Genomic DNA, 57266 nt, shown 5'->3' on the forward strand with positions numbered 1-57266 from the left:
CGGATGTGGAAGCCCAGTAATGGGTGGAGCTGACCGGTACTAATAGGCCGAGGGCTTGTCCTCAGTTGCTCGCGTCCACTGTGTTAGTTCTGAAGTAACGACCGTGTTGTCATCCGGTTGGTTAACTTCATAGAGTTTCGGTGGTCATAGCGTTAGGGAAACGCCCGGTTACATTCCGAACCCGGAAGCTAAGCCTTTCAGCGCCGATGGTACTGCAGGGGGGACCCTGTGGGAGAGTAGGACGCCGCCGAACACCCGCCCTTTTAGCTCAGTCGGTAGAGCGTCTCCATGGTAAGGAGAAGGTCAACGGTTCGATTCCGTTAAAGGGCTCCAAGTAAGAAGGCCCCCGCCTATGGCGGGGGCCTTTTTGCGTTCCCGAGGGGGAGGGACGACGGATGGACGGACGGGCGGCGATCCCCCTGGGGGGATCGCCGGCATCGTCAGCGGTCGTCCGGTTCGCGGAGGCGCATGGCCAGGATGGCCATGTCGTCGGAGGCCGGGGCCTGCGCGAAGCGTTCCACCGCGCGGAGCACCCGGGAGGCGACCGCACCGGCTGTCAGGCCCGTACAGGTCTTGAGGACCTCGGCGAGGCCGTCGTCGCCCAGCATGCGGGTGCCCTCACGGCGTTCCGTCACGCCGTCCGTGACACAGAGCAGGACGTCGCCCGGGTCGAGCGTGATGGTCTCCTCGTACAGTTCGAGGTCCTCCATCACGCCGAGGAGGGGCTGGGGCTCGGCCGCGGAGGTCACCGTGCCGTCCGGGCGGAGCCGCAGGGGAAGCGGATGGCCGGCGCAGACGACCTTGAGGATCGCGGAGCCGTCCTCCTGGGGGCGCATCTCGCCGTACAGGAGGGTGAGGAAACGGCTGCGGGCGCCCTCGTCGAGGATCGCCGCGTTCAGGCGTTCCAGGACGGCCGGGCCGCCGAAGCCCTCGCGGGCCAGCAGACGGAGGGCGTGGCGGGCCAGGCCGGTGACGGCGGCCGCCTCGGGTCCCGTACCGCAGACGTCTCCGATGGCGAAGCCGTAGGCGCCGTCGCGGATCGGGAAGAGGTCGTAGAAGTCGCCTCCGACCTCGTTGCCCTCGCCGGCCGCGCGGTAGATGACGTCGACCTCGACACCCGGGATGTGGGGGAGGCCGGGCGGGAGGAGGCTGCGCTGGAGGGACTGGCTGATCGCCACGCGCTCCGAGTACAGCCGGGCGTTGTCCAGGGCCAGGGCGGCCCGGCGCGAGAGGTCCTCGGCGAGCTCCAGGATCTCCTGGCGGAAGTGGTCCTCCGAGGGACGGCCCAGGGTCAGCATGCCGATGACCCGGTTGCGGGCGACCAGCGGCAGGACGACTGTCTCGCCGGCGACCGCGCTCGCGGTGGCCAGGGTGGTGTCGATGCCGGAGGAGAGCGGGCTCGTCGGGTGGTCGAGGGCGCGGACCGAGGCGCTCAGGGCCGCGCGGTGGGCGGCGTCGCCCGGTGCGGTCCATACGCGGGCGCCGGGGGTCGGTACCGGGTCGGGAGGCGAGATGGAGGAGAGCAGGTCCTTGAGGCCGTCGATGCGGTCCTCGTCCTCGTGGAGCACGTACGAGAGGTACGGGTCGGAGGACTGGTCGGCGATCGTGTAGACCGCGCACCAGGTGGCGAGGGTCGGGACCGTCATCTGGGCCATCAGGGCCAGGGTCTGGTCCCGGTCGAGCGTGCCCGCGAGCAGGTCGGAGGCCTCGACGAGGAAGCTGAGGGAGCCGCGGCGGAGGCGTTCCAGCTCGCCGAGGCGGGCGGACTCGACGGCCAGGGCGATGCGGTCGGCGGCGAACTGGAGGCGGAGGGCCTCTTCGTTGGAGTAGCGGTTCGCGGTCTCGGCGGCGACGCCGAGGGAGCCGGTGAGCCGGCCCTCGACCTTGAGGGGCACGGTGACGACCGAGCGCATGCCGGTGCCTTCGAGGAGGGGGACGGCGCCGGGGACGGCGGCCAGGTCCTCGTGCACGGCGGGCATGCGTGCGGAGCCGTAGCGGCTGGCGCCGGTCTCCACGGGGACGCGGGCGAAGCGCTGGCGGGCGGCCGGGAGGCCGGTGGTCGCCCGTACCTCGAGTTCCGTCTCGTCGTCGGTGGCGAGGAGGAGGAAGGCGGCGTCGCCGTCGAGCATGTCGCGGGCGCGTTCGACCGTGCGCTGGAGCAGGCCGTCGAGGTCGTCGGGGGCGGGGGAGCCGATGAAGACCTCGAAGGGGTCCGTGGCGCGGTTCTCGGAGCCCGGCTCGGAGGCGGGGCGCTGCGGGGTCTGGAGGACGGCCCGTTCGTGCTCGCGCACCAGGAGGCAGACGGTGGAGGGCTCGCCCTGGGAGTCGCGGACGCGGAGGTGGGCGGCGTAGACGGGGATGACGCGGCCGTCGGCGCAGCGGATGCCGTAACTGCCCTCCCAGCGGGAGAGGCGGAGCGCCTCGGCGAGGCCGGTGCCGATGCCGGGGGTGTGGGGCCAGGCCGCGAGGTCGCCCAGGGGTTTGCCGGTGACCTGTTCGGAGGCGTAACCGAAGAGTTCCTCGGCGTCCTCGTTCCATGCGGAGATGGCTCCGCCGCGGTCGATCTGGACGACGGCGACGCGGACGCGGCTGTCGGTGACCGGGAGGAGCGCGTCCGGCAGGACGGGGCCGGCGGAGCGGGTGCCGACCGGGCGCTGGGCGAGGTCGAGGTGGAACCAGACGTGCTTGCGGGTGGGGGTGTAGTCGACGCCCCAGCGGTGGGCGAGGGCGGCGCAGAGCAGCAGGCCGCGGCCGTTCTCGCGGTCGGGGCTGCCGAGGGTGCGGCCGCTCTGGACGGGGATCTCGCGCTCGGGGTAGCGGTCGGCGACCTCGACGCGGATGCTGTCCTCCGAGCGGAGGCAGAGGACCTCCGCGGAGGTGCCGGCGTGGATGACGGCGTTGGTGACCAGCTCGCTGGTGAGGACGACCGCGTCGTCGACGAGTTCCGGGTGCCCCCAGCCCTGGAGGGTGTCCCGGACGAACGCGCGGGCGGCCGCGACGGACCGCCCGACGGGCTCGAAGCTGGCAGTCGCCCGCGCGGTGATCACAGCACTCCTCGTACGCGTCTCGACGCCCGGCTCTGCCATGCTCGGTCTGTCCCTCCCGCTGCCCGGTGGTCGTACGCGCACCACACCGCCCCTGCCGGGCGGACCGGGGCGGTTGGACAGTCGGAAGCCAGGTTACTTACCTTCACTGTCCGAGCGGATGCCGGTCATCGCTGAATCCGTCCCCAGGGGGTAGGGACGGATGTGCGAAGCTGCCGAACTGTTATCGCCTGGTTCGGTGGCGGTGAAACACTGGGCAGGCTACCGGCGGAAGCCGGAGCGGTACGGTCGACCCCTTTCGGGAGGGACACGGTGGAACCTGGCACGGCGGCGCGGCGCGGCGGAGGCAGCGGTACGCGCGCGAGGGGCGGGCGTTCCCGTGGGGGGACGGTACAGGTGGACGCGGCGGCGCTGGAGCGGCTGCTGGCCGCACTGGTGTCCATGCGGGACGGAAACCTCCGCAGGCGGCTGACGGTGTCCGGCGACGGGGTCATGGCGGAGATCTCCGCCGTGTTCAACGAGGTCGCGGACCGGCAGATGCATGTGACGGGGGAGCTGTCGAGGGTCCGCCGGGTGGTGGGACGCGAGGGCAAGCTGTCCGAGCGGCTCGAGGCGGGGGCCGGTGAGGGGGCGTGGGCGGCGGCGATCGAGGCCGCGAACGCGCTCGTCGACGATCTGGCCCGGCCGGTGTCCGAGGTGGGGCGGGTGCTCTCGGCGGTGGCCGAGGGTGATCTGGACCAGCGGATGGACCTGCGTTCGGAGGGTGCCGACGGGGCGGTCCGGCCGCTGCGCGGGGAGTTCCTGAAGGTCGCCCGTACCGCGAACAACCTCGTCGACCAGCTGTCGGTGTTCGCCTCCGAGGTGACCAGGGTCGCCGTCGAGGTGGGCACGGACGGCAAGCTGGGCGGTCAGGCGCAGGTGCGTGGGGTGTCCGGTTCGTGGAAGGACCTCACGGACTCGGTCAACACGATGGCGAACCGGCTGACGGCCCAGGTGCGGGACATCGCGCTGGTGACGACGGCGGTCGCGGACGGTGATCTGTCGCAGAAGGTCACGGCGAACGTGGCCGGCGAGATGCTGGAGCTGAAGAACACGGTCAACCGGATGGTGGACCAGCTGTCGTCGTTCTCCTCCGAGGTGACCCGGGTCGCCCGTGAGGTGGGTACGGAGGGCGAGCTCGGCGGTCAGGCCGAGGTGGCCGGGGTCGCCGGTGTGTGGAAGGACCTCACGGACTCCGTCAACACGATGGCGGGCAACCTGACCAACCAGGTGCGGGGCATCGCCGAGGTCACGACGGCGGTCGCCAACGGTGATCTGTCGCAGAAGGTGCGGGTGTCGGCGCGCGGTGAGATCGCGCAGCTGGCGGACACCATCAACCAGATGACGAAGACGCTGCGGATCTTCGCCGACGAGGTGACCCGGGTGTCGGGCGAGGTCGGTGCCGAGGGTCTGCTCGGTGGTCAGGCGCAGGTGCCGGGGGCGGCGGGGACGTGGAAGGACCTCACCGACTCGGTCAACACCGTCTTCCGGAACATCACCACGCAGGTGCGGGACATCGCGCAGGTGACGACGGCGGTCGCCAACGGTGACCTGTCGCAGAAGGTCACGGTCGACGTGGCCGGCGAGATGCTGGAGCTGAAGAACACCGTCAACACGATGGTGGACCAGCTGTCGGCCTTCGGTTCCGAGGTGACCCGGGTGGCCCGGGAGGTCGGTGTCGAGGGTCTGCTCGGCGGCCAGGCCGAGGTGAAGGGCGCGGCGGGCACGTGGAAGGACCTCACCGACTCGGTGAACACGGCCTTCCGGAACCTGACCGGTCAGGTGCGTGACATCGCGCAGGTGACGACGGCGGTCGCCAACGGTGACCTGTCGCAGAAGGTCACCGTGGACGTGGCCGGCGAGATGCTGGAGCTGAAGAACACCGTCAACACGATGGTGTCGCAGCTGTCGTCGTTCGCGGACCAGGTGACCCGGATGGCGCGGGACGTGGGCACCGAGGGCCGGCTGGGTGGTCAGGCGCGGGTGGACGGCGTCTCGGGGCGCTGGCGGGAGCTCACCGACTCGGTGAACTTCATGGCCGGCAACCTGACGTCGCAGGTGCGGCAGATCGCGCAGGTGACGACGGCGGTGGCCCGCGGCGATCTGTCGCAGAAGATCGACGTGGACGCGCGCGGCGAGATCCTGGAGCTGAAGAACACCATCAACACGATGGTCGACCAGCTCTCGGCGTTCGCCGACCAGGTGACCCGGGTGGCCCGTGAGGTGGGCACCGACGGGCGCCTCGGCGGGCAGGCGCAGGTGCCGGGTGTGGCAGGTGTGTGGCGCGACCTGACGGACTCGGTGAACGGCATGGCCGGGAACCTGACCACCCAGGTCCGCAACATCGCGCAGGTCGCCACGGCGGTGGCGCGCGGTGACCTGTCGCAGAAGATCGACGTGGACGCGCGCGGCGAGATCCTGGAGCTGAAGAACACCCTCAACACGATGGTGGACCAGCTCTCGAACTTCGCCGAGCAGGTGACCCGGGTGGCCCGCGAGGTGGGCACCGAGGGCATCCTGGGCGGTCAGGCCGAGGTGCAGGGGGTCTCCGGCACCTGGAAGGACCTCACCCAGTCCGTGAACTTCATGGCGAACAACCTCACCATCCAGGTGCGGAACATCGCCGAGGTCACGACGGCGGTCGCCAAGGGCGACCTGTCGAAGAAGATCACCGTCGACGCCCGGGGCGAGATCCTGGAGCTGGTGACGACCGTCAACACGATGGTCGACCAGCTGTCGAACTTCGCGGACGAGGTCACGCGGGTGGCCCGCGAGGTGGGTACGGAGGGCATCCTCGGCGGTCAGGCGCGGGTCCGGGGCGTCACCGGCACCTGGAAGGACCTGAGCGACAACGTCAACCTGATGGCCAACAACCTGACGAGTCAGGTGCGGAACATCTCCCGGGTCTCGGCGGCCGTCGCCAACGGCGATCTGACGAAGAAGGTGACGGTCGAGGCGCGCGGCGAGGTCGCCGAACTCGCCGACACCGTCAACACCATGGTGACGACGCTGTCGTCGTTCGCCGACGAGGTCACGCGTGTGGCCCGTGAGGTGGGCACGGAGGGCGAGCTGGGCGGCCAGGCACGGGTGCCGGGTGTCTCGGGCACCTGGAAGGACCTGACCGAGTCGGTGAACTCGATGGCCTCCAACCTCACCGGTCAGGTGCGTCAGATCGCGGCCGTCACCACGGCCATCGCCAAGGGCGATCTCACGAAGAAGATCGACATCGACGCGCGCGGTGAGATCCAGGAGCTGAAGAGCACCATCAACACGATGGTCGACCAGCTGTCGAACTTCGCCGAGGAGGTCACGCGTGTGGCCCGCGAGGTGGGTACGGACGGCCAGCTGGGCGGTCAGGCCCGGGTGCGCGACGTGGACGGCACCTGGCGGGACCTCACGGAGTCCGTGAACGAGATGGCCGGGAACCTGACCCGGCAGGTGCGGGCGATCGCCGCGGTCGCCACGGCGGTGACGCGGGGCGATCTGAACCTCAAGATCGACGGTGTCGACGCGGCGGGCGAGATCCAGGCCCTCCAGGAGAACATCAACACCATGATCGCCAACCTGCGCGACACCACCCTCGCCAACGAGGAGCAGGACTGGCTGAAGGGCAACCTGGCCCGCATCTCCGGCCTCATGCAGGGCCGGCGGGACCTGGACGACGTCGCCTCGCTCATCATGAGCGAGCTGACGCCCGTGGTATCGGCCCAGCACGGTGCCTTCTTCGTGGCGATGCCGACCGGCTCCGCCCACAGCGACGCCGAACTCGTCGGTGAGGGAGAGGGCTCGTACGAGCTGCGGATGCGCGGGAGTTACGGCTACTCCGCCGGGTCCATGCCGACCTCCTTCCGCCCCGGGGAGACGCTCATCGGGACGGCGGCCGAGGAGAAGCGGACCATCCAGGTCAACGTCCCGCCCGGCTATCTGAAGATCTCCTCCGGGCTCGGGGAGGCCGCGCCGGCGCATGTGATCGTGCTTCCGGTGCTCTTCGAGGGCAAGGTCCTCGGTGTGATCGAGCTGGCCTCCTTCCAGCCGTTCACGCAGATCCAGCGGGACTTCCTCAACCAGCTCGCCGAGCTGATCGCGACCACGGTGAACACGATCAGCGTCAACACCAAGACCGAGGTGCTGCTCCAGCAGTCGCAGGAGCTCACCGAGCAGCTCAAGGAGCGCTCGGCGGAGCTGGAGCACCGGCAGAAGGAGCTCCAGGGCTCCAACCTGGAGCTGGAGGAGAAGGCCGAGCTGCTGGCCCGGCAGAACCGCGACATCGAGGTGAAGAACACCGAGATCGAGGAGGCCCGGCAGGTCCTGGAGGAGCGGGCCGAGCAGCTCGCCGTCTCCATGCGCTACAAGTCCGAGTTCCTGGCGAACATGTCGCACGAGCTGCGCACCCCGCTCAACTCGCTGCTGATCCTCGCCAAGTTGCTCGCGGACAACGCCGAGACCAATCTGACGCCGAAGCAGGTCGAGTTCGCGGAGACCATCCACGGCGCCGGTTCCGATCTGCTCCAGCTGATCAACGACATCCTCGACCTGTCGAAGGTCGAGGCGGGCAAGATGGACGTCTCGCCGACCAGGATCGCGCTCGTCCAGCTCGTCGACTACGTGGAGGCGACCTTCCGGCCGCTCACGGCGGAGAAGGGGCTGGACTTCTCGGTGCGGGTCTCGCCCGAGCTGCCGGCCACCCTCCACACCGACGAGCAGCGGCTGCTCCAGGTGCTGCGCAACCTCCTCTCCAACGCGGTGAAGTTCACCGACACGGGGGCGGTGGAGCTGGTGATCCGGCCCGCCGGGATCGATGTGCCGCAGTCGATCCGCGAGCAGCTCCTGGAGGCCGGCTCGCTGCGCGATCCGGAGGCCGATCTGATCGCCTTCTCCGTCACGGACACCGGGATCGGGATCGCCGCGAGCAAGATGCGGGTCATCTTCGAGGCGTTCAAGCAGGCCGACGGCACGACCAGCCGGAAGTACGGCGGTACGGGTCTGGGGCTCTCGATCAGCCGGGAGATCGCGCGGCTGCTCGGCGGCGAGATCTTCGCGGCGAGCGAGCCGGGCCGCGGTTCGACGTTCACGCTCTATCTGCCGCTGAGCCCGACGGAGCTGCCGGCCGGCTACGGGCAGGGGGCGGCCGACGATCCGCAGCAGGGCGCCGAGGAGGGCGCTGCCGGGGCCGTGCACCCGTTCCCGCACTTCCCGCCGCCGCCCGTGCGGACGGAGGCGCGGTCCGGGGCGGGTGCGCTCTTCCGGCACCGGCGGAAGGCGGCCGCGGAGGCGACCGGTGCGCGGACGGCGGTGCCGGGGCAGTCCGGGCAGCAGGTCGCCGCCGGCCGGGCGGAGCAGGAGGCCGAGGTGGAGGCCGAGCCTCGCCGTACCTTCGGCTTCTCCGGCGAGAAGGTGCTCATCGTCGACGACGACATCCGCAACGTCTTCGCGCTCACCAGCGTCCTCGAGCAGCACGGACTCTCGGTCCTGTACGCGGAGAACGGGCGGGAGGGCATCGAAGTCCTGGAGCAGCACGACGATGTGACGATCGTCCTGATGGACATCATGATGCCGGAGATGGACGGATACGCGACGACGACCGCGATCCGGCGCATGCCGCAGTTCGCGGGGCTGCCGATCATCGCGCTGACGGCGAAGGCGATGAAGGGCGACCGGGAGAAGGCGATCGAGTCGGGCGCCTCGGACTATGTGACCAAGCCGGTCGACCCCGATCATCTGCTGTCCGTGATGGAGCAGTGGATGCGGGGGGAGTGAGTCCGTGCGGGGCCCGTGGTGCGGGGGGAACGCCTCCGTGCCGCGGGTCCGGCGTCGGCCGCCGCCCGGCTTCCGGCCTTCTGCGGCGGGCTGTCGCCACGGGGGTGTGAGAGCCCGGGATACGGGGAACCTTCTGGTCTCCCACCGCGTTTCAGGTACGTGCACAGTGACATCGCGGTGACAGGGTGTGGCGACGGGCGGGGTGCGGCTACGATGACCGGCACAAGGACGGACGGCGTTAGGGAGTCGTCTTCTGGGGCGGCGCCCGGTGCTTCCCCCGGTTCGGGGAGCCGGGGAGAGACGTTGCCGGGGCGAGGAGGACGGGGCATGGTGCAGAAGGCCAAGATCCTCCTGGTCGATGACCGGCCGGAGAATCTGCTGGCGCTGGAGGCCATTCTCTCCGCGCTCGATCAGACGCTGGTGCGGGCATCGTCCGGGGAGGAAGCGCTCAAGGCGCTGTTGACGGACGACTTCGCGGTCATCCTGCTCGACGTCCAGATGCCGGGTATGGACGGCTTCGAGACCGCCGCGCACATCAAGCGGCGGGAGCGGACCCGGGACATTCCGATCATCTTCCTCACCGCCATCAACCACGGCCCCCACCACACGTTCCGTGGGTACGCGGCCGGGGCGGTCGACTACATCTCGAAGCCGTTCGACCCGTGGGTGCTGCGCGCCAAGGTCTCGGTCTTCGTCGAGCTGTACATGAAGAACTGCAAGCTGCGTGAGCAGGCCGCGCTGCTGCGACTCCAGTTGGAGGGCGGTGGCGAGGGCGGTCAGGGCAAGGAGGCCGCCGGTCTGCTCGCCGAGCTGTCGGCCCGTCTCGCGGCCGTCGAGGAGCAGGCGGAGGCGCTGTCCAAGCAGCTCGACGACGACTCCGCCGACGCGGCCGCCGTCGCCACCGCCGCGCACCTGGAGCGCAAGCTCACCGGGTTGCGCCGGGCGCTGGACGCGCTGGAGCCGGGCACCGGCGCGGCGCCGACGCTGCCCGCCCAGAGCTGACACACCGTCACCGACGTGTCGGGTGCCCGACGTCCCGCGTGATGCGGCGTCAGCTTCGGGCCACCGCAGGAGCGACACGAACGGGTGAGGCGGACAGCAGGTCTTCACACCGGTAACCTCGGCATCATGGCTTCACGTACGTCCGGCAAGGGCTCCCAGGGCACGGCGGGCACCGCAAAGCCGCGCGCCGGCCGTACGACGGGCGCCGCGAAGAAAGCGGCACCCGCGAAGTCCCCCGCCAAGCCGCCCGCCAAGAAGGCGGCGGCCAAGAAGGCCGCGCCCGCCAAGCGCGCGCCCGCGCGGAAGACCGCGGCGAAGAAGCCCGCTCCCCGGCCCGCACCGTCCCCCACCGGGGGCGTCTACCGGCTCGCGCGCGGCGCCTGGCTCGGCCTCGCGCACGCCGTGGGGGCGATGTTCCGGGGGATAGGGCGCGGCGCCAAGGGCCTCGACCCGGCCCACCGCAAGGACGGGCTCGCACTGCTGCTCCTCGGCCTCGCGCTGATCGTCGCCGCGGGCACCTGGTCCAACCTCCGCGGACCCGTCGGCGACCTCGTCGAGATGCTGGTCACCGGTTCCTTCGGCCGGCTCGACCTGCTCGTGCCGCTGCTGCTCGGCGCGATCGGCGTGCGCCTCATCCTCTTCCCGGAGAAGCCCGAGGCCAACGGCCGGATCAGCATCGGGCTCTCCGCCCTCGTCATCGGGATCCTCGGCCAGGTCCACATCGCCTGCGGCTCACCCGGCCGCGGCGACGGCAGCGAGGCCATGCAGGACGCCGGCGGCCTCATCGGCTGGGCCGCGTCCCAGCCGCTCGTCTTCATGATGGGCGAGGTTCTCGCCGTCCCCATGCTGGTGCTGCTCACGCTCTTCGGGCTGCTCGTCGTCACCGCCACCCCGGTCAACGCGATCCCGCAGCGGCTGCGCGCCCTCGGCGCCAGGCTCGGCATCGTCGAGCCCGCCTACGACCCCGCGCGGGACCACCCCGAGGGCCACGGGAGCCCCTCGGGGGAGCACGACGAGTACGACGAGGAGTGGCGCGAGGCCCGGCCGCGGCCCCGTACCGCCCGGCCCGCGCGGAGCCGCGGCCCCGCGGATCCCTACGACGTGGAGCGTGCCGAGGCCGAGATGCTCGACCGGCGCAGCCGGCCGGCCCGCCGCCCCTCCCCGGAGCCCGCCTTCGACCACGGCCTCGACCCGGTGGACGTAGCCGCGGCCGCGGCGGCCGCGCTCGACGGCGCGGTGCTCAACGGCATGCCGCCCTCCCCGATCGTCGCCGACCTCACCAGGGACGTCACCGCCGACCGCAAGGCCGCCGTGGACGCCGCCGCGAAGGCCGCGGCCGAGGCCGCGGAGACGGCGGCCGCGGCCGCTCCCGTGCCGCCTGCCCGTGGCGGGGGCCCGCGGCCCGGCGGAGGCGTACCGGATCTGACCAGGCCGGCGCCCGAGCCGACCGACCTGCCGCCCCGGGCCGAGCAGCTCCAGCTGTCCGGCGACATCACGTACTCCCTGCCCTCGCTCGACCTCCTGGAGCGGGGCGGGCCCGGCAAGACGCGCAGCGCCGCCAACGACGCCGTCGTGGACTCGCTCTCCAACGTCTTCACCGAGTTCAAGGTCGACGCCGCCGTCACCGGCTTCACCCGCGGGCCGACGGTCACGCGGTACGAGGTCGAGCTCGGCCCCGCCGTGAAGGTCGAGAAGATCACGGCGCTGACCAAGAACATCGCGTACGCCGTGGCCTCACCAGACGTACGGATCATCTCGCCGATCCCCGGCAAGTCCGCCGTCGGCATCGAGATCCCCAACAGCGACCGGGAGATGGTCAACCTCGGCGACGTCCTGCGGCTCGCCGCCGCGGCCGAGGACGACCACCCGATGCTCGTGGCGCTCGGCAAGAACGTCGAGGGCGGCTACGAGATGGCCAACCTGGCGAAGATGCCGCACGTCCTGGTCGCCGGTGCCACCGGCTCCGGAAAGTCCTCCTGCATCAACTGCCTGATCACTTCGATCATGATAAGGGCGACCCCCGAGGACGTCCGGATGGTCCTCGTCGACCCCAAGCGGGTCGAGCTCACCGCGTACGAGGGCATCCCGCACCTGATCACCCCGATCATCACCAACCCCAAGCGGGCCGCCGAGGCCCTCCAGTGGGTGGTGAAGGAGATGGACCTCCGGTACGACGATCTGGCGGCCTTCGGCTACCGGCACATCGACGACTTCAACCAGGCGATCCGGGACGGCAAGATCAAGCTGCCCGAGGGCAGTGAGCGGGAACTCAACCCGTACCCGTACCTGCTCGTCATCGTCGACGAGCTCGCCGACCTGATGATGGTGGCGCCCCGGGACGTCGAGGACTCGATCGTCCGCATCACGCAGCTCGCGCGCGCCGCCGGCATCCACCTCGTGCTCGCCACCCAGCGGCCGTCCGTCGACGTCGTCACCGGCCTCATCAAGGCCAACGTGCCCTCCCGGCTCGCCTTCGCGACCTCCTCGCTCGCCGACAGCCGGGTCATCCTCGACCAGCCGGGCGCCGAGAAGCTCATCGGAAAGGGTGACGGACTGTTCCTGCCGATGGGTGCCAACAAGCCCGTCCGCATGCAGGGCGCCTTCGTCACCGAGCACGAGGTCGCGGCCGTCGTGCAGCACTGCAAGGACCAGATGACCCCGGTCTTCCGGGAGGACGTCACCGTCGGGACCCGGCAGAAGAAGGAGATCGACGAGGACATCGGCGACGACCTCGACCTGCTGTGCCAGGCCGCCGAGCTGGTCGTCTCCACGCAGTTCGGCTCCACGTCGATGCTCCAGCGGAAGCTGCGCGTCGGTTTCGCGAAGGCCGGCCGGCTGATGGACCTCATGGAGTCGCGGAACATCGTCGGGCCGAGCGAGGGCTCCAAGGCGCGCGACGTGCTGGTCAAGCCCGACGAGTTGGACGCGGTGCTGGACGTCATCCGGGGGCAGTCGGGCGAGTAGGCCGCGGCGGCGCGTGCGGCGTCCCGGGGGAGAGGGCCGGGGCGCGGAGCACGGAGCGCGTGACCCGGTCGGAGCAGGGCGGCGGGCCGGCCGGAGTACGTGGCCGGGGAGCGGGTACGCGATCGAGACCGGGCCGAGACTCACTCGTAAGGGAATGGAGGGCAACCGTTTCCCCTGGCCGTACGTCAAGTTGAGCGGAGGGACAGAAGGATGTCCCAGCCTCATGGCGTACAAACAGCACCCGCCCGGTTGCCCCACCCTTTCGTACCACCCATAGACTGAACGTCCAGCAGGTGGCTACACGCTCGAAAGGCGCTCTCGTGTCCATCGGCAACTCCCCCGAAGACGACCGGACCTTCCCGGCAGACGACCGGGACTCGATCGGTCGCGCTCTCCAGCAGACCCGCATCGCCGCCGGTCTCACCGTCGAAGAGGTCAGTGCCTCCACCCGTGTCCGGATTCCGATCGTGCACGCGATCGAGGAGGACGACTTCTCCCGCTGCGGCGGCGACGTCTACGCCCGCGGCCACATCCGCACGCTCGCGCGTGCCGTCGGCCTCGATCCGGCCCCGCTGATCGAGCAGTACGACGCCGAGCACGGCGGTCGTCCCGCGCCCACTCCCGCCGCCCCGCTGTTCGAGGCGGAACGCATCCGCCCCGAACCGCGCCGGCCCAACTGGACCGCCGCGATGGTCGCGGCCATCGTCGCCGTCGTCGGTTTCGTCGGCTTCACGATGTTCAACGGCAACGAGGCGCCCAAGGGCACCACCGCCGCGGACGGCGGACCCGCGCCGGCGCCGGAGAAGGCCACGTCCGCCGGCAAGCCGAAGCCGGTCAAGCCCGCGCCGCCGAAGCCCACCGAGAGCGCGATCGCCGCGGTCCCGCAGGACAAGGTGACGGTGAAGATGACCGCCACCGACGGCAAGAGCTGGATCTCGGCCAAGGCCGCCAACGGCAAGCTCCTCTTCGACGGGCTGCTCCTGGACGGCGAGTCCAAGACCTTCCAGGACGACGAGCGCATCGACCTGGTCCTCGGCAACGCCGGAGCGATCGAGCTCTACGTGAACGGCAAGAAGATCGACGACAAGTTCGAATCCGGCCAGGTCGAGCGACTGACGTACACCAAGGGTGACCCCGAGGCCGGCTGAGCCGCCCCTCCGGGCCCGTGATGTGGCCCCTGTCGCGCAGGTGAACCCTGCGCGACGGGGGAACGGCCGGGACGAAGTAGTCTTGAGTCCATGCCCGAACGCCGTACCGTCGCCCTTGTCACTCTTGGCTGCGCCCGTAACGAGGTGGACTCGGAGGAGCTCGCAGGCCGCTTGGCAGCGGACGGCTGGGAGCTCGTCGAGAACGCCGAGGACGCGGATGTCGCCGTCGTCAACACCTGTGGATTCGTCGAGGCCGCCAAGAAGGACTCCGTCGACGCCCTCCTCGAAGCCAATGATCTGAAGGACCACGGCCGCACCCAGGCCGTGGTCGCCGTCGGCTGCATGGCCGAGCGGTACGGCAAGGAACTCGCCGAGGCCCTCCCGGAGGCCGACGGCGTCCTGGGCTTCGACGACTACTCCGACATCTCCAACCGCCTCCAGACCATCCTCAGCGGGGGCAGTGTCGAGGCCCACACCCCGCGTGACCGGCGCAAGCTGCTGCCGCTCTCGCCGGTGGAGCGCCAGGCGGCCGCCGCCGCGGTCGCCCTCCCCGGCCACGGCGTCGTGGACGCACCCGCTGCCGCCGCCACCCCGGCCTCCGCCCCCGAGGACGTCCCGAGCGACCTGCCGGACGGTGTCGCGCCCGCCTCCGGGCCGCGCGCGCCGCTCCGCCGGCGTCTGGACGCCAGCCCCGTCGCCTCCGTGAAGCTGGCCTCCGGCTGCGACCGGCGCTGCTCCTTCTGCGCCATCCCCTCCTTCCGCGGCTCCTTCGTCTCGCGCCGGCCCTCGGACGTGCTGAACGAGACGCGCTGGCTCGCCGAGCAGGGTGTGAAGGAGGTCATGCTGGTCTCCGAGAACAACACCTCGTACGGCAAGGACCTCGGCGACATCCGGCTCCTGGAGAGCCTGCTGCCCGAGCTCGCCGCGGTCGACGGCATCGAGCGCGTCCGTGTCAGCTACCTCCAGCCCGCCGAGATGCGCCCCGGCCTGATCGACGTCCTCACGTCGACCGACAAGGTCGTGCCGTACTTCGACCTGTCCTTCCAGCACAGCGCCCCCGACGTGCTGCGGGCCATGCGCCGCTTCGGCGACACCGACCGGTTCCTGGAGCTCCTGGAGACCATCCGGGCCAAGGCCCCGACCGCCGGTGCCCGCTCCAACTTCATCGTCGGCTTCCCCGGCGAGACCGAGGCCGACTTCGCCGAGCTGGAACGCTTCGTCACCCACGCCCGGCTCGACGCCATCGGCGTCTTCGGCTACTCCGACGAGGACGGCACCGAGGCCGCCACGTACGAGCACAAGCTCGACCAGGACGTCGTCGACGCCCGCCTCGCCCACCTCTCCCGGCTCGCCGAGGAGCTCACCGCGCAGCGCGCGGAGGAGCGGATCGGAGAGACCCTTGAAGTACTGGTCGAGTCCGTGGACGACGAGGACGGCGTGATCGGCCGCGCCGCGCACCAGGCGCCCGAGACCGACGGGCAGGTGGTCCTCACCACGGCCGGCGGTACGAGCCCCGACCTGGCCCCGGGCCGTATGGTCGTGGCGAAGGTCGTCGGCACGGAGGGCGTCGACCTGGTGGCCGAGTGTCTTTTCGAGGAGGCAGGCAGATGACCGGAGTCCCGGCATCCGCGACGGGCGGGACCGGTAGGCCGGCGCCCCGCGGCAAGCTGGGCACGGCGGCCGTCAACCAGGCCAGCCTGTGGAACATCGCCAACATCCTGACCATGATCCGGCTCGTGCTCGTGCCGGCCTTCGTGCTGCTGCTCTTCCAGGACGGCGGTCACGACCCGGCATGGCGGGCCTGGGCCTGGGCTGCCTTCGCCGTCGCCATGATCACGGACGTCTTCGACGGGCACCTCGCCCGTACGTACAACCTGGTCACGGACTTCGGGAAGATCGCCGACCCGATCGCCGACAAGGCGATCATGGCGGCCGGACTGATCTCGCTGTCCTTGCTCGGGGACCTGCCCTGGTGGGTCACCGGCGTCATCCTGGCCCGCGAGCTGGGGATCACCCTGATGCGGTTCTGGGTGATCCGCCACGGGGTCATCCCGGCCAGCCGCGGCGGCAAGATGAAGACGCTCGCCCAGGGCACGGCGGTCGGCATGTACGTGCTGATGCTCACCGGGCCGCTCGCCACCCTGCGCTTCTGGGTGATGGCGGTGGCCGTCGTGCTGACGGTCGTCACCGGTCTGGACTACGTCCGCCAGGCGGTCGTACTGCGCCGCAAGGGGCTCGCCGCCGAGCGGGCCGCCGCGCGGTCGGAGGCGACGACGCGATGACCGAGGCCGCCCGGGTGCTGGCACTGCTGGCGGAGCGTGGTCACACGCTCGCCGTGGCGGAGTCGCTCACGGGCGGACTGGTGGCCGCGGAGCTCACCGGGGTGCCCGGTGCCTCGGTCTCCTTCCGGGGGTCCGTCACGGCCTACGCCACGGAGCTCAAGCAGGAGCTGCTCGGTGTCGACGCGGGCCTGCTCGCCGAGTGCGGAGCGGTGGATCCCGAGGTCGCGCTGCAGATGGCGGCCGGTGCAAGGGCCCGGCTCGGCGCCGACTGGGGGATCTCGACGACCGGGGTGGCCGGGCCCGATCCGCAGGACGGACAGCCGGTCGGAACGGTCTACGTGGCGGTCGCGGGACCCGCCGCGACGGGCGCAAGGGCCGGGAAAGTGGTCTCGTTGAGATTGAACGGCGACCGCGCGGACATCCGTAGAGAGAGTGTGCGGAGCGTGCTGGAACTGCTCCATGAGGAACTCTCGGGAAATGCGCGGGCACAGGATACGGAACACAACGGGGGGAATTGATGTTTGCAGCCCTGAGTGAACACGACATCGCTCCCCGCACGGCCGCAGCGCGAGGCGGTACGGTGGGGCGTGAAGGATGCGGCTACGCGGTCCGAGGAGGGAGCCACCGATGATTCTGCTCCGTCGCCTGTTGGGTGACGTGCTGCGTCGGCAGCGCCAGCGCCAAGGCCGTACTCTGCGCGAAGTCTCCTCGTCCGCCCGAGTCTCGCTCGGCTATCTCTCCGAGGTGGAGCGGGGGCAGAAGGAGGCTTCCTCCGAACTGCTCTCCGCGATCTGCGACGCGCTGGACGTACGGATGTCCGAGCTCATGCGTGAAGTGAGCGACGAGCTGTCACTGGCCGAACTGGCCGAGTCGGCAGCGGCGAGCGAACCGGTGCCGACGCCGGTGCGCCCGATGCTCAATTCGGTGTCGGTGACGTCGGTGGGCCGTGTGCCCACCGAGCGGGTGACCATCAAGGCGCCCGCGGAAGCGGTGGACGTCGTCGCCGCCTAGTCATCGCCGTACGAAGCGATACGGGTCGAGCCCCGGTTGGTGTCCCCTGAGGGGCGCCGGCCGGGGCTTTTCTCGTGCCTCCGCGCCATGGGGGCGATTTGTCTGAGATGCCGGGTTCCGGTGCCTCGTGCCATGGTGGGGGGAACGTACGACTGGGCCGTGTGCGCCGGGTTTGCCTCCGGTGCGCCCTCCCGCAGGGTGATCCTGCCGGTCTAGCGTCGACGGCAGGAGGCGGCCATGGTACGGCGACGGATGCCGCCGGCGACGCTCGCGCTGGTCGCGATCGGGCTGGTGGCCGGGGGGCTCTGGTGGTGGGCGGTGCTGCGCCTGCTCCTGGTGCCGGGGGAGGCCGGCACGGTCGAGGGCGCGGTGGCGGCGGGCGGCTGGGGGCTGAGTCTGCTGCCGGTGCACGTGGCCGCCTCCTCGGGGCGGCCGGGGATCCTCGCCCGGCGGGTCACCAGGGCATCGCGACGCCGCCGTTGGGGCGCAGGATCTGGCCTGTCGTGAACGCGGACGCGTCGGAGGCGAGGTGCAGGACGGCGTGCGCGATGTCCTGGGCCTCCCCGACGCGGCCCAGCGGTGAATGACGGATCATCGCGGCCTCCGCCTGCTCCTGGGCGGCCGGCTCGTGCCGGTCCGTCATGGGGGTGCGGATCCAGCCCGGGGCGACCGCGTTCACCCGGATGCCGTGCCGGCCCGCCTCCGTCGCCAGCGTCTTCGTCAGCTGGACGACAGCCGCCTTGGTCACGCTGTAGCAGAGCAGGCCGGGGCTGGCGGAGTCCATCGCGCCCGAGGCCATCGTGACGATCGAGCCGGGCACGCCGGCCTCGATCATCGAGCGGGCCGCCTCCTGGCAGGCGTAGAGCACGCCCTTGAAGTTGACGGCGAGGACGCGGTCCAGGTCCTCGTTGCGGGTCTCCAGGACCGAGCTCGTGTGCATGATCCCGGCGATGGCGGCCATGACGTGGAGGGGGCCGGCCGCACGGACGGCGGCGGCGAGGGCGGCGCGGTCCGTGACGTCCAGGGGGTGCGCGTGCGCGGTGCCGCCCTCGCGGGCGACGAGGGCGACCGTCTCCTTGAGGCCGGGCTCGTCGCGGTCCGCGCAGTGCACGGTGGCGCCGGCCTGGGCGAGGAGCACGGCGGTGGCGCGGCCGATGCCGCCGGCGGCGCCGGTGACGAAGGCGGTGCGGTGGGTGAGGTCGTAGGCGGGGAGGGTCGTCGTCATGTTCGGACCGTACGACCGGATCTGACGGACCGTCAATTAGGAGGGGCGGGAGGACTGGACGGATTCGGTGCCGGAGAGGCGTCGGTGGGGCCGCGCTGGCAGCCGGGGCACCAGTACGTGACCCGGTCGCCCAGCTCCGCCTTGCGGATCACGGCTCCGCAGCGGAGGCAGGGACGCCCCGCGCGGCCGTAGACGTGCAGCGGGGTGCCGGGGCGGCGGGTGGTCGTGGTGCGGCGGTCGGGGCGGTCCTTGTTCGCGTCCAGGAGGCGATGGGCGGTCGCGACCAGACGGGCGGGGACATCGGCGCCGAGGTCGCCGACCGGGAGCCAGGGGGTGACTCCGGCGAGGAAGGCGAGCTCCGACTTGTACACGTTGCCGATGCCGGCCAGGTTCCGCTGGTCGAGCAGGGCCTCGCCGAGCGGCCGGGCGGGATCGGCGCCGAGGCGGCGCGTGGCCTCCTCGGCGTCCCAGTCGGGGCCCAGCAGGTCCGGGCCCAGATGGCCCACCGCGTCCGCCTCGTCCGCGGTGCGGATCAGCTCCAGGACCGGGAGACGGTAGCCGTACGCGGTGTGCTCGGCGTTTCCGAGGATCGCGCGGATCTGGTGCTCCGGGCCGCCGTGCGGGCGGGCCCCGGTGGCGTACACGCGCCAGGCGCCGTCCATCCGCAGGTGGGAGTGGAGGGTGAGGCCGCCCTCGATGCGGGCGAGGAGGTGCTTGCCGCGGGGGGTGACGTCGAGCAGCGCCCGGCCGGTCAGGTCGGCGGTGGCGAAACGGGGGACTCGGAGGTCCGCGCGGGTCAGGGACCGGCCTGCCAGGGCGGTGTGGAGGCGGTGGGCGGTCTGCCAGACGGTGTCTCCTTCGGGCACGGTTCCATGATGCCGGGTGGCTGGGGTCTTGGGTGGGTGCGGGTGTGGGAGCCGGTGCCGCTCTCGGTGTGGGTCCAGGTGTCGCCTACGCGCGGAGGCGGAGGCCTCTCGGGGTGGCGACGAAGCCCGCTTTCTCCAGTGGGGCGGCAAGGGGGGACGTCAGGGACGTCGCTCCGTTGATGCGTTCCACCGTGACCGTGCCCAGGGTGCCCGCCTTCGCGGAGGTCGCCAGGGCCTCCGCCGCGGCCTTCAGGGCGGGATCGTCCGGATCCGACGGCCAGGACAGGAGCGTCTTGCCGCCTCGCTCCATGTAGAGCGTGAGCTCGCCGTCGACCAGGACCACCAGGGCGCCCGCCTTGCGCCCCGGCTTGTGGCCGGCGCCGGTCGGGGGCTCCGGCCAGGACAGGGCCGCCCCGTAGGCGTTCGCCGGGTCCGCCGCCGCCAGGACCAGCGCGCGCGGGCCCGCCGCGGCCTCTGCGCCGCGGTCGCGGGCCGTCGCGGCGGCCCGGAGGCGGTCCACCGCCCCGTCCATCGCGAACTGGGCCGCGCCGAGACCCTCGACCACATAGCCGCGCCGGGCCTGCCCGCTGTCCTCGAAGGCGGCCAGGATCCGGTACGTGGCGGAGAAACCGCCCTCCACGCCCTCGGCCGCCACCGCGCCCCGGGTGACGACGCCGTGCCGGTCGAGGAGGGTGCGGGCGAGGGCGTGCGCCCGGTGGGTCGCTTCCGGCTCCGGCGGGGGGAGCAGGGACCAGCGGCCGGAGACCGTGGGCGGGCCGGTGCGGGAGGCGGGACGGGCGGCCGCGGTCAGCGTGCCGTACCGGCCGCGCGGGACCGTGCGACGCGCGCGGTGGGCGGTGGAGCCGGCCGTGCGGCCCGAGCCGAGGAGCGCGCGCAGCGGGGCCAGGGTGTCGTTGGTCAGGCGGCCGGACCAGGCCAGGTCCCAGAGGGCGTCCGCCAGCTGCGGGTCGGTGGCGTCCGGGTGGGTGGTGGCCCGGATCTGGTCGGCGATCTGCCGGAAGAACAGGCCGTACCCGCCGGAGAGTGCCGTGAGCACCGACTCGTGCAGCGCGGACAGCTCCAGGGGGTGCGGTTGCGGGAGGAGCAGGGGTGCCGCGTCCGCCAGGTACAGCGAGACCCAGCCGTCCTTGCCGGGCAGCGCCCCGGCCCCCGCCCAGACGACCTCGCCGGTGGTCGTCAGCTCGTCGAGGAGCGCGGGGGAGTAGTCGCGGACCCGGGACGGAAGGATCAGCTTCTCCAGGGCGGAGGCGGGCACGGGTGCGCCCTGGAGCTGCTCGATCGCCCGGGCGAGGCCGTCGATGCCGCGCAGGCTGCTGCTCCCCAGGTGCTGCCACTGCGGCAGGAAGGTGGCGAGCGCCGCCGGGGGCACCGGTTCCAGTTCGTGGCGCAGGGCGGCGAGGGAGCGGCGGCGCAGCCGGCGCAGGACGGTGGCGTCGCACCACTCCTGGCCGATGCCCGAGGGGTGGAACTCGCCCTGGACGACGCGGCCCGAGGCGGCGAGCCGCTGGAGGGAGCCGTCGGTGACGGCCGCGCCCAGGCCGAAGCGGGTGGCGGCCTGGGAGGAGGTGAACGGGCCGTGCGTCCGCGCGTACCGCGCGAGGAGGTCGCCCAGCGGGTCCTTGACCGGCTCGGTGAAGGCCTCCGGCACGCCGACCGGCAGGGCCGTTCCCAGGGCGTCCCGGAGCCTGCCCGCGTCCTCGATCGCCGCCCAGTGCTCCCGGCCGCCGATGCGCACCCGGATCGCGCGGCGGGCGGCCCCGAGCTCGGACGCCCACACCGCCTCGGCACCGCGCTCCGCCAGCTCGGCATCGGTGAGCGGGCCCAGGACCCGCAGCAGGTCGGCGACGCCTTCCATGTCCTTGATCCGCCGGTCGTCCGTCAGCCACTGGAGCTCCCGCTCCAGCTCCGTCAGGACGTCCGCGTCGAGCAGCTCGCGCAGCTCCGCCTGACCGAGCAGTTCGGCGAGCAGCCGGGAGTCCAGGGAGAGCGCGGCCGCCCGCCGCTCGGCGAGCGGGGAGTCGCCCTCGTACAGGAACTGCGCCACGTAGCCGAAGAGGAGCGAGCGGGCGAACGGGGACGGTTCGGAGGTGGTGACCTCGACCAGGCGGACCCGGCGGGCCTCGATGTCTCCCATCAGCTCGGTCAGGCCGGGAAGGTCGAAGACGTCCTGGAGGCACTCGCGGACGGCCTCCAGGACGATCGGGAAGGAGCCGAACTCGCTGGCCACCTGGAGGAGCTGGGCGGCGCGCTGACGCTGCTGCCAGAGCGGGGTGCGCTTGCCGGGGTTGCGCTTGGGCAGCAGCAGGGCGCGCGCGGCGCACTCGCGGAACCGGGACGCGAACAGCGCGGAGCCGCCCACCTGATCGGTGACGATCTGACCGATCTCGCCCTTGTCGAAGAGGGCGTCGGCCGCGCCGACGGGTGCCTTGTCGGCGTCGAAGGTCGTGTCGAGGTGCCGTCCGGGGTCGACCGGTTCGTGGTCGAGGAGGTCCAGGCCCATGTCCAGGCCCATCAGGTCGGCGTCCGGGAGACGCAGCACGATGCCGTCGTCCGCGTGCATCACCTGCGCGTCCATGCCGTACCGCTCGGCGAGCCGCGCGCCGAGCGCCAGCGCCCATGGGGCGTGCACCTGCGCGCCGAACGGGGAGTGGATGACGACCCGCCAGTCCCCGAGCTCGTCCCGGAAGCGCTCGACCAGGATCGTCCGGTCGTCGGGCACGTGACCGCAGGCCTCGCGCTGCTCCTTGAGGTACGCCAGGACGTTCTCCGCGGCCCAGGCGTCCAGGCCGGCGGCGAGCAGCCGCAGCCGCCCGTCGTCGTCCGAGAGGGCGCCGACCTCACGGAGGAACGCGCCCACCGCCCGGCCCAGTTCGAGCGGGCGGCCCAGCTGGTCGCCCTTCCAGAACGGCAGCCTGCCGGGCACCCCGGGCGCCGGCGTGACGAGCACCCGGTCCCGGGTGATGTCCTGGATCCGCCAGCTGGTGGTGCCGAGGGTGAACACGTCGCCGACCCGGGACTCGTACACCATCTCCTCGTCGAGCTCGCCGACCCTGCCCCCGCCCTTCTTGGGGTCCGAGCCGACGAGGAACACCCCGAAGAGGCCCCGGTCGGGGATCGTGCCGCCCGAGGTGACGGCGAGCCGCTGCGCGCCCGGCCGCCCCGTGACCGTGCCGGCGACCCGGTCCCAGACCACGCGCGGGCGCAGTTCGGCGAAGGCGTCCGACGGGTAGCGGCCGGCGAGCATGTCGAGCACGCCCGTGAACGCCGATTCGGGCAGCGAGGCGAACGGCGCCGCCCGGCGCACCAGGGCGAGCAGGTCGTCCACCTGCCAGGTGTCGAGCGCGACGACGGCCACCAGCTGCTGGGCCAGGACGTCGAGGGGGTTGGCGGGGATGCGCAGGGACTCGATCGCGCCCGTCCGCATCCGCTCGGTGACCACGGCCGCCTGCACCAGGTCGCCCCGGTACTTGGGGAAGACGACGCCCGTCGACACCGCGCCGACCTGGTGCCCGGCGCGGCCCACGCGCTGGAGCCCGGAGGCCACCGAGGGCGGCGACTCGACCTGCACGACCAGGTCGACCGCGCCCATGTCGATGCCCAGCTCCAGGCTGGAGGTGGCCACCACGGCGGGCAGCCGGCCCGCCTTCAGGTCCTCCTCCACCTGGGCCCGCTGCTCCTTCGACACCGAGCCGTGGTGGGCGCGGGCGAGCAGCGGCGGAGCGCCCTGGGCCGCCCCCGACTGGGCCATGATCTCCGCCGGGGGAGCACCTTCGGGGAGGGGTTCGCCGGTCGCCCGCTCGTACGCGATCTCGTTCAGCCGGTTGCACAGGCGCTCGGCGAGCCGGCGGGAGTTGGCGAAGACGATCGTGGACCGGTGGGCCTGGACGAGGTCGGCGATCCGCTCCTCGACGTGCGGCCAGATCGACGGCTTGTCGCCGCCGTCCTTGCCCTCGGAGGCGGGGGAGCCCCCCAGCTCGCCCATGTCCTCGACGGGGACGACGACGGAGAGGTCGAACTCCTTGCCCGAACGCGGCTGCACGATCTCCACGGCGCGCCCCGGCGACAGGTAGCGGGCCACCTCGTCCACGGGCCGCACCGTGGCCGACAGGCCGATCCGGCGCGCGGGGCGGGGCAGCAGCTCGTCGAGCCGCTCCAGGGAGAGGGCCAGATGCGCGCCCCGCTTGGTGCCCGCGACCGCGTGGACCTCGTCCAGGATGACCGTCTCCACGCCCGCGAGGGCCTCGCGGGTGGCGGAGGTCAGCATCAGGAACAGCGACTCGGGCGTGGTGATCAGGATGTCCGGCGGGCGGGTCGCGAGCGACCTGCGCTCGGCCGGCGGAGTGTCGCCGGAGCGGATCCCGACCCGGATGTCCGGCTCGGGAAGCCCGAGCCGCACGGACTCCTGCCGGATTCCGGTCAGCGGCGAGCGGAGGTTCCGCTCGACGTCCACGGCGAGGGCCTTGAGCGGCGACACGTACAGCACGCGGCAGCGCTTCTTCGGCTCGGCCGGCGGCGGTGCGGAGGCGAGCCCGTCGAGGGAGGCGAGGAAGGCGGCCAGGGTCTTGCCCGAGCCGGTCGGAGCGACGACGAGCACGTCGGAGCCCGCCCCGATGGCGGTCCAGGCGCCCTCCTGCGCCGCCGTGGGCGCGGTGAAGGCCCCGGTGAACCAACCGCGGGTCGCGGGGGAGAACGAGTCGAGCGCGGACCTGACCATGTCCCCCATCGTGCACCCCGGCACTGACAACCGCCCGGACCTGGGGATATCCGGACCGGGATGTCCGGACGCAGCACGGCGGGCCCCACGGCCCTGCCGCAGAATGGAGACATGGCGAGCGGGGAGCGGGCACGGTACTGGCAGTACTCCGAGCTGCCCGGGGTCGACCTGCTGCACGCCCACTACATCCACAAGGCCTTCGCCCGGCACACCCACGAGACCTTCGTCTTCGCCGCGATCACCGAGGGCGTCGAGGCCTTCCACTACCGCGACGACCTCGTCCACGCGGGCCCCGGACAGATCGCCCTGGTGAATCCCGACACCCCGCACACCGGGCACGCGGGCGTGCCCGAGGGCTGGACGTACCGGACGATCTACCCCGACGCGGAGATCGTCCGTTCGATCGCCGCCGACACCCTCGCCCTGCGCGGCTCGGTCGGCTTCACCACGCCCGTCGTCGACGATCCGCACGCCGCCCGGCTCGTCGTCGGCGTCCACCGGGCAGCGGAGGAGGGCAACGCCCTCGCGGCCGACAGCCTGCTCCGGCTGGTCACCGCCCGCATGCTGCGCAGCCACGGCGGGATCGTCACCCCGCTCCCGCCCCGCTCCGCGGGCGCCCGGAACGCGGCACGCGCGCGTGCCGTCCTGGAGGACCGCATGATCGAGCCGCCGACCCTGGAGCGGCTCGCCACGGACCTCGGCACCAGCCCCTTCGCCCTCCTCCGGGCCTTCCGGGACGCGTACGGGATGCCGCCGCACACCTGGCTGACCGACGCGCGCGTACGCCGGGCCAGGCAGCTGCTCGACACGGGGACGCCGCCGGCCGAGGCGGCCGCGGCCGTCGGCTTCACCGACCAGTCGCACCTCAACCGGCATTTCACCCGCAGCGTCGGGGTGCCGCCCGGGGCGTACCAGCGCGCAAGAACGTACAAGACCCGACCTCCGGAGCTGCCGTAACGTCCCTGACGTGGCAGAACAGACAGCACCTCCCGTCATACGCGACGGCACACCGACCAAACCCGACGCGACCGTCGTCCGCGACGCCCTCGGGGTCGGCGTCGCCGTCGGGCTCTCCGGCTTCGCCTTCGGCGTGACCTCGGCGGGCTCCGGACTCAGCGTCCTCCAGACCTGTGTCCTCAGCCTGCTCGTCTTCACCGGCGCCTCGCAGTTCGCCCTGGTCGGAGCGCTCGCCGCCGGCGGCAACCCGTTCACGGCCGCCGCCGGGGCCTTCTTCCTGGGCACCAGGAACGCCTTCTACGGGCTGCGGCTCTCGCAGCTCCTCGCCGTGCCGAAGGCCGTGAGGCCGTTCGCCGCGCACTGGGTGATCGACGAGACCACGGCCGTCTCCCTCGCGCAGCCGACCCGCCGGGCCGCCCGCATCGGCTTCACCGTCACCGGGCTCACGCTGTACGTCCTGTGGAACGCCACCACCCTCCTCGGGGCGCTCGGCGCCGAGGCGATCGGCGACACCGCGGCCTGGGGGCTCGACGCGGCCGGACCCGCCGTCTTCCTGGCCCTGCTCGCCCCCATGCTGAAGTCCGCGACCGAGCGGGCCACCGCCGGGATCGCCGTCCTGCTCGGCCTCGGGCTGCTGCCCGTGCTGCCCGCCGGCGTCCCGGTCCTCGCGGCGGCCCTCGCCGCGCCCCTGGTGCTCTGGTTCCAGGGCCGCCGGATGGGTCCCGCCGGACGAGAGAAGGACTCCCGATGAACGTCTGGATCGCGATCGCCCTCACCGCCGCCGGGTGCTACCTGGTGAAGCTGGCAGGCCTGCTCGTGCCCGCCGGGGCGCTGGAGCGCCCGCTCGTCCAGCGGCTCGCCGCGCTCCTCCCCGTGGCGCTGCTCGCCGCGCTCACCGCGCAGCAGACGTTCAGCACGGGCGGCGCCGTCGTCCTGGACGCCCGCGCCGCAGGCCTCGCCGCGGCGGCGGTCGCCCTCGTCCTCCGCGCACCGTTCCTGGTCGTGGTGGGCGCCGCCGTCGCCGTCACCGCGGGGGTACGGGCGCTGGGCTGGTGACGGCCGGCGAAGGGACTTCGCCGGAGGGCCGCCGTGACTGCCCGGCTTCCGAGGCCCGTACTCGCCCGGCCTTCGAGGAGCCCGTGCTCGCCCGGCTTCCGAGGCCCGTACTCGCCCGGCTTCCCAGGCCCGTACTCGCCCGGCTTCCGAGGCCCGTGCCTGCCCCGCCTTCCGAGGTCATTCGAGCGGGCGGCCATGGGCCCGGAGCGTGCGGAGGGCTTCGACCGTGATCATCGGGCGGCATTCCAGAGCCGTGCCCGGGGCCCAGGTGCGCCAGCGGATCGGCCAGCCGCCGTCCTCCTGCTGGTCGGCCGCGAGCCGGTCGAGCGAGCGGGTCATCTCCTCCTCGGTGAACCAGCGGGTCGCCAGGGAGTCCGGCACGCGCGCGTAGTCGTGCGGGAAGTGCAGCTCGCCCGGCGCGTACCCGTCCGCCACCGGGTAGTCCTCCTCCCGGTCGGGGTCCAGCACGGCGAGCCGCTGCTCCCGGACCATGCGGCCGAGACGGTCGGCGGCCGCCTCCGCACGCGCGCGGTCCGGGGCCCCGTCGAGGAAGGCGACGGCCGCCTGCACCTCGTACGGGTGGGACTTCTCCAGGGACTCCACCGCCGACCAGCAGAACTCGGTCGCCCGGAACAGCCACGCGTGCCAGACCTGGTTGCGGTGCAGCACCCCGACCACCGGGCCGGTGGTGAGCAGTGCGCTCGGCGGGGAGTCGACGACCGGGACGAACGGCGCGGACGGGTAGGCGCGCTGCGACGGGTGGATCGCCGGGAGCGCGCCCTCGTGGGTGGAGACGTCCGTGAGGTAGCGGCAGATCCGTTCCACGCGCAGCCCGCCGCAGCGGCCGATGGAGTCCAGCACCCGCAACGCGTGCGCGGTGTGCAGGGGCTGGCTGACCGGCCCGCGGAGATCGGGTTCGAGCGCGTGGCCGTAGCCGCCGTCCTCGTTGAGGTACGCGGCGAGGGCCGTCTCCACCTGATCCGCGCCGTCGCGCAGGAAGTGGTAGGCGAACCGGCGCTGTTCCAGGACGCGGGCCGTCAGCCAGATGAACTGTTCGGCGCGGGCCAGGGGGGTCGCTGGCGGGGAGGAGAGTGGTTTTTCGGCCATGCTCCGACCGTAGGGCGGAAAGTCGCGGTGACAAGGGCTACGGAGCGGGCTGCACTCTTGGGAGCGTGATACTGGGGTCATGCGGTTGACGATTTTCTGGGAACGGATGGCGGACCACTTCGGTGCGTCGTACGCCGAGTCCTTCGCGCGCGACCATGTGATGGCCGAGCTCGGAGGCCGGACGGTGCACGAGGCGCTGGATGCGGGCTGGGAGACGAAGGACGTGTGGCGGGCCGTCTGCGCGGCCGTCGACGTGCCCGCCGACAAACAGTGACCGTCGCGTTCACGGCAGGTGCGTTCACGGCAGGTGACCGAAGGGGATGTGGGGGGTCCGGGGTGGAATGTCCGTGCGGTGCGCGAGACTGGCGGGGTGGCTCCTCCGACTGACGACATCGACGGCACCGATGACACCGATGACACCGACGGCTCCGACCTGACCGCATCGACGGATTCGACCGCCCCGGCCGGATCGGTTGGACCGACCGGACAGGCCGGGCAGGCCGGACCGGTCGCCTCGGCCGGCTCGACCGGCTCGACCGCCTCGACCGCCTCGGCCGGATCGACCGGCTCCGTCGTCACCGCGGCGGCGCCGGGTGGCGGAGGCGACGGCGGCGGGCCCGCGCCCGTGTCCGCCGCCGAGGCGCCCCGGATGCCGCGGTGGCTGCCACGCGCGATCGTCCTGGCCCTCGCGCTCTACTCCGTCTTCCTCCTCGGCAGCTGGGCCTTCCACCAGCTCGTCGGTCTCCTCGTCAACATCCTGCTCGCCTTCTTCCTCGCCCTCGCCATCGAACCGGCGGTCGGGCGCATGGCGGCGCGCGGGATGCGCCGGGGGCTCGCCACCTTCCTCGTCTCCTTGGCCGTCCTCGTCTTCAGCGTCGGCTTCGTCGTCCTCCTGGGGTCGATGCTCGCGGGCCAGATCGTGGACATGGTCGAGAACTTCCCCAAGTACCTCGACTCGCTGATCAACTGGATCAACCAGACCTTCCACACGGACCTGTCGCGGGTCGAGGTCCAGGACAGCGTCCTGAGCTCCGACTGGCTGCAGAAGTACGTCCAGAACAGCGCGTCCGGCGTTCTCGACGTCTCCGCCACCGTCCTCGGCGGCCTGTTCCGGCTGCTGACGATCTTCCTGTTCGCGTTCTACTTCGCGGCCGACGGGCCCCGGCTGCGGCGCGCGCTCTGCTCCGTCCTGCCGCCCGCCCGGCAGACGGAGGTGCTGCGTGCCTGGGAGATCGCGGTCGACAAGACCGGCGGCTATCTGTACTCGCGCGGGCTCATGGCGCTCATCTCCGGCGTCGCGCACTTCGTGCTCTTCGAGATCCTCGGCGTTCCGTACGCGCCCGCGCTCGCGGTGTGGGTCGGCCTGGTCTCGCAGTTCATCCCGACCATCGGCACCTATCTGGCCGGCGCGCTGCCGATGCTGATCGCCTTCACCGTGAACCCCTGGTACGCGCTGTGGGTGCTCGGCTTCGTCGTGGTCTACCAGCAGTTCGAGAACTACCTGCTCCAGCCGAAGCTCACGTCGAAGACGGTGGACATCCACCCGGCGGTCGCCTTCGGTTCGGTCATCGCGGGGACGGCGCTGCTCGGCGTCGTCGGCGCGCTGATCGCCATCCCGGCCGTCGCCACCCTCCAGGCCTTCCTCGGTGCCTATGTGAAGCGGTACGACGTGACGGACGACCCGCGCGTCCACGGCCACCGGCGGTACGGGGAGGCCGTGGTCGCGCGGCTGCAGAAGGCCCTTCACCACAAGAAGGAGAAGGAGAGGGAGGCCGCTCGGGATTCCTCGGCCGAGGAGCCCGGGTCCGGGCAGTCCCGGCCCGAGGACTCCTGAGCCCGCTCCTCAGAGGTACGACGGCCCGGTGACCCGGTGCCGGAAGGTGTGCCAGATCCAGGCCTGGACGGTCACGAGCAGTGGCGTGACCACCAGCAGGGCGGGAACGAGCAGGCCGAGCGTGACGGGGGACGCCGCTCGCTCGGCCAGCGGCAGCGCGGTGCCCGCCCAGAGCGGCAGCCCGCCCATCAGGACGGCGGTGAGCGCGAAGGACTGCCAGGAGCGCCCGGCGCGTCCGACGAGCCTGCGGGCGCGTTCGTACGGCAGTCCCGTGAGCCGGAGCGTGGCGAAACCGAGCCCGTGCGCGGCGAACAGCGCGGCCACGGCGAGCGCGGTGAGGAGGGCCGTCGCACCGGTCGCCGGCGTGTACGGCCGTCCGGTGAGCAGGGCCGCGAGCAGCCACCCCCAGGACAGTGCGACCGTCCAGCTCCCGCAGGTCACCGCCGCGTCGCAGGTGGCGCGCCAGCGCGGACCCGGACCGCGGCCGCGGGACCAGAGGCCCGCGTCGCGGACGATCCAGCCGGTCAGCAGGGCCACGAGGACCGGGAACTGGCCGCTCAGGAGCTCGCCCTCGAGCGCGGGGAAGCAGCCGACGAGGACGCCGACGGTGGCCACGAGCCAGACCTCGTTGCCCAGGAAGAACGGGGCGAACGAGGCGAGGACCAGCCGCCGCTCGGGGTCGTTCCGGCCGAGCCAGGGGGTGAGCATGCCGGTGCCGATGTCCGCCCCGGCGAGGACGAACCAGCCCGCCGCGAAGAAGGCGAGCAGGGCGATGGCCAGGGTCTCCACGGGGGCTCCTCGGGCTTTTCTGGAGGGAGGGGGAGGCGGCGGGGGGAGGGGGGTAGGGGATGGGGAGAGCGGAGTCGGACGGTTCAGTAGCGGGGGGCCGGGAGGGCGTCGGCCGGGTCGGGTGTTCCGCCCTCGCCGCCGCTCCCGGTCCCGGTCCCGGTCCCGTTCCCGGTCCCGTTTCTGTCCCCGCTCCCGTCCCCGTCCCCGTCCCCGGCTCCGTTCCCGTTCCCGCCCCCGGCCCCGGTGGGCCGTTCGTCGTGGCCGAGGCCGGCGTCGACCGGGCCCCGGCGGGCGTGGCGGGTGAGGAGCCAGGCGTTGAGGACGGCGAGCAGGACGAAGACCGTGGTGAAGACGGCGAGGGAGAGGCGCATGGTGCCGGGGGAGAGATCCGAGACCGCGTCCTCCGTCTTCAGCAGCCCGTAGACCACCCAGGGCTGCCGCCCGGACTCCCGGAACACCCAGCCGCTGATCATCGCGATGTACGGCAGCGGGACCGCCGCCATCAGGACGAGATGCCACAGGCGGAACCGGAAGACGACCTTCCTGAAGGCGGCCAGGATCACCCCGGCGAAGCAGAGGTACATCATCAGCGCGAAGCAGATCAGCATCACCAGCGCGCCGCCCCGGGTCCACGCCTCCGAGGGCACGTAGTCACCGGGCCCGAAACGTTCCGTCAGCTCCGCCTGGACCCGCGCGATCTCCGCGGTCTTCCCGCTGAACACGGCCGACTTCATCGGCTGGAAGGCGTCGAGGACGGCGAACTGCACCCCGCCGAAGACGGCCGTCACCATCAGCGCGGGCGCCGAGAGGAACACCCCGATCCGCAGGCTGCGGCCGAAGAACTCCCACTCCGGGCTGCGCTTGAACAGGTGGTACGCGCTCACCCCGGCCATGAAGAACCCCGCCGTGAGCAGCGCGCCCGCCACGATGTGACCGAAGGCGAGCAGTGCGGAGGGGTTGGTCAGCACCGCGACCGGGTCGTCGAGGACGAGCTCGCCGTTCTCGGAGCCGTACCCCACGGGGTGGTTGAGGAAGCCGTTGGAGACGAGGATCCAGTACGCCGAGACGTAGGCGGTCAGGACGACGACCCAGATCGCCGCCAGATGGGCCCAGCGGTTGAGCCGGTTCCAGCCGAAGATCCACAGACCGAGGAAGGTCGACTCGACGAAGAACGCCACGATCGTCTCGACGGCGAGCGAGGCCCCGAGGATGTTGCCCGCCTCGTGGGTGAGTCCGCTCCACGCCATGCCGAACTGGAGCTCCATCACCAGACCGGTGACGATGCCGACCGCGTAGTTGATCACGTACAGCTGGCCCCAGAACCGCACCATGCGCGCGTCCAGAGGCTTCCGGCTGAACGTGGCCCGCGTCTGGAGCACGGCCACGACGGTCGCGAGCCCCAGGGTGAGGGCGACGAAGAGGAAGTGGCCGCCCGCCGTGAGGGCGAACTGCAGCCGCGCGAGATCGAGTACGTCCTGGTTCACCCGATCAGCGTCGGCGTACGGTCAGGGGCCCGGCGTCACCCCCGGGTGGACAGTGGCCGTACCCCAGCGGTTGTGCCCGCCCACGCGCGCGTACCCCGTGAGTTGTGCCGAGCGGTTCCCGTCACCCGAGGGCCGGGGAGCCGCCCACGGACCGGCCCTCGGTCAGGCCAGCCAGCCCGGCGTGATCATCCCCGACTCGTAGGCCAGGATCACCAGCTGTGCCCGGTCCCGTACGGCCAGCTTGGTCATGATCCTGCTGACATGGGTCTTCGCGGTCGCGGGGGACAGGACGAGGCGGCCGGCGATCTCGTCGTTCGAGAGCCCGGCGCCCACCAGGCCGAGGACCTCGCGCTCCCGCTCGGTGAGGGCGTTCAGCCGGGGGCTCGGGTCCGGCTGCCGGTCGGCCCGGCCCGCGAACTCGGCGATCAGACGGCGCGTCACGGCCGGGGCGATCAGGGCGTCGCCGCGCGCCACGACCCGTACCGCGTGCAGCAGTTCCATCGGCTCGGTGTCCTTCACCAGGAAGCCCGACGCGCCCGCGCGGAGCGCTCCGTACACATGGTCGTCCGCGTCGAAGGTGGTCAGGATGACCACCCGTACCCCTTCGAGCCGCTCGTCGGCGGTGATGCGGCGGGTGGCCTCGAGGCCGTCGAGGACCGGCATGCGGATGTCCATCAGGACCACGTCCGGGCGCAGTTCGCGGGCGAGCGCGATCGCCTGCTCCCCGTCCCCGGCCTCGCCGACGACCTGGAGGTCCTCCTCGTCGGAGAGGATCGACCGGAAGCCGGCCCGGACCAGCGTCTGGTCGTCTGCGAGCACGACACGGATCATCGGGGGTCCCCCTCGGGCGCGTCGCTGTCGGACGCGGTGGGTTCGGGTGTGGTCGGTTCGGGTGGGGTCGGTTGGGACGCGGTCGGTTGGGACGCGGTCTGTCCGGAGGTGGTCTGTCCGGAGGTGGTGGGTCCGGACGTGGTGGGTCCGGGTGGGCTGGGGTCGGGTGCGTCGGGGTCGGGCGTGCCGGGGCCGGGCGCGCCCGGTTTCGACGTGCCCGGCTCTGCGAGCGGCAGTCGCGCGGCCACCAGGAAGCCGCCGTCGGCCCCGTTCTCGGCGGTCAGCTCGCCGCCGAACGCACGGGCCCGCTCGGCCATGCCCCGGATACCGCTGCCGAGGGGACGGCCCTCCGGCGCGCCCTCTCCGTCGTCCGCGATCCGCAGCCGCACCGCGTCGGCGCCCCAGTCGAGGGTGATGCGGACGGTCCTCGCGCCCGCGTGGCGGGTCACGTTCGTCAGCGACTCCTGCACGATCCGGTACGCGGCCAGGTCGACGGGCGGCGGAAGGGGCACGGGCGTGCCCGTGACGTCCGTACGGACGTCGAGACCGGCACTACGCGCGCGTGCGGCGAGATCGCCGAGGAGCGCCAGCCCCGAGGACGACGGGGCCGTGGGCGTCGGCTCGTCGGCGCGGCGCAGCACTCCCAGGGTGGCCCGCAGCTCGCGCAGCGCGTCCTTGCTGGTGGACTTCACCGCCTCCAGTGCCTCGGTGGCGGTGGCGAGCCCGGCCTCCGGGGCGGGCCCCTTGCCGAGGCGGTGGAGCGCGGCACCCGACTGGACGTTGATCAGCGAGATGCTGTGGCCGAGCACGTCGTGCACCTCGCGGGCGATCCGCAGCCGCTCCTCGGTGGCGCTCTGCCGCGCGCGGGCCTCCTGCTCCCGCTCGGCGGCCAGCGCCCGCTGCTCCACCTCGTGCAGATAGGCGCTCCGGGTGCGCTGGGCCCGGCCCACCGCGACGAGGCTGATCAGCCAGCCGGCCAGCATGACGAGCGAGGTGTCGTCGATCTGCCGGTGCCCCGGCCGCTGCCGGATCTCGCCGAGCCCGACCGCGAGGAGGGTGACGGCGGCCAGCGCGACGGCGGCGGCGAAGCGGCCCTCCGCGGCGGTGGTGTAGAGCGCGAGCGCGAAGGCGATCATCAGCGGGCCGTCCTGGGCGGACAGCGGGTAGTAGACGACGCAGGCGAGCAGCGTGACGACGGAGACGGTGACCGGCTGCCGCCGCCGGAAGTACAGGGCTCCGCACCCCATCAGGATCAGCACCCAGCCGAGCACCGTACGGACGGTGGACTCGTTCGCGTACTGCGCGGAGACGAGCGTCCAGACGGCGACCACGAGCAGGACGACACCCGCCACGACGGCGTCGGCGGCCTGTGGCGAAAGACGCCCGCCGCCCGGGGAACGGAGGGGGAGGGACATGCGTCGAAGGATAGGCGGGGGACGGTTCGTGGGGGCGGCAGCGTGCGGGCCGGGGGGCTCGGCGGGCTTGGGGGGCTTCGATGATGTTCGGGTACTCGGACGAGTGGTGGGCGCTGCTGTTCGTGCCCGTGGTGCTGTGGGTGCCGTTCGGCCCCTTCGTCATGGCGGGAACGGGGGTGTGGTGCGCCCGGCGGCCCGGGTGGTGGCCGCGGCTGTGGTCGGTGCTGCTGCCGCTGGTGCCGGTCGCGGTCTCGGCGACCGCGGTCATCCTGCCCACGGACACGTGGGACGAGCCCACCCACGGTGAGGACGTGCTCGGATACGTCCTCGTGTACGTCCTGGGGATCACCGTCCTGCCCTGGGTGCTGGGGTACGGGATCACTCGGCTGCTGCGGTGGGCGGGGGCGCGTCGGGAGCGCGGCCGGGAGCTGGAGCTGGAGCCGAAGTCGGAGCTTGAGTCGATGCCGACGCGGGCCCAGGACCGGGCCCAGGCCCAGACCCAGGGGGAGGACCTGGGGCTGGGCCCGGACGAGGGCCGTGCGGAGTCCTAGGCGGTCGTGAGGGGGTTGGGCACCGGGAGGTAGTGGGGCGCGGTGCCCTCCGCGCGGAGCCAGCGGGAGAGCAGGTTGGCCTTGCCGGGGACGGTGGGGGAGTCGAGCAGGGCCTTCACGTCGGGGAGCGCGGGCAGCCGGCCGCCCCGCTCGAACTCGGCGCGGGCCATCGCCCAGAGCGCGGGGGCGGAACCCGGGAAGCGATGGGTGAGGGCGCCGGCGATCTCGGAGAGGTTGTTGACGACGAGGCAGTACACGAGCCTCCGCCAGGCCGCCGTACGGGGCGTCTCGGGGATCGTCTTGGCGCCCTCCGCGTCGCGGAACACGGACTGGACGGGGGTGCCGTGGGCGTCCACGGCGATCAGCGTGTTCTGCAGGTGGCACTCCACGACGACGCCGAAGCGGGCGAACGCCTCCAGGACGGGCGCCACGACGCACCGGAGATACGCCGTCCACCAGGGCCGGGGATCGGCGATGCGGTCGAGGGGGTTCCCCGGGAAGCCCTCCGCGAGCGCGGCGGTCAGCACGGCGGTCGAGCCGGGGGCCAGGTGCCGGTCGAGGCCGTCACGGACGAGGACGGCGCAGGTCTCGAAGAGGCCGTCCACCGTGCGGTAGCCGCGGTCGCTGAGCCAGGACGCCGGGCCGTCCATGGCGGCGAAGGCGGCGCTCACGACGGGGTCGGTGCGGCGGACCTGGAGCAGCTCGTGGCGGCGCATCCGGCGGATGTCGTTGGTGATCCGGACGTCGAGACTGAACTTGAGGAACATGTCCCCGGTCCCGGTGGTCCGCGCGTCGTCCCCGGGCAGGTGCAGGGTGCGGACCGAGGCGGTCGGCCGGGCTGCCCAGGGGGTCACGCCCAGGCGGACGAGGCGGCCTTCGGCGAAGGCGGCACGCACGCGCGTGGCGCGGTCGGAGAGGGCGAGCTGCCAGGGGTGGGCAGGCAGCAGGCGGTAGCCGGGGGGAGCTTCGCCGAGGGTGTCCAGGGCCCGGGTGTCCCCGTCCTCGACCACCGCGTCCTCGCGTACCCCGAGCAGGACGAGCGGGAACTGGGAGTACGCCTCGGGCGCGTAGCGCAGCCAGTCGGCGGCCGGGCCCTCGCCCGTGCGCGCCTTGGGGGCCGGGTGGTAGGGATGGCCCATCACCAGCGCCTGTTCGGAGCGCAGCCAGGGGTCGTCGGGCGGCGCCACGCGGGCGCGTGCGGCGAGCACGGCCTGGACGGCGCTGCGGCTGGCGGCCATCTCGGCGGCCAGGGCGGGGTTGGCGCGGCCGGTGGAGGCGTACATCTCCTGGACGGCGAGGTCGACGAGCTCCGCGTGACGGAGGATCCGCCAGGCGCGGCCCGTCCACAGTTCCGGGGCGGAGGGGCGGTGACCGGGGCGGACGCGCAGGAGGCGGCCGCTGACGCGCAGGCGGTGGACGGCGTACGGGGCGGTGTCGCCGCTTCGGGGTGGGCCTGCGGGCGACTCCATGGGCGGGCCCGAGGGCGGGCCCGAAGGCGGGCCCGAAGGTGGGTCCGAGGGTGGGTCCGAGGGCGGGCCCGAAGGCGGGTCCGAGAGTGGGTCCGTCGGCAGGCCCGCGGGGGCCTTAGAGGACAGGCCTGCGGGTACCTCCGCGGACAGGCCTGCGGGCGCCTCCGAGGACAGGCCCGCGGACGGGCCCGTCGGGATGTCCACCACCGGGTCCGCGGCCTCCCGGAGCAGGCAGTTGAGCAGGGGCGTCACCGCCAGTGCGTCGGCGGTCCGCGCGAGTGTGTTCATCGCCTTCAGTATGTGTGGATCGCGTTCGACCGCGATAGAACAACCGTATGTGCCGAACCGCCGCGGAGCGGACTCTGGCCGCCGAGCTGGACGTCGTACGCCCGGGGCTCACGGACGCGTACGTGGCGGAGCTTCCGGGAGCCAGGGCCGCCGTGCTGACCCGGCTGTGGCGCGGGCTCGTCCACGAGCCGTTTCCCTGGGTCGCCGCGCGCACGCCCGACCGCGAGGGCGTCACCCTGCGTCTGGCGGACAGGCGTCGCCTGCGCGGGCCGCACTCGGACCCCTGGGCGACGACGGCGTCGGTGGCCGGAGTCGACCTGGCCGGTGTCCGGTACGACCATCCGGCTGAACTGACGGCGGCCCTGGCCGTTCCGCGGGGCGCGCGCCTGGCGGCCGAGCTCGACCACAGCGTCGCGTCGCTGGCCCTCTCCCGTACGGCGGCTCGGCGAGCGGCGCCGCCCGTCCACCCGTGGGAGTGGGAGCAGGGCGAGACCGACGGGCATCCGTACCATCCGGGCTGCCGCTCCCGGCCCGGCTTCTCCGCCGCCGAGCAGCTCGCGTACGCCCCCGAGCACCGGCCCGTGGTGTCCCTGCGGCTCGCCCCGGTCGCGGGTGCGGCCGTGTCGGTGTCGGGGGAGTGGCCGCGCGAACTGCGCGACGGCTCCTCCGTGCTGATCCCCGTACACCCGTGGCAGGCCCGGCACGTGCTGACCGGCCTGGAGCTGCGGCCTGGTCCCGACGCCCACCCGCTGCTCTCGCTGCGGACGCTCGACCTCGGCGGCGACCGGCACGTCAAGACCTCGCTGACCACGCAACTCACCTCCACCGTGCGGGACATCTCGGCGTACACCGTCACCCACTCCCTCGCGACGTCCGCGTTCGTCGAGGGGCTCGCCCGCCGGCTCGACGGTCGGCTGCGGATCGCCCGTACGGTCGCGGCAGCGGGGGCGGGAACGGCCGATCTGGCGGCGCTCCTGCGCGAGTCGCCGCAGGTGCACGCGGACCCGGCGGCCGGGGAGCGCGTCGTTCCGGTGGCCGCCCTGCCCGCGCTGCTCGCGACCCGCCCGGCGGGTGAACGGCTCGACCGTGTAGTCGAGTTCGCACGCCTCGCTCTCGGGGTCTGTCTGGAGCTGCTCGACCTCGGGGTGGCCCTGGAGGCGCACGGCCAGAACCTGCTCGCCGTCGTCGACGCCGACGACCGGACCAGGCGTCTCGTCTACCGGGACCTCGCCGACATCCGCATCAGCCCCGCCCGCCTCGCCCGGCACGGCGTCCCGGCCCCGCCCGTCAGCGGCCGCCTCCTGAACGACGACCCGGCCGTGCTCCGCCGCAAGGTCCTCGGCAGCCTGGTCACCGGCGCGCTCGGCCCGCTGGCCGGCGACGCGCCGACCCTCGGCACGATCCTGGACGCGGCCACCCGTGACCTCGCCGCCACCCCGGACCTGCGTGCCCTGCGGACGGAACCGCTCCCGGCGAAGGCGCTGACGCTGATGAGGCTGGCCGCGGCGGGCGGCGGGGGCGGGGACCTGTGGACGGCGCTTCCGAACCCCTCGCAGGACGGCGGGCGGGGGCGGGCGGGGCAACGACCGTCGTACCGGCGAAGGTCGTAGCGCGAACGTCGTACCGGCGACCGCCGTACGGGCGACCGTCGTGCCGCGACCGTCGTGCCGCGACCGTCAAGGCGCGGCCGTCGCCGGGTCGCCGCGTGGGTGCTGTCGCGGTCGGCGCGAGACCGCTCACCCTGTGGTCGGACCGCTCGGCCGGTGGTCGGACCGCTCGGCCGTCGCGCGGGCTCATGAGCCGGACTCCTCGGCCGGACTCAGCCGGACTCCTCGGCCGGACTCCTCAGCCGGACTCCTCAGCCGGCGTGCGACTCCTCGACGGGTGCCGTCCCTGTGTGCTGTGCGGCCTCGGCGGCGCTGTAGGAGGCGGCGAAGGTGAACGCGCGCGAGGACGGGCCGTTCGTCCGCAGGTCCGCCAGCCGCTCCAGGGCCTCCTCGACGCTCGGGACGTGTCCCGCGGGGACCCACCACAGCACCAGGTGCGACTCGACGTGCCGTGCGAACCACTCGCGGCGCCGCCGCATCACCTCCAGGTGTCCGCTGCGGTAGGCGAAGTCCCAGAGGGCCTCCTGGGTCTCCCAGACCGACAGGTTGACGATGACGTCCTCGCCCGCCGGGCGCAGGGCGGTGGCGTCGGCCTCGCCGTCCTCCACCAGCCGCCACACGAAGCCGGGTGTGCCGTCGGCGGCGGCGTTGACCGGGTCCAGGAGCTCCACGAACGGCGCGAGGCGCGGGTCGTCGAGAGGGTGGAGGAGCGTGGCGACGTTGAGCTGGGCGAGGTGGGCGGCGGCGTGCGGGGATGCGGTCATGGCCTCATCCCAGCACGCCGTCGTTTTCTATGTCAATGATCGTTGTTTTTAGAGTCCTCGACCACCACGCAGCACTCGCCCGGCCGGGCGTCCATGCGCGCGCGTACGGAGCCGTCCGTGCCCAGGAGGCCCTCCAGGAGCGCGAGGTTCATGCCGCAGACGAGGGGAGGGAAGCGTTCGGCGACGGCGTGGAAGGGGCAGTTGCGCATGCGGAGGGTCGCCGCGCCGGCGGTGTCCTCGGCGGCCTTGGTGCCCTCGGCAGGCTCGGCGTGCTCGGCAGGCTCGGCCCGCTCGGAGGCTTCCAGGCGGGGCTCGTAGCCGCGTGCCGCCAGCGTCCGCATGGCCTCCGCCAGATCGCCGCAGGGTGCCGCCGGGCCGCGCAGCTCCTCGCCGCGGCGGCGGGCGGCCGCGAAGAGTCCGGCGTCGAGTCCGGCCTGCTCGGCGGCCTCGGCGAGCAGCTCGGCGGCGGTGCGGTAGTCGCGGGCCGGCAGGGAGACCGACCGCTCGGCCCGCGCCCGCGTGTAGACCTTGGCGGGGCGGCCGGCTCCCGGCCCCGAGCGGCCGGTCAGGCGGCGGCTGCCGCTCTCCAGGAGCCCGGCGCCGGTCAGCTTGTCCAGGTGGTGCGCGGCGAGCGTGCGCGCCACCCCGGTGGCCTCGGCGGCCTCGTTGCGCCCGACCTCACGGCCCTGTGCCACCACGTACTCGTACAGGCGGCGCCGTACCGGGTCCTGCAGCATGGCGATCGCGTCGATGTCCTGCGTGTCCTCCATCCGGCCATTCTAGGAACAATGCCGGTTGGAGATAGAAGGCGGGCGGAAGGCGCCCGCCCGTGTCCCCGCCCGTCTTCCCGCCCGTGTCCTCGCCTGCTTCCCCGCCGGCGTCGCTGCCCGTGCTTCCGCCCGCGTTCTTGCGCGCGATGACCTCGGCGCCCCCGGCGCGGTGCTCGGGGGGCGCGGTGCTCAGGGTCCGCGCCAGATGTTGGCGAAGGCGGTGTTCTCGATGGTCCGCCTCTGGCGTACGGCTTCGAGTTCCATCACCGCGTCGTGGACGACGGCGACCACGGTCGTCACCGCCTCGTCGCCGAGGCCGGACGCGTCGTCGGACCGCTCGTCGTCGGACCGCTCGCCGTCGATGCCCACGGCCGAGGCGAGGGCGGCCAGGACGGGTTCGTTCTCCTCCCAGCGGTCGGCGGCCCGGCGGCTCGCGGGCGTGTCGGCCGGTTCCACGCGTTCCGGCCCGAAGGGCAGCAGTCCGCCCCGCTTCCGCGTCAGCTCGCCGGCACCCTCCAGCGCGGTCCGGTACGCGGTCGAGAGGTCGCGGCCCCGGCGCCACAGCCAGTCCTCGACGAGCTCGTACGGCTCCTCGCGGGAGAGCGCCGCCGCGGCCTCGCCGAGGAGGCGGTCGTCCGGCGCCGACGGCTCGCCCGGCACGATGCGGTCTTCGGCCACGGTGACGGCCCCGGTGCCGAGGAGGTCGATCAGCTCGGCTCCCGCGAGTGCGAGCGACAGGTCCCCCTGGCCCACGGAACGGTCCGACCTCGGGTCCATGGCGATGATGAACAGGTCTTTCGCCGTGGTCATGAAGGCTCCCCTCGGAACATCGACAACGATGCGTTCCCGCCCGTGTCCGTCCGTCCCTGTCAGGGACCGGTCGGGTGCGGGGCGGCTGCCACGATCAGTATCGCCCCGCGACCGCGGGTCCGAAGCCCCGTCGCGGGGAGGGGAGTTCCGCCCCGCGGTCAGCGGGGAGGGCGGGGCGGGCCGGGCGAAGGCGTGGGGAGCGGAGGTCCGGCCAGAGGTCCCCGCTGCGGCGGGGTGTATCCCTTGGTGTGTGCCGCCGGAGCCCGTCGCGACACTGCGGCGTGTCACCCGCGAGTGTGCTTGACACTAAAATCGAACATCCATTCTTATGGAAGCCCGGCCCTTGGAATCTCGGGCTTCTCGCCGAGTTGTCCACAGGCTGGAGGGGACGTCGGGGCCCATTGTCAGTGGCAGGGGTTAGCGTCTTTCACATGAAGCGATCGACTCAAGCAAACCGGGTGGAACCCATGGCAGGAACCGACCGCGAGAAGGCGCTCGACGCCGCGCTCGCACAGATTGAACGCCAATTCGGCAAGGGCGCCGTGATGCGCATGGGCGACCGCACCCAGGAGCCGATCGAGGTGATCCCGACCGGATCGACCGCCCTCGACATCGCCCTCGGCGTCGGCGGCCTGCCGCGCGGCCGTGTCGTGGAGGTCTACGGCCCGGAGTCCTCCGGCAAGACGACCCTGACCCTGCACGCGGTGGCCAACGCCCAGAAGGCCGGCGGCCAGGTGGCGTTCGTGGACGCCGAGCACGCCCTCGACCCCGAGTACGCCAAGAAGCTCGGCGTCGACATCGACAACCTCATCCTGTCCCAGCCGGACAACGGCGAGCAGGCCCTCGAGATCGTCGACATGCTGGTCCGCTCCGGCGCCCTCGACCTGATCGTCATCGACTCCGTCGCCGCGCTCGTCCCGCGTGCGGAGATCGAGGGCGAGATGGGTGACTCCCACGTGGGTCTCCAGGCCCGACTGATGAGCCAGGCGCTCCGGAAGATCACCAGCGCGCTCAACCAGTCCAAGACCACCGCGATCTTCATCAACCAGCTCCGCGAGAAGATCGGCGTGATGTTCGGCTCGCCGGAGACCACGACCGGTGGCCGCGCCCTGAAGTTCTACGCCTCGGTGCGCCTCGACATCCGCCGCATCGAGACCCTCAAGGACGGCACGGACGCGGTCGGCAACCGCACCCGCGTCAAGGTCGTCAAGAACAAGGTCGCGCCCCCGTTCAAGCAGGCCGAGTTCGACATCCTCTACGGCCAGGGCATCAGCCGCGAGGGCGGTCTGATCGACATGGGCGTGGAGCACGGCTTCGTGCGCAAGGCCGGTGCCTGGTACACGTACGAGGGCGACCAGCTCGGCCAGGGCAAGGAGAACGCCCGTAACTTCCTGAAGGACAACCCCGACCTCGCCGACGAGATCGAGAAGAAGATCAAGGAGAAGCTGGGCGTCGGCGTCCGGCCCGAAGCCGCCAAGGCCGAGACGGCGACGGACGCGGCCGCCGCCGCGGACACCGCCGGCACGGACGACGCCGCCAAGAGCGTCCCGGCACCCGCGAGCAAGACCGCGAAGGCGACCAAGGCCACCGCGGTCAAGAGCTGAACCAGTGACCGGTCGCACCGAATGGCCGGGTGACAGCCCCGAATCGTCGAGGGCCGAGAAGGAGCTGTCACCCCAGGACCCGGCTGAGCGGGCGCGGGCGATCTGCCTGCGCCTGCTCACCGGGAACCCCCGCACGCGCAAGCAGCTCGCCGACGCACTGCGCAAGCGGGAGATCCCCGACGAGGTGGCCGAGGAGGTCCTCTCCCGCTTCGAGGACGTCGGGCTGATCGACGACGCCGCCTTCGCGGGGGCCTGGGTGGAGTCCCGCCACCACGGCCGGGGCCTCGCCCGCCGGGCCCTCGCCCGCGAGCTGCGGACCAAGGGCGTCGAGCCGGCCCTCATCCAGGAGGCGGTGGAGCAGCTCGACTCCGACCAGGAGGAGGCCACCGCGCGGGAGCTCGTCGCCCGCAAGCTGCGCGCCACCCGCGGTCTCGACCGCGACCGGCGCCTGAGACGGCTCGCCGGGATGCTCGCCCGCAAGGGCTATCCCGAGGGCATGGCCCTCCGTGTCGTCCGCCAGGCGCTGGAGGCCGAGGGCGAAGACACGGACGGGCTCGACGAGTCCTTCTGATCCCCGGGGGAGATCAGAAGGACGTGTCCCGTCCCGTCCGGGGCTCAGCCCGGTGTCGTCGGCAGCAGGACCGGGAGGCCCGCCGCCTTCCAGGCCTGGAAGCCGCCGATCAGGTCGGTCGCCCGGTGCAGGCCCAGGCGGCGCAGGGACTCGGCCGCGAGGGAGGAGGCGTAGCCCTCGTTGCAGAGGACCACCACCAGCAGGTCGTGGCCGGTCGCCTCCGGCGCGCGGTGGCTGCCCTGCGGGTCCAGCCGCCACTCCAGTTCGTTGCGCTCCACCACCAGCGCACCCGGGATCAGACCGTCCCGTTCGCGCAGGGCCGCGTAGCGCGTGTCCACCAGGAGCACCTCACCCGTCTCGTACGCCTCGTAGGCGGTCCGCGGCTCGATGCGGTCGAGGCCGGACCTGACCCGCTCCAGGAGCTCGTCGATACCGACGCGGTTGTCGCCGGCGCTCACTGCCAGTCCTCCGGGCGTTCGACCTGCTCGAGGCGGAGCACGGCGCCCGACCGGCTGAAGCGCCGGATCAGCGGGAGCGGCGGGTAGTAGGCGTGCACCGAGACGGCGTGGGTGTCGGGGGACTCGTTGAGCACCTCGTGCACATGGTGACGGCCGAAGGCACGGCCACCGCCCTCGCCGAGGCGGCGGGAGCGGTCGAGGCCGTCGGCCAGTTCCAGGGTCTTCCAGCCGCTCGCCGGCAGCCGGACCGCCAGTGCGTTCTCGGTGAGGCTGCCGCGCGCGGTGGCGAAGGCGCCCAGCGACTCGGCGTGGTCGTGCCAGCCCGTGCCCGTGCCGGGCGGCCAGCCGATGAGCCAGGCCTCGCTGCCGCCGGGGCCTTCGAGCCGCACCCAGGTGCGGCCCTCGGGGTCGAGCGGCAGGGAGTCGACCAGGTCCCGGTCCGCCGCCGTGCGCCGGACGAAGTCGAGCAGGTCGGCCGCCGTCGGGGTGCCGGAGGGCGTGGCGGCGGGAGCGCCGGGGGAGTCGGCGGATGCGTCGGGTGAGGCGTCTGCGGAGACGCTCAGAGGGCGTGCGGGGGCGGGTCGAGACACGGGTGACCGTCCTGGGTTCGCTGAGAGCGCGCGGCGGCAGCACGGCACACGGACGTACCTGGACGTACGGCGGTGGCGGGGCGCGCGCGGGGAAGGGGCGAGATCAGCAGGACGGGCGACACACGCAGCCCGCATAGCGGACGAGGTCCATATGGACCCTCCGCCACAGGCGCACATCGGTGTCGGTCACGCTCCGGAGTACACCATGCGCGCCGACCGGAATCAATGCATGTCCGCTGTGCGGTCACTCCCCGTGGACACTCCCGGCGGCCCCACCTTCGCCGCGGCCTTCGCGCCGGACGTGGTCCCGGCCTTCGTTCCCGCCTTCGGTCCGGGGTCCGTCCCGGTCTCCGGCCCGTCCTCGGGGTCGCCGGTCGGCGAGCCGCCGCGGGCCGCGTCCGCCGCCGCGTACAGCTCCTCCGGGTGGACCCCGGCGAAGGCCGCGACGAGATGCCCGTCGGGCCGCACCAGCAGGACGGCGTGGGCGGGGGCGCCCGGGTAGGCCTCCGTGACCAGCACCTCCGCCTTCGCGGGGAGGGCGGCGACCGCCTCTTCGAGCCGGGGCATCACCCCGGCGCCGCGCCAGTGCCGCCGGTCCCAGACCCCGGTGCCGGGGGCGACCAGGACGACCAGGAGGCGGCCCTGACCCAGCCGGTCCCGGAGCCGTACGGTCGTGCCGTCGGGGGCGGTCACCCGGACGTCCTCGACCGGGGCACCCTCCGGGGTGCCGACCGGGGTCCGGCCCTCGGTGTACGGAGGCGCGAGGGGGGAGTGGGGGTACGCCGGGGGCGCGCCGAGCGGGCCGCGCCCCACATGGCCGTCGGTCAGGAGGGCGTCGTGGCCGCGCGCGGCCCCCGGAAGGTACGTCCGCAGGCCACCGCCGCCCCGCAGCACCGGCAAGGACTGGTCGGCGCCCCGCAGCCGGTGGGCGACGGCCGCGCGCCGCTCGCTCTGGTAGCTGTCGAGCAAGCGCTCGGAGCCTCCGTGGTGCCAGGTGTGGGCGAGTTTCCAGGCGAGGTTGTCGACGTCCCTCAACCCCTCGTCGAGGCCCTGGGTGCCGACCGCGCCGAGCAGGTGCGCCGCGTCCCCGGCGAGGAGGACGCGGTCCACCCGCCAGCGCCGGGCGAGCCGGTGGTGGAGGGTGTGCACGCCGGTGTCGATGAGCTCGTACGGAGGTGTCACGCCGTCGCACCAGCCGGCCAGGGTCTCGCGGATGCGGGCGATCAGCGCGTCGGGCGTGACGAGGTCGCCCCGGGGCGGCAGCAGCCAGTCGATCCGCCACACCCCGTCGGGCAGCGGGCGGGCGGCGATCTCGTCGGCGGCGCCCCGCCACGGCGGCTGACGGTGCAGCAGGGCCTCGCCGGGCCAGGGGAGTTCGGTGCGCAGCGCGGCGACCGCGTGCCGTTCCACGGCCGTACGGCCGGGGAAGCGGATGCCGAGCAGTTTGCGTACGGTCGAGCGGGCGCCGTCGCAGCCGACGAGGTGGCTGCCGCGCCACCAGGTGCCCGCCGGGCCCCGGGTGTGGGCGACGACGCCGTCGCGGTCCTGCTCGATCGTGTCGAGCCGGGCCTCGGTGACGAGCCGGATCAGCTTCTGGTGGGCGATGGCGTCGCGCAGCCCGCGTGCGAGGGCGTGCTGCGGGATGTGCAGCGGCGCGGCCGGGGCGGAGGGCGCGGCGGGGTCCTCGGACCACTCCTCCGTACCGCCGAGTCCCAGGTCGAGGGTGAGGTGGCGGACCACCTGGCGGCGGCGCATGCCGCGCCAGCCGACCCAGCGGACCCCCTCGTCACGGAGGGTGGTGCAGCCGAGCCGCTCGACCATCGCGGCCATGTCGGCGCGCAGCACGACGCTGCGCGCGGGGCGTGGTTCGTCCTTGCCCGAGCCCTCGTCGAGGACGACGCTGGGCACGCCCTGTGCGGCGAGGGCGAGGGAGAGCGCGAGGCCGACCGGCCCCGCGCCCACGATGATCACCGGGTCCACGGCGCGGCTCCTGAAGGCCGGACGGTCATGGGGGCAGCACATCTGAGTGTGGCACGAGCCCGGTGCTTGATCACAGACCGTATGCAACCCACTGAGGGTGCTTGCGTCAAGCGACGGGGTGGGCGCGGTGCGGCTGACCTGAAGTCAGTACCGCTCCGGCCCACCCCTGTTGTCCCACGGACCCCTGGAGGGGTCAGGCGCCGCTGGTGGCGTCGCTCTTCACATCGGCCGGTCCGCCCTGGGCGGGGATGGCCGCCACGGCGGACTTCTTGCCCTGGCGCAGGCGCTTCTCCAGCCGTCCCGCGAGGGCGGTGACGATCGAGTTGAGGGCGATGTAGATCAGCGCGATGACGGTGAACGTGGCGATCGTGTTGGCGCCGTAGTTGGCCGTGATCTGCCGGTTCTGGCTGAGCAGCTCCGTGAAGCCGAGCAGCGCGCCGCCGAGCGCCGTGTCCTTGACGATCACGACGAGCTGGCTGACCAGCGCGGGGAGCATGACGGTGACGGCCTGCGGGAGCAGGACGTACATCATGGTCTGGCCCTTGCGCAGGCCGAGCGCCTCGGCCGCGTCGCCCTGGCCGCGCGGCAGCGAGAGCACACCGGCCCGGACGATCTCGGCGATCACCGAGGCGTTGTAGAGCACCAGACCGGTGACGACCGCGTAGAGCGGGCGGAAGTCGGAGCTGACGGTGGTGAACTCCCGGTAGAGGGCGTTCGCGAACACCATCAGGAGCAGCACCGGGATGGCGCGGAAGAACTCCACGACCGCGCCGACGGGGACCCGCACCCAGCGGTGGTCGGAGAGCCGGCCGACGCCGAGGAGGGCTCCGAGCGGCAGCGCGATCAGGATCGCGAGGCCGGCCGCCTTGAGGGTCTCCGTCAGACCGGGCAGCAGATACGTCGTCCAGACCCGGGAGTCGGTGACGAACGGACTCCACTTGTCGGCGGCCAGCTGGTTCTTGTCGTTGAGGGCCGCCAGGACCCACCACGCCACCAGGGCGAGGACCGCGAGGAACCCGATCGTGAAGAGGAGATTGCGCCGCTTGGCCCGCGGCCCGGGGGTGTCGTACAGGACGGAACTCATCGCTTCACCGCCAGTCGCTTGGCCGCCCAGCCGAAGAACAGGCCGGTCGGAAGGGTGAGAACGATGAAGCCGAAGGCGAAGACGGCGAAGACGGCGAAGAGCGCGTCTGCCTCGTTCTCGATCATCTCCCTCATCAGGAGGGCCGCCTCGGCCGCGCCGATGGCCGCCGCCACGGTGGTGTTCTTCGTGAGGGCGATGAGGACGTTGGCGAGCGGGGTCACCGCCGCGCGGAACGCCTGGGGGAGGACCACCAGGGTCAGGACCTGGAAGAAGCTCAGCCCCAGCGCGCGGGCGGCCTCGGCCTGCCCGGCCGGCACGGTGTTGATGCCCGAGCGCAGCGCCTCGCAGACGAAGGTGCCGGTGTAGGCGATGAGTCCGAGGATCGCGAGCCGGAAGCCGATGTCCTCGGAGCGGTCCGCGCCGAGCGTGATGTTGAGCGTCTGGTCGAGGCCGAACGAGCAGGCCACGACGACGACGGTCAGCGGGGTGTTCCGGACGAGGTTCACGTACGTGGTGCCGAAGCCCCGCATGAGGGGTACCGGGCTGACTCGCATGGCGGCGAGGGCGGTGCCCCAGATCAGGGAGCCGATCGCCGAGTAGAGGGCGAGCTTCGCCGTCACCCAGAAGGCGCCGAGCAGGTCGTACTGCCCGGAATCAAGAAAGTCGAACACGATGCCCCGCGCTCTCCCCTGGTGGTCGGTCGGTGTGGAGGCCGGTGCGTGGGCAGCGGCCGGTGCCGGTGTGACGGCCGCCGTCGAGCGGGGCGGCCGTCACGGACCGGGCGGGGTGGTTCAGCCGGCGATCTTCGGCGCGGGGTCGTTCTTGTAGCCCGAGGGGCCGAAGTGCTGCTTGACGAGCTTGTCCCAGGTGCCGTCGGAGACGAGCTTCTCCAGGGCCTTGTTGATCTTGCCCTTGAGCTCGGTGTCGCCCTTCTTGAGGCCGATGCCGTAGTTCTCGTCGCTCATGGAGAGACCGGCGAGCTTGAACTTGCCCTGGTGCTCCTTCTGCGAGGCGTAGCCCGCGAGGATGGAGGCGTCCGTGGTCAGGGCGTCGACGCGCTTGTTCTCCAGGCCGGTCAGGCACTCGGAGTAGCCGCCGAGCTGCTGCAGGTCGGCCTTGGGGGCGAGCTTCTCCTTGACGTTCTGCGCGGAGGTCGAGCCGGTGACCGAGCAGAGCTTCTTGGAGTTGAGGTCGTCGACCTTGGTGATCGAGGAGTCGTCGGCGCGCACCAGCAGGTCCTGGTGGGTCACGAAGTACGGGCCCGCGAAGTCGACCTCCTTGAGGCGCTTCTCGTTGATCGAGTAGCTGGCGACGACGAACTTCACGTCACCGTTCTTGATCAGGTTCTCGCGCTCGGCGCTCGGCGCCTGCTTCCAGTTGATCTTGTCCTCGGCGAAGCCGAGCTCCTTGGCGACGTACTTGGCGACGTCGACGTCGAAGCCGGCGTACGTGCCGTCCGGGGTCTTCAGGCCGAGGCCCGGCTGGTCGAACTTGATGCCGATGGTGATCTTGTCACCGTTGCTGCCCGAGTCCGACCCGGTTCCACAGGCGGTGGCGGTCAGCGCGAGGACGACGGCGGCCGCGGCGGCGGCAGGGGTGCGACGAAGCTTCATCGAGGAATGTCCCTTGATCTAGAAGTGAGTTGGGAAGAATAGGCCCGAACTCGCTCAGTGGTGAAGGATCTTGGAGAGGAAGTCCTTGGCCCGGTCGCTGCGCGGGTTGCTGAAGAACTCCTCGGGCGCCGCCTGCTCGACGATGCGACCGTCGGCCATGAAGACGACCCGGTTGGCGGCGGAGCGCGCGAAACCCATCTCGTGGGTCACGACGACCATCGTCATGCCGTCCCGCGCCAGTTGCTGCATGACCTCGAGAACCTCGTTGATCATCTCGGGGTCGAGTGCGGAGGTCGGTTCGTCGAACAGCATGACCTTCGGGCCCATCGCGAGCGCGCGGGCGATCGCCACGCGCTGCTGCTGGCCGCCGGAGAGCTGCGCCGGGTACTTGTCCGCCTGCGTGCCGACCCCGACCCGGTCGAGCAGGGCACGGGCCTTCTCCTCGGCGGCCTTCTTCTCCGTCTTCCGGACCTTGATCTGGCCCAGCATCACGTTCTCGAGCACCGTCTTGTGCGCGAAGAGGTTGAACGACTGGAAGACCATGCCGACGTCGGAACGCAGGCGCGCGAGCTCCCTGCCCTCCGCCGGCAGCGGCTTGCCGTCGATGGTGATGGTGCCGGAGTCGACGCTCTCCAGCCGGTTGATCGTGCGGCACAGCGTCGACTTGCCGGACCCGGAGGGTCCGATGACGACCACGACTTCGCCGCGGCTGATCGTCAGATCGATGTCCTGGAGGACATGCAGTGCGCCGAAGTGCTTGTTCACGCCGGACAGTACGACCAGGTCGCCGTCCGTGGCGCGGGGGGTGTCCTCGAGACCCTTGGACACTGACTCTCCGCTCATCGGGCTCTAGCTCCGTCCTCCTCGGTTGGGGAGGACACTAGAGACCCGATGTGACGACCGTCATCAGATCTGAGCGGAAATTGAGGATAACGATCCGGCCGCAACCGGACACAGTGTGTGAAGGGGGCACCCCGGGCCGTACCGGCTGCATAACGGAAACGCCGCCGTCACCGGGGGACACTTGACTGTGACACCGATCATCGGTGTTCATGCCTTGGTACCACCTGGTACACAGAGAGCCGATATCGGGACCGCGACCACGGAGGAGGTACGTATGCGACTGCTGCTCGTCGAGGACGACGATCATGTCGCCGCCGCCCTCTCCGCGATCCTCGCCAAGCACGGCTTCACGGTGACCCACGCCCGCAACGGCGAGGAGGCGCTCCAGGCCGTGCTGCCCACGGCACAGGGCGAGCGTCCCTCGTACGGGGTGATCCTGCTCGACCTCGGTCTGCCCGACCAGGACGGCTACCAGGTCTGCGGCCGCATCCGGAAGCTCACCACCACCCCGGTCATCATGGTGACCGCGCGCGGCGACGTCCGCTCCCGGATCCACGGGCTCAACCTCGGCGCCGACGACTACGTCGTGAAGCCCTACGACCCCGGCGAACTCCTCGCCCGGATCCACGCCGTCAGCCGGCGCAACGCCGGCGCGGAGGAGACGACGGGCGGCGGCGCGGCCGCCGACGGAACCCAGCTGCGGCTCGGCTCCGTCACCATCGAGCTGCCCACCCGCCGGGTCAGCGTCGACGGCGAGAGCGTGCCCCTCACCCGCAAGGAGTTCGACCTGCTCGCCCTCCTCGCGCAGCGCCCCGGCGTCGTCTTCCGCCGCGAACAGATCATCAGCGAGGTCTGGCGCACCAGTTGGGAGGGGACCGGCCGCACCCTGGAGGTGCACGTCGCCTCCCTGCGCTCCAAGCTCCGGATGCCCGCCCTGATCGAGACCGTGCGGGGCGTCGGCTACCGCCTGGTCGCCCCCGCCGCGTAACCGCCGGACGGCCCCTTCGTGCGCACCCGCCTCCTTCCGCTGCTCATCGTGCTGATGGCCGGCGTCCTGCTCGCCCTCGGCTTCCCGCTGGCCGCCAGCCTCGCCGCCTCCGAGCAGCAGCGGGTCGTCGTCGACCGCCTCGACGACGCCGCCCGGTTCGCCGCGCTCGCCCAGTTCGTCAGCCCGACCAGCCCCGGCACCGACGAGCGCAGCACCACGCTCGGCGGTGAACTCGCCAGCTACCACGACGTGTACGACATCCGTGCCGGGATCTTCTACCGCGACAACCAGTCCATGGCCGCTGCCCCCGAGGACTGGGTGGTCCCCTACGAAGGGGAGGGCCGCCGCGCCTTCAACGAGTCGCTGCTCGGCCGCCGCAGCCACGACCCGCCCCAGGTGTGGCCCTGGCAGGCCCACGCCCGGCTCATCATCGCCTCGCCGGTCGTCCGCGACGGCGACGTCGTCGCGGTCGTCGTCACCGACTCGCCGACCGGGCAGCTCCGCATGCGCATCCTGCGCGGCTGGCTGCTGATCTTCGCGGGCGAGTCACTGGCCATGCTGGTCGCCGTGGGCGCCGCCTTCAGGCTCACCGGCTGGGTCCTGCGGCCCGTCCGCGTCCTCGACTCCGTCACCCACGACATCGCCACCGGCCGGATGAACTCCCGGGTCGCCGCGACCGGCGGACCGCCCGAGCTCCGGCGCCTCGCGCTCTCGTTCAACGAGATGGCCGACAACGTCGAGGAGGCGCTCGAACAGCAGCGGGCCTTCGTCGCCGACGCCTCCCACCAGCTGCGCAACCCGCTGGCCGCGCTGCTCCTGCGGATCGAGCTGCTCGCCATGGAGCTGCCCGAGGGGAACGAGGAGATCGCCTCCGTACGGACCGAGGGCAAGCGGCTCTCGCAGGTCCTCGACGACCTCCTCGACCTGGCGCTCGCCGAGCACGCGGCGGCCGAGCTGCGGCTCACCGACGTCGGCGCGCTCACCGCAGAGCGGGTCGCGTCCTGGCGACCGGTCGCCGACGGCAAGGGCGTCGTGCTCACCGGGGAGTGCGGGGCGGTCACGGCCTGGGCCGACCCGGTGGCGCTCTCCAGCGCGCTGGACGCCGTGATCGACAACGCGCTGAAGTTCACCCCCGCCGGGGAGGAGGTCACCGTCACGGCCAAGGTCCAGCCCGGTGGGGAGAGCGTCGCCGTCGTCGTGGCCGACCAGGGGCCGGGCCTCACGGAGGAGGAGCTGGGCCGGGTGGGCGACCGCTTCTGGCGCTCGGGCCGGCACCAGAACATCAAGGGATCGGGCCTCGGCCTCTCGATCACGCGCGTGCTGCTCACGGCGGGCGGCGGCGGCATCGCGTTCGCGCCGAACGAGCCCCACGGGCTGTGCGTGACGGTCACCGTGCCCCGGAACCAGCCGGCGGCGCGGCCGGGGGAACGGTGGACACCGGAGGAACGGTAGGGCCGCGCGCTGGCGGGGCGGCTCGGAGGTAGGTCCGCGCGTTGGGCAGGAGGTGGTCAGGACCGGGCCTCATCCGGGAGCGCGGTCAGGGTCGGGCTCTCTGCGGAGCGCGGTCAGGGTCGGGCCCCCTCCGCAAGACGGCTAGGACCAGGCCCCCGCCGGAAGACGGCTGGGACCGGGCCTCCTCCGGGAGGCTCAGGGTTTCACCGAGCGGTAGTAGCGGCGGGCCCCGTCGTGGAGGGTCAGCGGCTCGGTGTAGACGGCGGTCCGCAGGTCCACCAGCTGGGCCGGGTGGACCTTGCGGCCGATCCGGTCCCTGCTCCCGATCACCGTACGTGTGAAGCCCTCGACCAGGTCGTCGTCGGCCTCCTCGGTCGTGACCAGCAGGTTCGCGACCGCGAGGGTCACTATGGGGCGGCCGTCCTGCGCCTTGGCGTAGGCATCGGCCGGGATCACCGCGGACCGGTAGTGACGGGTCGAGCCGCCGACGTCGTGGAGCCGGTCGACCAGGGCCGCGTCCAGCGGCAGCAGCCGGACCGGGAAGCGCTCGGACAGCGTCTGCACCGGCTGGGTGGGCAGGCCGCCCGACCAGAAGAAGGCGTCCAGCTCGCCGCGCTCCAGGAGCCCGGGCATGGTGTCGATGCCCGCCGAGACCGGTACGACGTCCCGGTCCGGGGTGAGGCCCGCCGCCGCGAGGACCCGGTCGGCGACCAGCCGTACGCCGGACCTGTCCTGGCCGACGCCGACCCGGAGGCCGCGCAGGTCCTGCACCTTCTGCAGCGAGGAGCCCTTGCGCACCACGATCTGCACGTAGTCGTCGTAGAGCCGGGCGCAGCCGCGCAGCCGTTCCCAGCCCGGCCGGCGCTCCCGCTGGTACTGGGCGACCGCGTCCGCCGTCGCGACGGTGAAGTCGGCCTCGCCGGTGGCCACCCGCTGCACGTTCTGCTGGGAGCCCTCGCTCTCCTTCAGCGTTATCGACACCTCGGGCAGGTCCTCCGAGAGGTCCTGCTTGAGGAGGTCCCCGTACCGCTGGTAGACGCCGGTGGAGACTCCCGTGCTGAAGGTGACCGAGCCGCTCGGAACAGGAGAACCGAAGGGCATCAGCCACCACACCAGCACCCCGCACACCGCGAGCAGCGCGGCCGCGCCCGCCAGGACACGGCGGCGGGCGGCACGGGAGAGGGAGGCGAACATGGACGCGATCCTGCCAGGCCGCGGGCGTGTCTGGCCAGGTTCGATCGCGTGAGGGGGCGCGGGGGGCGGGCGTGGGCGCGGGGCGTGGGGTGCGGGGTGCGGGGTGGTGCCCCGTACACGTGCCCCCGCCGCGTGCCCCGTACACGTGCCCCGCCGCGTGCCCCGCACGCGTGCGGCCGCGCGGGCCCGGCGAGGGGTCCGCGCGGCCGTGCCCGTCAGTAGGCGAAGGCGGACTTGCCCGTCACGGTCGTGGCGACGTGAGTGATGCCACTGCCCGGCGGCAGCGCCACCGTGGTGCCGGTGGGGTTGGTGATCGTGCCGTCGCCGAGCTGGGCCGCCGCGTTGGCACCCCAGCCGATCACCGAGCCGTCGTCCAGCGCGGCCACGGTGAAGTCGGCGCCGCCCGCGATGCTCTGGACGCCCTTGAGCGTGTCCAGGACGACGGGGGTGGTGCGGTTGGCGTTCGTGCCGTCGCCGAGCTGGCGGTCGGTGTTCTTGCCCCAGCCGGCCAGGCTGCCGTCGTCGAGGACGGCGAAGCCGGACGCGGAGGTGGCGAAGATCCTGGCCACGGCGTCGAGGTAGGCGACGTCCACCGGCTTGTTGCTGTCGGTGGTGGTGTCGTTGCCGAGCTGGCCCTCGGCCCCCTTGCCCCAGGCCTTGACCACGCCGTCGGCGGTGAGCGCGAGGACGTGGTCGCAGCCCACGGCGACGGACTCGACGTCGACGAGGTCGGGGACCTTCTGCGGGGTCTCGCGCGTGGTGTTGTTGCCGGTGCCCAGGCGCCCGTTGTCGCCCTTGCCCCAGGTCCAGACCGTGCCGTCCTGCCGGAGCGCCACGCTGAAGTCGCAGCCCGCGGCGACGTCCTTGACCTTGTCCAGGCTCTGTACGGGGATCGGGGCCTTGTACGGGTTGGTGGTGTCCTGGCCGGTGCCGAGCTGCTTGGAGGCGTTGCTGCCCCAGGCGAGGACCCGGCCGCCCTTGACGGCGAGGGCGTGGTTGAGGCCCGCGGAGACCTCGCTCACGCCGGAGAGCCCGGCGACGGTCGCGGGGAAGGACTGGGCGACGAGGGTGCCGTTGCCGAGCTGGCCGGTGGCGTTGTTGCCCCAGCTCTTCACGGTGCCGTCCTTGAGGAGGGCGACGGCGAAGCCGTTGGCGGCCGCGGCGGCGCCGCCTCCGCCCCCGGAGAGCTCGCGCACGTCGTCACGGGTGATGCCGACGACGGCGGCGGGGGTCTGCTGGGCGAGGACGCTGCCGTTGCCGAGCTGGCCCTGGGCGTTCTCGCCCCAGGCACGGACCCAGGGGTCGGTGCCGGCGGCGTGGGCGGAGAGGCAGGGTAGGGCGAGGGTGGTGGCCGCCGTGAGGACGGCGAGCAGGGTGGTGCGGGGGGACGGGGACATCTGTGGGGACCTTTCGTGGTCAGTAGGCGTAGCTGGCCCCGGAGACCTTGGAAGCCGCTACACGGGTCGTGCCACTGCCCGGACGCAGGACGGTGACCGGGGTGGGGGAGTTCGTGGTGGTGCCGTCGCCGAGCTTGCCCGAGGTGTTGTCGCCCCAGGCGAGGACCGAGCCGTCGGCGAGGACGGCGAGGGTGTGGTTGTAGCCGCCGGCCAGGGCTGTGACGTCGGTGAGCCCCGGGACGGGGACCGGGGTGGTCCGCGAGACGGTGGAGCCGTCGCCGAGATGCCCGGCACCGTTCCACCCCCAGGCGCGCACCTGTCCGTCGTCGAGGACGGCGAAGGAGTGGTAGCCCGCCGCGTAGATCCGCGCGACGTCGGTCAGGTGCTTGACGTCGACGGGTGCCGAGCCGTGTTCGTTGCTGTCGTTGCCCAGTTGCCCGTTGGTGTTGTAGCCCCAGGCCTTGACGGTGCCGTCTGACGTACGGACGAGCGAGTGGTGGCAGCCGGCGGCCACCTCCACGACGTCCATGAGATCGGGTACCCGCCGGGGAGTGTTCCGGTCGGTGGTGGAGCCGAGACCGAGCTGGCCGAAGTGGTTGCGGCCCCAGGTCCAGACCGACCCGTCCTCGCGCAGGGCGAGCGCGTGGCTGCAACCGGCGGCGATGTCCTTGACCTTGTTGAGGCTCTGGACGGAGACGGGCCGGCCGGCCGGGGGGTCGGTGCTCGCCGCCGTCACGCCGTTTCCGAGCTGGCCGAACGTGTTGTCGCCCCAGGCGAGCAGCCGCCCGCCCCGTACCGCGTAGGCGAAGGTGGCGCCGGCGGCGACCTCGGTGACTCCGGAGAGCCCGCTGACCGCTGCGGGGAAGGATCTCGCCGTCGTCGTGCCGTCGCCGAGCTGCCCGTTGGTGTTGCCGCCCCAGGACTGGACGGTGCCGTCGTTCAGGAGGGTGACCGCGAACGAGGTGGGGCTGTTCCAGCCGCCGGCCGCGAGCTCGCGTACGTCGGCCCGGGCGAGGCCCGTGACGGTGGAGGGGGTCTGCTGGTCGAGCGTGCTGCCGTTGCCCAGCTGGCCCGTGTTGTTCAGGCCCCATGCCCGTACCCATGGATCGCTCGGTGCGGCCGCTGCTCCGGCGGGAGTCCAGGGGACGGCGAGCATCACAGGGAGTGCGAGGGCGAGGGCGGCGGAAGCGCGTCTGATGGCTGTCATCGCGCCACCCGCTCAGTACGCGTACGTCGTGTTGCCGCCCAGGGAGACGGCCACCGCCTTGATCGCCGAGCCCTCGTTGAGGATCTTCACCGACTCGTAGCGGGCGACCGTCGTGCCGTTGCCGAGCTGGCCCTCGCCGTTGTGGCCCCAGGTGAAGACCTCGTCCGCCGTGACGGCGACGCCGTGCCGGGCGCCGGCCGCGAGGTGCTGGACGCCTTCGAGGCGCGGGATCTCGACGGGTGCGGTGCGGTTGGTGCGGGAGACGTTGGAGTCGAAGGCCTCGTCGCCCTCCAGGAGCTGGCCGTACTGGTTGTTGCCCCAGCCCCAGACGTGGCTGTCGCTCGTCTTGACGTAGTTGTGGAAGGCGCCGGCCTCGATGTCGGAGACGCCCTCGATCCAGTCCACGTCGACGGGGAGCGTGGCGGACTTGGTGGAGGAGTTGCCGAGCTGGCCGTAGAGGTTGTAGCCCCAGGACTTGACCGTGTCGTCGGCGGTCAGCGCGAGGGCGTGGTGGCAGCCGGCGTCGATCTCGACGATGTTCTCCAGGCCCAGGACCTGCCGGGGTACGGAGCTGGTGGCGCGGGTGCCGTTGCCGAGCTGGCCGTGGATGCCGCGGCCCCAGGCGTACACCTTGCCGTTCTCCAGGAGCGCGAGGCTGAAGTCGCAGCCCGCCGAGATCTGCTTGACCTTGGGCATGCCCTGGACGCGGTCGGGGACCGTGCGGCTGTCACCGGTGCGGTTGTTGCCGAGCTGGCCGTACGCGTTGTCGCCCCAGGAGTAGACCTGGCCGCTCGTGTCGAGGGCGAGGCCGTGCTTCCCGCCCGCGGCGACGTCCTTGATGTTGGTGAGGCGGGGGACGGTGGTGGGCACGGTCTGGTTGGTGTTGCCGCCGTTGCCGAGCTGGCCCGAGGAGTTGTGGCCCCAGGACTTGACCGTCTTGTCGGTACGGGCGAGGGCGAACGAGTCGGCGGACGAGGTGCCGCCGGCCGACAACTGGTCGACGTCTCCGCGGAAGAGGCTGGTGACCGAGGACGGGCTGAGGCTGTCGGCGAGGGTGCCGTTGCCGAGCTGGCCGGTGCGGCCGGCGCCCCAGCTCAGCACGGTCGGGTTGCCCTCGTTGGCGTGTGCCGCGGGGGCGAGGGCCGGTACGGCGGTGAGGGCCGCCGCGGCGAGTGCGGCGGCGGCGAGCCGCCGGGCGCGCGGTGTCGTGCGCGAGGGACTGCGTCGTGAACGGGACATGGCTCTGCTCTCCTTCGACGGGGACATACGGGAGCGCGGCGCCCGGCCGATGCCGTCCGCCGGGAGGCGGAGACGTACACGGGCCGGTCGCGGGTCATGCGAACACGTCGTGCCGGGCCTTTGGGCGTGGGGCGCCCACGGCCGGGTGCGGCGGCCGGGACGGGCCGCCGGGCACAACAGCAGACTGTCCGAAAACGATCACCGAGGCGCGCTGGAACCGCTGAAGCACTCGTTTGTCGGACGTCCGTTCGGGGTGGTGTTCAGGGGGCGCACTCACCCCCGTCGTGGGCCGGAGGGGAAGCGCGGGCGGCGCCTGTGGCGGGCCGCCGAACGGCGGCGGCCGGGTGAGTGAGAGGCGCCGCCGGACACGCTCGCCCGCTCTCCCGCCCACACCCCCGAATCCCTACGAACGGGTGGATCGGCGGGCCGGGGCACGGGCCCGCCGCGGGCCCGGATCCGACCCCTCGGGGCAGCCCCGTGTGCGCTCCGCCGAAGTGGTGAGCAGCCCTCGGGGTGCGCGCCGCGCCGTGTGTCCTGCCGGGGTGCCGACGCCCCGACGGTTAGCGTCTGGAAGCGCTCGGTGATCTTGAGGGCAGTCCCCTGTCCGCCCCTGGCGTCCTCTTCCGAGCTCACCAAATCACCCCTGTCCCAAGGGAGTTCCCATGCCCGAATGGAAGACGTCGGCACGCCGTGTGCTGACCGCGGCCGTCCTCGCCGCCGCTCTCGCCCTGCCCCTGGCCCCCACCGCGCACGCCGAGGAGTGCAAGCCCGACGACCAGGCCTGCCTGGACAAGGAGGCCAACGCCAAGGAGGCCAAGGAGATCGAGGAACAGCAGAAGAAGACCCAGGAGAACGCCGGTCAGGCCGACAAGGACATCAAGGCGGCCGGGGAGAAGCTCAAGGAGTGCCCGCCCGGCTCGTCCTCCTGCATGAGCAAGCTGACCGGCGGCAAGGGCGCCGCCGAGGAGCAGGGCGTCAAGGACATGACCGACACCATCTCCGCGAACGAGCCCGAGCCGACGGACAACGCGGCCCAGGCCGTGACCTCGACCTGCGCGACCTTCCCCGCCTCGCTGCCGCAGGGGTCCACCGACCCGGGACAGTCCCCCTTCCCGGTCGACCAGCTCTGCAGCCTCCTCGACGGCTGAGCCGCGCCCCCGCGCGTCCCCCGCTCCATCCGTCTCCCCCCCCCGCTCCATCTGCCCTCCCGCTCCATCTGTCCCCTCCGCTCCATCCGTCCC

The 57266-nt window shown here is 72.5% G+C and carries 46 protein-coding genes, 1 tRNA gene and 1 rRNA gene; 23 read left to right on the plus strand and 25 right to left on the minus strand.

Translation table 11 applies throughout. The features are described 5' to 3' along the window. The first annotated feature begins 136 nt into the window (after nucleotides 1-136). Nucleotides 137-253: ribosomal RNA gene (rrf, locus tag ACFQ79_RS15170) — 5S ribosomal RNA — on the plus strand. 4 nt (nucleotides 254-257) lie between these two features. Continuing rightward, nucleotides 258-333 (plus strand) — tRNA-Thr (locus ACFQ79_RS15175). Between the two features lie 107 nt (nucleotides 334-440). On the opposite strand, the gene ACFQ79_RS15180 is transcribed toward ACFQ79_RS15175, so the two are convergent. After that, nucleotides 441-3086, minus strand: coding sequence for a SpoIIE family protein phosphatase (locus ACFQ79_RS15180; RefSeq protein ID WP_383583180.1), 2646 nt, complete (start codon nucleotides 3084-3086; stop codon nucleotides 441-443). Between the two features lie 270 nt (nucleotides 3087-3356). On the opposite strand from ACFQ79_RS15180, the gene ACFQ79_RS15185 reads away from it, so the two are divergent. The 9 genes from ACFQ79_RS15185 (at nucleotide 3357) to ACFQ79_RS15225 (ending at nucleotide 17754) form a co-directional block, all read left to right on the plus strand. Next, nucleotides 3357-8840, plus strand: a complete 5484-nt coding sequence (locus ACFQ79_RS15185) for a HAMP domain-containing protein (protein ID WP_383583183.1) — start codon at nucleotides 3357-3359, stop codon at nucleotides 8838-8840. A gap of 327 nt (nucleotides 8841-9167) precedes the next feature. Then, a complete protein-coding gene (locus tag ACFQ79_RS15190) occupies nucleotides 9168-9842 on the plus strand; it encodes a two-component system response regulator (RefSeq protein ID WP_017237733.1) in 675 nt (224 codons plus the stop codon). Between the two features lie 126 nt (nucleotides 9843-9968). Beyond that, a complete protein-coding gene (locus tag ACFQ79_RS15195) occupies nucleotides 9969-12806 on the plus strand; it encodes a DNA translocase FtsK (RefSeq protein ID WP_383583185.1) in 2838 nt (945 codons plus the stop codon). Nucleotides 12807-13126: 320 nt separating this feature from the next. Beyond that, nucleotides 13127-13954: a helix-turn-helix domain-containing protein gene (locus ACFQ79_RS15200; RefSeq protein WP_383583187.1), complete on the plus strand. Its 828-nt coding sequence runs from the start codon at nucleotides 13127-13129 to the stop codon at nucleotides 13952-13954. 90 nt (nucleotides 13955-14044) lie between these two features. Further along, the gene (gene rimO, locus ACFQ79_RS15205; RefSeq protein WP_383583189.1) at nucleotides 14045-15565 is read left to right on the plus strand and encodes a 30S ribosomal protein S12 methylthiotransferase RimO; all 1521 of its coding nucleotides are present in this window, start codon (nucleotides 14045-14047) and stop codon (nucleotides 15563-15565) included. After that, a complete protein-coding gene (pgsA, locus tag ACFQ79_RS15210; RefSeq protein WP_383583193.1) occupies nucleotides 15562-16236 on the plus strand; it encodes a CDP-diacylglycerol--glycerol-3-phosphate 3-phosphatidyltransferase in 675 nt (224 codons plus the stop codon). Before rimO ends, pgsA begins: the two co-directional genes overlap by 4 nt. After that, a complete protein-coding gene (locus tag ACFQ79_RS15215; protein WP_383583195.1) occupies nucleotides 16233-16754 on the plus strand; it encodes a CinA family protein in 522 nt (173 codons plus the stop codon). Before pgsA ends, ACFQ79_RS15215 begins: the two co-directional genes overlap by 4 nt. A 109-nt stretch (nucleotides 16755-16863) precedes the next feature. Continuing rightward, nucleotides 16864-17247 (plus strand): helix-turn-helix domain-containing protein, encoded by a 384-nt coding sequence (locus ACFQ79_RS15220; protein WP_030326330.1) that lies wholly within the window; start codon nucleotides 16864-16866, stop codon nucleotides 17245-17247. Between the two features lie 237 nt (nucleotides 17248-17484). Continuing rightward, entirely contained in the window at nucleotides 17485-17754 is a 270-nt protein-coding gene (locus tag ACFQ79_RS15225) for a hypothetical protein (protein WP_383583197.1), read from the plus strand. On the opposite strand, the gene ACFQ79_RS15230 is transcribed toward ACFQ79_RS15225, so the two are convergent. The 3 genes from ACFQ79_RS15230 to ACFQ79_RS15240 form a co-directional block, all read right to left on the minus strand. Further along, nucleotides 17702-18472, minus strand: a complete 771-nt coding sequence (locus ACFQ79_RS15230) for an SDR family NAD(P)-dependent oxidoreductase (RefSeq protein ID WP_383583199.1) — start codon at nucleotides 18470-18472, stop codon at nucleotides 17702-17704. The genes ACFQ79_RS15225 and ACFQ79_RS15230 overlap by 53 nt on opposite strands. Before the next feature lie 32 nt (nucleotides 18473-18504). Beyond that, complete coding sequence (locus ACFQ79_RS15235; protein ID WP_383583201.1) at nucleotides 18505-19338, minus strand: DNA-formamidopyrimidine glycosylase family protein; 834 nt, start codon at nucleotides 19336-19338, stop codon at nucleotides 18505-18507. An 85-nt stretch (nucleotides 19339-19423) separates the two neighbouring features. After that, nucleotides 19424-24073: a DEAD/DEAH box helicase gene (locus ACFQ79_RS15240; RefSeq protein WP_383583203.1), complete on the minus strand. Its 4650-nt coding sequence runs from the start codon at nucleotides 24071-24073 to the stop codon at nucleotides 19424-19426. A 111-nt stretch (nucleotides 24074-24184) separates the two neighbouring features. On the opposite strand from ACFQ79_RS15240, the gene ACFQ79_RS15245 reads away from it, so the two are divergent. From ACFQ79_RS15245 to ACFQ79_RS15255, 3 genes are read left to right on the plus strand one after another with little or no spacing between them, the layout of a single operon-like run. Further along, nucleotides 24185-25030, plus strand: a complete 846-nt coding sequence (locus ACFQ79_RS15245; protein WP_383583331.1) for an AraC family transcriptional regulator — start codon at nucleotides 24185-24187, stop codon at nucleotides 25028-25030. Nucleotides 25031-25040: 10 nt separating this feature from the next. After that, nucleotides 25041-25781, plus strand: coding sequence for an AzlC family ABC transporter permease (locus ACFQ79_RS15250; RefSeq protein ID WP_383583206.1), 741 nt, complete (start codon nucleotides 25041-25043; stop codon nucleotides 25779-25781). Beyond that, nucleotides 25778-26086 carry an AzlD domain-containing protein gene (locus ACFQ79_RS15255; RefSeq protein WP_383583208.1) on the plus strand — a complete coding sequence of 103 codons (309 nt, stop codon included), beginning with the start codon at nucleotides 25778-25780 and terminating at the stop codon, nucleotides 26084-26086. Before ACFQ79_RS15250 ends, ACFQ79_RS15255 begins: the two co-directional genes overlap by 4 nt. A gap of 177 nt (nucleotides 26087-26263) precedes the next feature. Here ACFQ79_RS15255 and ACFQ79_RS15260 read toward each other — a convergent pair whose 3' ends face one another. After that, nucleotides 26264-27193 (minus strand): hypothetical protein, encoded by a 930-nt coding sequence (locus ACFQ79_RS15260; RefSeq protein ID WP_383583210.1) that lies wholly within the window; start codon nucleotides 27191-27193, stop codon nucleotides 26264-26266. A 79-nt stretch (nucleotides 27194-27272) separates the two neighbouring features. Here ACFQ79_RS15260 and ACFQ79_RS15265 point away from each other — a divergent pair, with 79 nt between their 5' ends. Both ACFQ79_RS15265 and ACFQ79_RS15270 read left to right on the plus strand, forming a co-directional pair. Then, complete coding sequence (locus ACFQ79_RS15265; protein WP_383583212.1) at nucleotides 27273-27467, plus strand: DUF3046 domain-containing protein; 195 nt, start codon at nucleotides 27273-27275, stop codon at nucleotides 27465-27467. Between the two features lie 375 nt (nucleotides 27468-27842). Continuing rightward, a complete protein-coding gene (locus tag ACFQ79_RS15270) occupies nucleotides 27843-29027 on the plus strand; it encodes an AI-2E family transporter (protein ID WP_383583333.1) in 1185 nt (394 codons plus the stop codon). A 9-nt stretch (nucleotides 29028-29036) separates the two neighbouring features. On the opposite strand, the gene ACFQ79_RS15275 is transcribed toward ACFQ79_RS15270, so the two are convergent. The 4 genes from ACFQ79_RS15275 to ACFQ79_RS15290 form a co-directional block, all read right to left on the minus strand. Continuing rightward, complete coding sequence (locus ACFQ79_RS15275) at nucleotides 29037-29816, minus strand: cytochrome d ubiquinol oxidase subunit II (protein WP_383583214.1); 780 nt, start codon at nucleotides 29814-29816, stop codon at nucleotides 29037-29039. A gap of 83 nt (nucleotides 29817-29899) precedes the next feature. After that, a complete protein-coding gene (locus tag ACFQ79_RS15280; protein WP_383583217.1) occupies nucleotides 29900-31300 on the minus strand; it encodes a cytochrome ubiquinol oxidase subunit I in 1401 nt (466 codons plus the stop codon). A 162-nt stretch (nucleotides 31301-31462) separates the two neighbouring features. After that, nucleotides 31463-32131, minus strand: coding sequence for a response regulator transcription factor (locus ACFQ79_RS15285; protein WP_055604269.1), 669 nt, complete (start codon nucleotides 32129-32131; stop codon nucleotides 31463-31465). Next, nucleotides 32128-33546, minus strand: a complete 1419-nt coding sequence (locus tag ACFQ79_RS15290; RefSeq protein ID WP_383583219.1) for a sensor histidine kinase — start codon at nucleotides 33544-33546, stop codon at nucleotides 32128-32130. Before ACFQ79_RS15290 ends, ACFQ79_RS15285 begins: the two co-directional genes overlap by 4 nt. A gap of 80 nt (nucleotides 33547-33626) precedes the next feature. Here ACFQ79_RS15290 and ACFQ79_RS15295 point away from each other — a divergent pair, with 80 nt between their 5' ends. After that, entirely contained in the window at nucleotides 33627-34097 is a 471-nt protein-coding gene (locus ACFQ79_RS15295; RefSeq protein WP_383583222.1) for a hypothetical protein, read from the plus strand. Here the strand turns inward: ACFQ79_RS15295 and ACFQ79_RS15300 are convergent. Beyond that, nucleotides 34094-35854, minus strand: coding sequence for an IucA/IucC family protein (locus ACFQ79_RS15300; RefSeq protein WP_383583225.1), 1761 nt, complete (start codon nucleotides 35852-35854; stop codon nucleotides 34094-34096). The two genes, ACFQ79_RS15295 and ACFQ79_RS15300, sit on opposite strands and share 4 nt — an antisense overlap. A gap of 47 nt (nucleotides 35855-35901) precedes the next feature. Here ACFQ79_RS15300 and ACFQ79_RS15305 point away from each other — a divergent pair, with 47 nt between their 5' ends. After that, nucleotides 35902-37464, plus strand: a complete 1563-nt coding sequence (locus tag ACFQ79_RS15305) for an IucA/IucC family protein (protein WP_383583228.1) — start codon at nucleotides 35902-35904, stop codon at nucleotides 37462-37464. 248 nt (nucleotides 37465-37712) lie between these two features. On the opposite strand, the gene ACFQ79_RS15310 is transcribed toward ACFQ79_RS15305, so the two are convergent. From ACFQ79_RS15310 to ACFQ79_RS15320, 3 genes are all read right to left on the minus strand, one after another. Then, nucleotides 37713-38225: a DUF3291 domain-containing protein gene (locus ACFQ79_RS15310; RefSeq protein WP_383583231.1), complete on the minus strand. Its 513-nt coding sequence runs from the start codon at nucleotides 38223-38225 to the stop codon at nucleotides 37713-37715. 32 nt (nucleotides 38226-38257) lie between these two features. Further along, nucleotides 38258-38995, minus strand: coding sequence for a helix-turn-helix transcriptional regulator (locus ACFQ79_RS15315; protein WP_383583234.1), 738 nt, complete (start codon nucleotides 38993-38995; stop codon nucleotides 38258-38260). 189 nt (nucleotides 38996-39184) lie between these two features. After that, entirely contained in the window at nucleotides 39185-39805 is a 621-nt protein-coding gene (locus ACFQ79_RS15320; RefSeq protein ID WP_383583236.1) for a GPP34 family phosphoprotein, read from the minus strand. Between the two features lie 467 nt (nucleotides 39806-40272). Between ACFQ79_RS15320 and recA the strand changes: the two genes are divergently transcribed. Further along, nucleotides 40273-41409 (plus strand): recombinase RecA, encoded by a 1137-nt coding sequence (recA, locus tag ACFQ79_RS15325; protein WP_055604182.1) that lies wholly within the window; start codon nucleotides 40273-40275, stop codon nucleotides 41407-41409. A gap of 4 nt (nucleotides 41410-41413) precedes the next feature. Further along, entirely contained in the window at nucleotides 41414-41980 is a 567-nt protein-coding gene (gene recX / locus ACFQ79_RS15330) for a recombination regulator RecX (protein WP_356551620.1), read from the plus strand. Between the two features lie 44 nt (nucleotides 41981-42024). On the opposite strand, the gene ACFQ79_RS15335 is transcribed toward recX, so the two are convergent. The 8 genes from ACFQ79_RS15335 to ACFQ79_RS15370 all read right to left on the minus strand — a co-directional run bounded on the left by ACFQ79_RS15335 (nucleotide 42025) and on the right by ACFQ79_RS15370 (nucleotide 48548). Beyond that, a complete protein-coding gene (locus tag ACFQ79_RS15335) occupies nucleotides 42025-42438 on the minus strand; it encodes a rhodanese-like domain-containing protein (protein ID WP_383583240.1) in 414 nt (137 codons plus the stop codon). After that, complete coding sequence (locus ACFQ79_RS15340) at nucleotides 42435-43028, minus strand: cysteine dioxygenase (RefSeq protein WP_383583242.1); 594 nt, start codon at nucleotides 43026-43028, stop codon at nucleotides 42435-42437. Before ACFQ79_RS15340 ends, ACFQ79_RS15335 begins: the two co-directional genes overlap by 4 nt. A 103-nt stretch (nucleotides 43029-43131) precedes the next feature. Beyond that, on the minus strand, nucleotides 43132-43218 hold the full coding sequence (locus tag ACFQ79_RS15345; RefSeq protein ID WP_311605579.1) for a putative leader peptide: 87 nt from the start codon (nucleotides 43216-43218) through the stop codon (nucleotides 43132-43134). Nucleotides 43219-43250: 32 nt separating this feature from the next. After that, complete coding sequence (locus tag ACFQ79_RS15350; protein WP_383583244.1) at nucleotides 43251-45008, minus strand: FAD-dependent monooxygenase; 1758 nt, start codon at nucleotides 45006-45008, stop codon at nucleotides 43251-43253. Nucleotides 45009-45201: 193 nt separating this feature from the next. Beyond that, nucleotides 45202-46092, minus strand: a complete 891-nt coding sequence (locus ACFQ79_RS15355) for an amino acid ABC transporter permease (RefSeq protein WP_383583247.1) — start codon at nucleotides 46090-46092, stop codon at nucleotides 45202-45204. Then, a complete protein-coding gene (locus tag ACFQ79_RS15360) occupies nucleotides 46089-46763 on the minus strand; it encodes an amino acid ABC transporter permease (RefSeq protein WP_383583250.1) in 675 nt (224 codons plus the stop codon). The genes ACFQ79_RS15355 and ACFQ79_RS15360 overlap by 4 nt, the downstream gene beginning before the upstream one ends. A gap of 120 nt (nucleotides 46764-46883) precedes the next feature. Beyond that, on the minus strand, nucleotides 46884-47705 hold the full coding sequence (locus tag ACFQ79_RS15365) for a glutamate ABC transporter substrate-binding protein (protein WP_383583253.1): 822 nt from the start codon (nucleotides 47703-47705) through the stop codon (nucleotides 46884-46886). A 54-nt stretch (nucleotides 47706-47759) separates the two neighbouring features. Continuing rightward, nucleotides 47760-48548 (minus strand): amino acid ABC transporter ATP-binding protein, encoded by a 789-nt coding sequence (locus ACFQ79_RS15370; protein ID WP_383583256.1) that lies wholly within the window; start codon nucleotides 48546-48548, stop codon nucleotides 47760-47762. Nucleotides 48549-48822: 274 nt separating this feature from the next. On the opposite strand from ACFQ79_RS15370, the gene ACFQ79_RS15375 reads away from it, so the two are divergent. Both ACFQ79_RS15375 and ACFQ79_RS15380 read left to right on the plus strand, forming a co-directional pair. Then, nucleotides 48823-49536 (plus strand): response regulator transcription factor, encoded by a 714-nt coding sequence (locus ACFQ79_RS15375; protein WP_383583259.1) that lies wholly within the window; start codon nucleotides 48823-48825, stop codon nucleotides 49534-49536. 18 nt (nucleotides 49537-49554) lie between these two features. Continuing rightward, on the plus strand, nucleotides 49555-50988 hold the full coding sequence (locus tag ACFQ79_RS15380; RefSeq protein WP_383583262.1) for an ATP-binding protein: 1434 nt from the start codon (nucleotides 49555-49557) through the stop codon (nucleotides 50986-50988). 195 nt (nucleotides 50989-51183) lie between these two features. On the opposite strand, the gene ACFQ79_RS15385 is transcribed toward ACFQ79_RS15380, so the two are convergent. The 4 genes from ACFQ79_RS15385 to ACFQ79_RS15400 all read right to left on the minus strand — a co-directional run bounded on the left by ACFQ79_RS15385 (nucleotide 51184) and on the right by ACFQ79_RS15400 (nucleotide 56025). Further along, on the minus strand, nucleotides 51184-52182 hold the full coding sequence (locus ACFQ79_RS15385; protein WP_383583265.1) for a TAXI family TRAP transporter solute-binding subunit: 999 nt from the start codon (nucleotides 52180-52182) through the stop codon (nucleotides 51184-51186). A gap of 215 nt (nucleotides 52183-52397) precedes the next feature. Further along, the gene (locus tag ACFQ79_RS15390) at nucleotides 52398-53579 is read right to left on the minus strand and encodes an RCC1 domain-containing protein (RefSeq protein WP_383583267.1); all 1182 of its coding nucleotides are present in this window, start codon (nucleotides 53577-53579) and stop codon (nucleotides 52398-52400) included. Between the two features lie 19 nt (nucleotides 53580-53598). Then, complete coding sequence (locus ACFQ79_RS15395) at nucleotides 53599-54786, minus strand: RCC1 domain-containing protein (RefSeq protein ID WP_383583270.1); 1188 nt, start codon at nucleotides 54784-54786, stop codon at nucleotides 53599-53601. 12 nt (nucleotides 54787-54798) lie between these two features. Next, the gene (locus tag ACFQ79_RS15400; protein WP_383583272.1) at nucleotides 54799-56025 is read right to left on the minus strand and encodes an RCC1-like domain-containing protein; all 1227 of its coding nucleotides are present in this window, start codon (nucleotides 56023-56025) and stop codon (nucleotides 54799-54801) included. A gap of 662 nt (nucleotides 56026-56687) precedes the next feature. On the opposite strand from ACFQ79_RS15400, the gene ACFQ79_RS15405 reads away from it, so the two are divergent. After that, complete coding sequence (locus tag ACFQ79_RS15405) at nucleotides 56688-57173, plus strand: hypothetical protein (RefSeq protein ID WP_383583275.1); 486 nt, start codon at nucleotides 56688-56690, stop codon at nucleotides 57171-57173. Nucleotides 57174-57266: the final 93 nt, after the last annotated feature.

Source organism: Streptomyces sp. NPDC056480 (assembly GCF_042795405.1).
Lineage (GTDB): Bacteria > Actinomycetota > Actinomycetes > Streptomycetales > Streptomycetaceae > Streptomyces.

Excerpts from the sequence above, each read along its gene's own strand:
- ACFQ79_RS15240 (WP_383583203.1), bottom strand. The coding sequence starts at position 24,073 with ATGGTCAGGTCCGCGCTCGACTCGTTCTCCCCCGCGACCCGCGGTTGG.
- ACFQ79_RS15295 (WP_383583222.1), top strand. The coding sequence starts at position 33,627 with ATGATGTTCGGGTACTCGGACGAGTGGTGGGCGCTGCTGTTCGTGCCC.
- ACFQ79_RS15220 (WP_030326330.1), top strand. The coding sequence starts at position 16,864 with ATGATTCTGCTCCGTCGCCTGTTGGGTGACGTGCTGCGTCGGCAGCGC.
- ACFQ79_RS15320 (WP_383583236.1), bottom strand. The coding sequence starts at position 39,805 with ATGACCACGGCGAAAGACCTGTTCATCATCGCCATGGACCCGAGGTCG.
- ACFQ79_RS15245 (WP_383583331.1), top strand. The coding sequence starts at position 24,185 with ATGGCGAGCGGGGAGCGGGCACGGTACTGGCAGTACTCCGAGCTGCCC.
- ACFQ79_RS15230 (WP_383583199.1), bottom strand. The coding sequence starts at position 18,472 with ATGACGACGACCCTCCCCGCCTACGACCTCACCCACCGCACCGCCTTC.
- pgsA (WP_383583193.1), top strand. The coding sequence starts at position 15,562 with ATGACCGGAGTCCCGGCATCCGCGACGGGCGGGACCGGTAGGCCGGCG.
- ACFQ79_RS15255 (WP_383583208.1), top strand. The coding sequence starts at position 25,778 with ATGAACGTCTGGATCGCGATCGCCCTCACCGCCGCCGGGTGCTACCTG.
- ACFQ79_RS15355 (WP_383583247.1), bottom strand. The coding sequence starts at position 46,092 with ATGAGTTCCGTCCTGTACGACACCCCCGGGCCGCGGGCCAAGCGGCGC.
- ACFQ79_RS15395 (WP_383583270.1), bottom strand. The coding sequence starts at position 54,786 with ATGACAGCCATCAGACGCGCTTCCGCCGCCCTCGCCCTCGCACTCCCT.
- ACFQ79_RS15370 (WP_383583256.1), bottom strand. The coding sequence starts at position 48,548 with ATGAGCGGAGAGTCAGTGTCCAAGGGTCTCGAGGACACCCCCCGCGCC.
- ACFQ79_RS15265 (WP_383583212.1), top strand. The coding sequence starts at position 27,273 with ATGCGGTTGACGATTTTCTGGGAACGGATGGCGGACCACTTCGGTGCG.
- ACFQ79_RS15310 (WP_383583231.1), bottom strand. The coding sequence starts at position 38,225 with ATGACCGCATCCCCGCACGCCGCCGCCCACCTCGCCCAGCTCAACGTC.
- ACFQ79_RS15270 (WP_383583333.1), top strand. The coding sequence starts at position 27,843 with ATGCCGCGGTGGCTGCCACGCGCGATCGTCCTGGCCCTCGCGCTCTAC.
- ACFQ79_RS15400 (WP_383583272.1), bottom strand. The coding sequence starts at position 56,025 with ATGTCCCGTTCACGACGCAGTCCCTCGCGCACGACACCGCGCGCCCGG.
- rimO (WP_383583189.1), top strand. The coding sequence starts at position 14,045 with ATGCCCGAACGCCGTACCGTCGCCCTTGTCACTCTTGGCTGCGCCCGT.
- recA (WP_055604182.1), top strand. The coding sequence starts at position 40,273 with ATGGCAGGAACCGACCGCGAGAAGGCGCTCGACGCCGCGCTCGCACAG.
- ACFQ79_RS15315 (WP_383583234.1), bottom strand. The coding sequence starts at position 38,995 with ATGGAGGACACGCAGGACATCGACGCGATCGCCATGCTGCAGGACCCG.
- ACFQ79_RS15385 (WP_383583265.1), bottom strand. The coding sequence starts at position 52,182 with ATGTTCGCCTCCCTCTCCCGTGCCGCCCGCCGCCGTGTCCTGGCGGGC.
- ACFQ79_RS15190 (WP_017237733.1), top strand. The coding sequence starts at position 9,168 with ATGGTGCAGAAGGCCAAGATCCTCCTGGTCGATGACCGGCCGGAGAAT.
- ACFQ79_RS15405 (WP_383583275.1), top strand. The coding sequence starts at position 56,688 with ATGCCCGAATGGAAGACGTCGGCACGCCGTGTGCTGACCGCGGCCGTC.
- ACFQ79_RS15305 (WP_383583228.1), top strand. The coding sequence starts at position 35,902 with ATGTGCCGAACCGCCGCGGAGCGGACTCTGGCCGCCGAGCTGGACGTC.
- ACFQ79_RS15390 (WP_383583267.1), bottom strand. The coding sequence starts at position 53,579 with ATGTCCCCGTCCCCCCGCACCACCCTGCTCGCCGTCCTCACGGCGGCC.
- ACFQ79_RS15375 (WP_383583259.1), top strand. The coding sequence starts at position 48,823 with ATGCGACTGCTGCTCGTCGAGGACGACGATCATGTCGCCGCCGCCCTC.
- ACFQ79_RS15225 (WP_383583197.1), top strand. The coding sequence starts at position 17,485 with ATGGTACGGCGACGGATGCCGCCGGCGACGCTCGCGCTGGTCGCGATC.
- ACFQ79_RS15365 (WP_383583253.1), bottom strand. The coding sequence starts at position 47,705 with ATGAAGCTTCGTCGCACCCCTGCCGCCGCCGCGGCCGCCGTCGTCCTC.
- ACFQ79_RS15260 (WP_383583210.1), bottom strand. The coding sequence starts at position 27,193 with ATGGCCGAAAAACCACTCTCCTCCCCGCCAGCGACCCCCCTGGCCCGC.
- ACFQ79_RS15290 (WP_383583219.1), bottom strand. The coding sequence starts at position 33,546 with ATGTCCCTCCCCCTCCGTTCCCCGGGCGGCGGGCGTCTTTCGCCACAG.
- ACFQ79_RS15195 (WP_383583185.1), top strand. The coding sequence starts at position 9,969 with ATGGCTTCACGTACGTCCGGCAAGGGCTCCCAGGGCACGGCGGGCACC.
- ACFQ79_RS15285 (WP_055604269.1), bottom strand. The coding sequence starts at position 32,131 with ATGATCCGTGTCGTGCTCGCAGACGACCAGACGCTGGTCCGGGCCGGC.
- ACFQ79_RS15300 (WP_383583225.1), bottom strand. The coding sequence starts at position 35,854 with ATGAACACACTCGCGCGGACCGCCGACGCACTGGCGGTGACGCCCCTG.
- ACFQ79_RS15180 (WP_383583180.1), bottom strand. The coding sequence starts at position 3,086 with ATGGCAGAGCCGGGCGTCGAGACGCGTACGAGGAGTGCTGTGATCACC.
- ACFQ79_RS15215 (WP_383583195.1), top strand. The coding sequence starts at position 16,233 with ATGACCGAGGCCGCCCGGGTGCTGGCACTGCTGGCGGAGCGTGGTCAC.